Origin of the sequence: Nocardia acidivorans NBRC 108247 (assembly GCF_001625085.1) — a bacterium.
Lineage (GTDB): Bacteria > Actinomycetota > Actinomycetes > Mycobacteriales > Mycobacteriaceae > Nocardia > Nocardia acidivorans.
In genome coordinates, this window is record NZ_BDAW01000026.1 from 55836 (window position 1) to 112481 (window position 56646).

The 56646-nt window shown below is 67.1% G+C and carries 56 protein-coding genes (2 of these 56 running past the window's edge); 30 read left to right on the forward strand and 26 right to left on the reverse strand.

Annotated features, from left to right (window positions below; genetic code table 11):
* On the reverse strand, nt 1–7 hold the start of the coding sequence (locus tag NA10_RS15955; RefSeq protein WP_067568625.1) for a lipase family protein. It extends 1139 nt beyond the left edge of the window; 7 of the gene's 1146 nt are visible here — the first part of the coding sequence; its start codon is at nt 5–7; its stop codon lies off the left edge, out of view.
* A 460-nt stretch (nt 8–467) separates the two neighbouring features.
* On the opposite strand from NA10_RS15955, the gene aceA reads away from it, so the two are divergent.
* The 5 genes from aceA to NA10_RS15975 all read left to right on the forward strand — a co-directional run bounded on the left by aceA (nt 468) and on the right by NA10_RS15975 (nt 6084).
* On the forward strand, nt 468–1757 hold the full coding sequence (gene aceA, locus NA10_RS15960) for an isocitrate lyase (RefSeq protein WP_067568626.1): 1290 nt from the start codon (nt 468–470) through the stop codon (nt 1755–1757).
* A gap of 364 nt (nt 1758–2121) precedes the next feature.
* Nucleotides 2122–3009, forward strand: coding sequence for a 3-hydroxybutyryl-CoA dehydrogenase (locus tag NA10_RS15965; RefSeq protein ID WP_067568627.1), 888 nt, complete (start codon nt 2122–2124; stop codon nt 3007–3009).
* Between the two features lie 255 nt (nt 3010–3264).
* The gene (metE, locus tag NA10_RS15970) at nt 3265–5583 is read left to right on the forward strand and encodes a 5-methyltetrahydropteroyltriglutamate--homocysteine S-methyltransferase (protein ID WP_067568628.1); all 2319 of its coding nucleotides are present in this window, start codon (nt 3265–3267) and stop codon (nt 5581–5583) included.
* A gap of 72 nt (nt 5584–5655) precedes the next feature.
* Nucleotides 5656–5778 (forward strand): hypothetical protein, encoded by a 123-nt coding sequence (locus NA10_RS39155; RefSeq protein ID WP_281180188.1) that lies wholly within the window; start codon nt 5656–5658, stop codon nt 5776–5778.
* A 93-nt stretch (nt 5779–5871) separates the two neighbouring features.
* A complete protein-coding gene (locus tag NA10_RS15975; RefSeq protein WP_084514752.1) occupies nt 5872–6084 on the forward strand; it encodes an antitoxin in 213 nt (70 codons plus the stop codon).
* Between the two features lie 450 nt (nt 6085–6534).
* Here NA10_RS15975 and NA10_RS15980 read toward each other — a convergent pair whose 3' ends face one another.
* Both NA10_RS15980 and NA10_RS15985 read right to left on the reverse strand, forming a co-directional pair.
* Nucleotides 6535–7758 (reverse strand): AI-2E family transporter, encoded by a 1224-nt coding sequence (locus NA10_RS15980; RefSeq protein ID WP_245677345.1) that lies wholly within the window; start codon nt 7756–7758, stop codon nt 6535–6537.
* Between the two features lie 141 nt (nt 7759–7899).
* Nucleotides 7900–8952: an NAD(P)-dependent alcohol dehydrogenase gene (locus NA10_RS15985; protein ID WP_067568630.1), complete on the reverse strand. Its 1053-nt coding sequence runs from the start codon at nt 8950–8952 to the stop codon at nt 7900–7902.
* 65 nt (nt 8953–9017) lie between these two features.
* On the opposite strand from NA10_RS15985, the gene NA10_RS15990 reads away from it, so the two are divergent.
* Together NA10_RS15990 and NA10_RS15995 are read left to right on the forward strand one after the other, a co-directional pair.
* On the forward strand, nt 9018–9749 hold the full coding sequence (locus NA10_RS15990; RefSeq protein ID WP_067568631.1) for a ZIP family metal transporter: 732 nt from the start codon (nt 9018–9020) through the stop codon (nt 9747–9749).
* 178 nt (nt 9750–9927) lie between these two features.
* On the forward strand, nt 9928–11031 hold the full coding sequence (locus NA10_RS15995) for a S1C family serine protease (RefSeq protein WP_067568675.1): 1104 nt from the start codon (nt 9928–9930) through the stop codon (nt 11029–11031).
* 1 nt (nt 11032) lies between these two features.
* Here the strand turns inward: NA10_RS15995 and NA10_RS16000 are convergent, their stop codons facing one another.
* The 7 genes from NA10_RS16000 to NA10_RS16030 all read right to left on the reverse strand — a co-directional run bounded on the left by NA10_RS16000 (nt 11033) and on the right by NA10_RS16030 (nt 18312).
* Nucleotides 11033–11602 carry a vitamin K epoxide reductase family protein gene (locus tag NA10_RS16000; protein WP_245677349.1) on the reverse strand — a complete coding sequence of 190 codons (570 nt, stop codon included), beginning with the start codon at nt 11600–11602 and terminating at the stop codon, nt 11033–11035.
* Nucleotides 11599–12375, reverse strand: coding sequence for a DsbA family protein (locus NA10_RS16005; RefSeq protein WP_067568632.1), 777 nt, complete (start codon nt 12373–12375; stop codon nt 11599–11601). The genes NA10_RS16000 and NA10_RS16005 overlap by 4 nt, the downstream gene beginning before the upstream one ends.
* A gap of 214 nt (nt 12376–12589) precedes the next feature.
* Entirely contained in the window at nt 12590–13441 is an 852-nt protein-coding gene (locus tag NA10_RS16010) for a polyphosphate kinase 2 family protein (RefSeq protein ID WP_067568633.1), read from the reverse strand.
* 103 nt (nt 13442–13544) lie between these two features.
* Nucleotides 13545–14261, reverse strand: coding sequence for an ESX secretion-associated protein EspG (locus tag NA10_RS16015; RefSeq protein WP_245677351.1), 717 nt, complete (start codon nt 14259–14261; stop codon nt 13545–13547).
* A gap of 454 nt (nt 14262–14715) precedes the next feature.
* Nucleotides 14716–15957, reverse strand: a complete 1242-nt coding sequence (locus NA10_RS16020) for a saccharopine dehydrogenase family protein (protein ID WP_067568677.1) — start codon at nt 15955–15957, stop codon at nt 14716–14718.
* A gap of 23 nt (nt 15958–15980) precedes the next feature.
* Complete coding sequence (locus NA10_RS16025) at nt 15981–17414, reverse strand: ABC1 kinase family protein (protein WP_067568635.1); 1434 nt, start codon at nt 17412–17414, stop codon at nt 15981–15983.
* A gap of 187 nt (nt 17415–17601) precedes the next feature.
* The gene (locus NA10_RS16030; protein ID WP_067568678.1) at nt 17602–18312 is read right to left on the reverse strand and encodes a TetR/AcrR family transcriptional regulator; all 711 of its coding nucleotides are present in this window, start codon (nt 18310–18312) and stop codon (nt 17602–17604) included.
* A gap of 127 nt (nt 18313–18439) precedes the next feature.
* On the opposite strand from NA10_RS16030, the gene NA10_RS16035 reads away from it, so the two are divergent.
* The 6 genes from NA10_RS16035 (at nt 18440) to NA10_RS16060 (ending at nt 23885) form a co-directional block, all read left to right on the forward strand.
* Complete coding sequence (locus NA10_RS16035; protein ID WP_084514772.1) at nt 18440–19786, forward strand: DUF445 domain-containing protein; 1347 nt, start codon at nt 18440–18442, stop codon at nt 19784–19786.
* A 102-nt stretch (nt 19787–19888) separates the two neighbouring features.
* The gene (locus tag NA10_RS16040; protein ID WP_067568637.1) at nt 19889–20440 is read left to right on the forward strand and encodes a helix-turn-helix domain-containing protein; all 552 of its coding nucleotides are present in this window, start codon (nt 19889–19891) and stop codon (nt 20438–20440) included.
* The gene (locus tag NA10_RS16045) at nt 20437–21105 is read left to right on the forward strand and encodes a heparin-binding hemagglutinin (RefSeq protein WP_067568638.1); all 669 of its coding nucleotides are present in this window, start codon (nt 20437–20439) and stop codon (nt 21103–21105) included. The genes NA10_RS16040 and NA10_RS16045 overlap by 4 nt, the downstream gene beginning before the upstream one ends.
* A gap of 122 nt (nt 21106–21227) precedes the next feature.
* Nucleotides 21228–21524, forward strand: a complete 297-nt coding sequence (locus tag NA10_RS16050; RefSeq protein ID WP_067568679.1) for a DUF2516 family protein — start codon at nt 21228–21230, stop codon at nt 21522–21524.
* A gap of 146 nt (nt 21525–21670) precedes the next feature.
* Nucleotides 21671–22651: an alpha/beta fold hydrolase gene (locus tag NA10_RS16055; protein ID WP_067568639.1), complete on the forward strand. Its 981-nt coding sequence runs from the start codon at nt 21671–21673 to the stop codon at nt 22649–22651.
* Nucleotides 22652–22886: 235 nt separating this feature from the next.
* The gene (locus NA10_RS16060) at nt 22887–23885 is read left to right on the forward strand and encodes an alpha/beta fold hydrolase (RefSeq protein ID WP_067568640.1); all 999 of its coding nucleotides are present in this window, start codon (nt 22887–22889) and stop codon (nt 23883–23885) included.
* An 82-nt stretch (nt 23886–23967) separates the two neighbouring features.
* Here the strand turns inward: NA10_RS16060 and purU are convergent, their stop codons facing one another.
* Complete coding sequence (gene purU, locus NA10_RS16065; RefSeq protein ID WP_067568641.1) at nt 23968–24858, reverse strand: formyltetrahydrofolate deformylase; 891 nt, start codon at nt 24856–24858, stop codon at nt 23968–23970.
* A gap of 56 nt (nt 24859–24914) precedes the next feature.
* The gene (locus tag NA10_RS16070; protein ID WP_067568680.1) at nt 24915–25469 is read right to left on the reverse strand and encodes a GNAT family N-acetyltransferase; all 555 of its coding nucleotides are present in this window, start codon (nt 25467–25469) and stop codon (nt 24915–24917) included.
* A gap of 70 nt (nt 25470–25539) precedes the next feature.
* Between NA10_RS16070 and deoC the strand changes: the two genes are divergently transcribed.
* The gene (gene deoC / locus NA10_RS16075) at nt 25540–26199 is read left to right on the forward strand and encodes a deoxyribose-phosphate aldolase (protein ID WP_067568642.1); all 660 of its coding nucleotides are present in this window, start codon (nt 25540–25542) and stop codon (nt 26197–26199) included.
* Between the two features lie 231 nt (nt 26200–26430).
* Here deoC and NA10_RS38665 read toward each other — a convergent pair whose 3' ends face one another.
* Nucleotides 26431–27756, reverse strand: a complete 1326-nt coding sequence (locus NA10_RS38665) for an LmeA family phospholipid-binding protein (protein ID WP_245677355.1) — start codon at nt 27754–27756, stop codon at nt 26431–26433.
* A gap of 112 nt (nt 27757–27868) precedes the next feature.
* Here NA10_RS38665 and NA10_RS16085 point away from each other — a divergent pair, with 112 nt between their 5' ends.
* Nucleotides 27869–28471 carry a type IV toxin-antitoxin system AbiEi family antitoxin domain-containing protein gene (locus NA10_RS16085; RefSeq protein WP_067568643.1) on the forward strand — a complete coding sequence of 201 codons (603 nt, stop codon included), beginning with the start codon at nt 27869–27871 and terminating at the stop codon, nt 28469–28471.
* Between the two features lie 179 nt (nt 28472–28650).
* Nucleotides 28651–30156 (forward strand): hypothetical protein, encoded by a 1506-nt coding sequence (locus NA10_RS16090; RefSeq protein WP_157556539.1) that lies wholly within the window; start codon nt 28651–28653, stop codon nt 30154–30156.
* A gap of 2 nt (nt 30157–30158) precedes the next feature.
* Here the strand turns inward: NA10_RS16090 and NA10_RS16095 are convergent, their stop codons facing one another.
* The 3 genes from NA10_RS16095 to NA10_RS16105 are packed head-to-tail and all read right to left on the reverse strand — an operon-like array spanning nt 30159 to nt 31964.
* Entirely contained in the window at nt 30159–30935 is a 777-nt protein-coding gene (locus NA10_RS16095) for an SAM-dependent methyltransferase (protein WP_084514775.1), read from the reverse strand.
* Entirely contained in the window at nt 30932–31447 is a 516-nt protein-coding gene (locus tag NA10_RS16100) for a DUF2505 domain-containing protein (protein WP_067568645.1), read from the reverse strand. The genes NA10_RS16095 and NA10_RS16100 overlap by 4 nt, the downstream gene beginning before the upstream one ends.
* A gap of 31 nt (nt 31448–31478) precedes the next feature.
* Nucleotides 31479–31964 carry a DUF2505 domain-containing protein gene (locus NA10_RS16105; protein WP_067568646.1) on the reverse strand — a complete coding sequence of 162 codons (486 nt, stop codon included), beginning with the start codon at nt 31962–31964 and terminating at the stop codon, nt 31479–31481.
* A gap of 41 nt (nt 31965–32005) precedes the next feature.
* Between NA10_RS16105 and NA10_RS16110 the strand changes: the two genes are divergently transcribed.
* The 3 genes from NA10_RS16110 to NA10_RS16120 all read left to right on the forward strand — a co-directional run bounded on the left by NA10_RS16110 (nt 32006) and on the right by NA10_RS16120 (nt 35880).
* On the forward strand, nt 32006–33100 hold the full coding sequence (locus NA10_RS16110; protein WP_373862382.1) for a UDP-N-acetylmuramate dehydrogenase: 1095 nt from the start codon (nt 32006–32008) through the stop codon (nt 33098–33100).
* A gap of 63 nt (nt 33101–33163) precedes the next feature.
* The gene (locus NA10_RS16115; protein ID WP_067568647.1) at nt 33164–34402 is read left to right on the forward strand and encodes a L,D-transpeptidase; all 1239 of its coding nucleotides are present in this window, start codon (nt 33164–33166) and stop codon (nt 34400–34402) included.
* 122 nt (nt 34403–34524) lie between these two features.
* Entirely contained in the window at nt 34525–35880 is a 1356-nt protein-coding gene (locus NA10_RS16120; RefSeq protein WP_157556540.1) for a phthiocerol/phthiodiolone dimycocerosyl transferase family protein, read from the forward strand.
* Between the two features lie 9 nt (nt 35881–35889).
* On the opposite strand, the gene NA10_RS16125 is transcribed toward NA10_RS16120, so the two are convergent.
* Genes NA10_RS16125 through NA10_RS16140 form a run of 4 tightly spaced genes read right to left on the reverse strand, consistent with a single transcriptional unit; the run spans nt 35890 to nt 40138 of the window.
* Nucleotides 35890–37434, reverse strand: a complete 1545-nt coding sequence (locus tag NA10_RS16125) for a class I adenylate-forming enzyme family protein (RefSeq protein WP_245677357.1) — start codon at nt 37432–37434, stop codon at nt 35890–35892.
* Nucleotides 37431–38183: a glycosyltransferase family 2 protein gene (locus tag NA10_RS16130; RefSeq protein ID WP_067568649.1), complete on the reverse strand. Its 753-nt coding sequence runs from the start codon at nt 38181–38183 to the stop codon at nt 37431–37433. Before NA10_RS16130 ends, NA10_RS16125 begins: the two co-directional genes overlap by 4 nt.
* A 21-nt stretch (nt 38184–38204) precedes the next feature.
* Nucleotides 38205–39083: a beta-ketoacyl-[acyl-carrier-protein] synthase family protein gene (locus tag NA10_RS16135; RefSeq protein ID WP_157556541.1), complete on the reverse strand. Its 879-nt coding sequence runs from the start codon at nt 39081–39083 to the stop codon at nt 38205–38207.
* Nucleotides 39084–39088: 5 nt separating this feature from the next.
* Nucleotides 39089–40138, reverse strand: a complete 1050-nt coding sequence (locus tag NA10_RS16140) for a 3-oxoacyl-ACP synthase III family protein (protein ID WP_067568651.1) — start codon at nt 40136–40138, stop codon at nt 39089–39091.
* 136 nt (nt 40139–40274) lie between these two features.
* Between NA10_RS16140 and NA10_RS16145 the strand changes: the two genes are divergently transcribed.
* The gene (locus NA10_RS16145) at nt 40275–41498 is read left to right on the forward strand and encodes a cytochrome P450 (protein WP_067568652.1); all 1224 of its coding nucleotides are present in this window, start codon (nt 40275–40277) and stop codon (nt 41496–41498) included.
* A gap of 5 nt (nt 41499–41503) precedes the next feature.
* Here the strand turns inward: NA10_RS16145 and NA10_RS16150 are convergent, their stop codons facing one another.
* A complete protein-coding gene (locus NA10_RS16150) occupies nt 41504–42235 on the reverse strand; it encodes an SDR family NAD(P)-dependent oxidoreductase (RefSeq protein WP_067568653.1) in 732 nt (243 codons plus the stop codon).
* Between the two features lie 108 nt (nt 42236–42343).
* Here NA10_RS16150 and NA10_RS16155 point away from each other — a divergent pair, with 108 nt between their 5' ends.
* The 7 genes from NA10_RS16155 to NA10_RS16185 all read left to right on the forward strand — a co-directional run bounded on the left by NA10_RS16155 (nt 42344) and on the right by NA10_RS16185 (nt 51311).
* Nucleotides 42344–43168 (forward strand): alpha/beta fold hydrolase, encoded by an 825-nt coding sequence (locus tag NA10_RS16155; protein WP_067568654.1) that lies wholly within the window; start codon nt 42344–42346, stop codon nt 43166–43168.
* A gap of 66 nt (nt 43169–43234) precedes the next feature.
* Complete coding sequence (gene mshA / locus NA10_RS16160; protein WP_373862381.1) at nt 43235–44662, forward strand: D-inositol-3-phosphate glycosyltransferase; 1428 nt, start codon at nt 43235–43237, stop codon at nt 44660–44662.
* The gene (locus NA10_RS16165) at nt 44659–45180 is read left to right on the forward strand and encodes a type III secretion system chaperone family protein (RefSeq protein WP_067568655.1); all 522 of its coding nucleotides are present in this window, start codon (nt 44659–44661) and stop codon (nt 45178–45180) included. The genes mshA and NA10_RS16165 overlap by 4 nt, the downstream gene beginning before the upstream one ends.
* A gap of 39 nt (nt 45181–45219) precedes the next feature.
* A complete protein-coding gene (locus NA10_RS16170) occupies nt 45220–46113 on the forward strand; it encodes an ROK family protein (RefSeq protein WP_067568656.1) in 894 nt (297 codons plus the stop codon).
* Between the two features lie 5 nt (nt 46114–46118).
* Nucleotides 46119–46856, forward strand: coding sequence for a phosphoglyceromutase (locus NA10_RS16175; protein WP_067568685.1), 738 nt, complete (start codon nt 46119–46121; stop codon nt 46854–46856).
* 240 nt (nt 46857–47096) lie between these two features.
* Entirely contained in the window at nt 47097–49148 is a 2052-nt protein-coding gene (locus tag NA10_RS16180) for a CocE/NonD family hydrolase (protein ID WP_067568657.1), read from the forward strand.
* A gap of 132 nt (nt 49149–49280) precedes the next feature.
* Complete coding sequence (locus NA10_RS16185) at nt 49281–51311, forward strand: CocE/NonD family hydrolase (RefSeq protein WP_067568658.1); 2031 nt, start codon at nt 49281–49283, stop codon at nt 51309–51311.
* A 72-nt stretch (nt 51312–51383) separates the two neighbouring features.
* On the opposite strand, the gene NA10_RS16190 is transcribed toward NA10_RS16185, so the two are convergent.
* Nucleotides 51384–52031, reverse strand: a complete 648-nt coding sequence (locus NA10_RS16190) for an NADPH-dependent F420 reductase (RefSeq protein ID WP_067568659.1) — start codon at nt 52029–52031, stop codon at nt 51384–51386.
* A gap of 88 nt (nt 52032–52119) precedes the next feature.
* Between NA10_RS16190 and NA10_RS16195 the strand changes: the two genes are divergently transcribed.
* The 3 genes from NA10_RS16195 to NA10_RS16205 all read left to right on the forward strand — a co-directional run bounded on the left by NA10_RS16195 (nt 52120) and on the right by NA10_RS16205 (nt 54611).
* On the forward strand, nt 52120–52512 hold the full coding sequence (locus NA10_RS16195; protein WP_067568660.1) for a winged helix-turn-helix transcriptional regulator: 393 nt from the start codon (nt 52120–52122) through the stop codon (nt 52510–52512).
* 165 nt (nt 52513–52677) lie between these two features.
* A complete protein-coding gene (locus NA10_RS16200; protein ID WP_067568661.1) occupies nt 52678–53925 on the forward strand; it encodes a sensor histidine kinase in 1248 nt (415 codons plus the stop codon).
* Entirely contained in the window at nt 53922–54611 is a 690-nt protein-coding gene (locus tag NA10_RS16205) for a response regulator (RefSeq protein WP_067568662.1), read from the forward strand. Before NA10_RS16200 ends, NA10_RS16205 begins: the two co-directional genes overlap by 4 nt.
* A 190-nt stretch (nt 54612–54801) precedes the next feature.
* Here the strand turns inward: NA10_RS16205 and NA10_RS16210 are convergent, their stop codons facing one another.
* From NA10_RS16210 to NA10_RS38015, 4 genes are all read right to left on the reverse strand, one after another.
* Nucleotides 54802–55152 carry a hypothetical protein gene (locus NA10_RS16210; RefSeq protein ID WP_067568686.1) on the reverse strand — a complete coding sequence of 117 codons (351 nt, stop codon included), beginning with the start codon at nt 55150–55152 and terminating at the stop codon, nt 54802–54804.
* Nucleotides 55153–55343: 191 nt separating this feature from the next.
* Nucleotides 55344–55832 (reverse strand): hypothetical protein, encoded by a 489-nt coding sequence (locus NA10_RS16215; protein ID WP_067568663.1) that lies wholly within the window; start codon nt 55830–55832, stop codon nt 55344–55346.
* Nucleotides 55833–55846: 14 nt separating this feature from the next.
* Nucleotides 55847–56302, reverse strand: a complete 456-nt coding sequence (locus tag NA10_RS16220) for a hypothetical protein (protein ID WP_067568687.1) — start codon at nt 56300–56302, stop codon at nt 55847–55849.
* Nucleotides 56303–56326: 24 nt separating this feature from the next.
* Nucleotides 56327–56646: the 3' portion of a hypothetical protein gene (locus NA10_RS38015; RefSeq protein ID WP_176580422.1), read on the reverse strand. It continues 220 nt past the right edge of the window; only the last 320 of its 540 coding nucleotides appear in the window; its start codon lies off the right edge, out of view; its stop codon occupies nt 56327–56329.

Below are 56646 nucleotides of genomic sequence, written 5' to 3' on the forward strand. Positions count from 1 at the left end.
TCCGCATCCATGTCTCCTTATGTCCTCTGACGTCGCACCTGCGCTGGACGCGTGCCCAGACTAGGGCCTTTCCGGTACCCCGGGTGGCCCGCCCCACATCCATCAAGATCACAATCCATTGTGAAGGTGCTCACAGCTCGCCGGACATCGGCGCGTCGCGTGCCGGTGGCCGTCGTCACCCAAACAGTACGGGCGTTATGCAAAACTGCACGTCAGAGCTACTCGCAAGTAGAAACCCCGACTGCTATTAGCAGGCAAATTTCGCAGGTTTAGCAAAAGCCTCGCGAAAGCTAGCCGGGATTCACACTTGCAACAGGTAGACGGACATTTTTTCCTGTGCCATCGTGTGGAAGTACACCTCGCGGGCATAGCAAGCCTGCAAATTGCCGCTCCAGCAGTGTCCGAATCATCGCGAGAGGGTTCGACCGGCGGGGCAACCGAGACCGAACGAAGAAGTGGAGTCAGAGATGTCGACTGTCGGCACCCCGAAGACCGCTGCGGAGATCCAGAACGACTGGGATACCAACCCCCGTTGGAAGGGCATCACCCGGAGCTACACCGCCGAGCAGGTTGTGAAGCTGCAGGGCACCGTTGTCGAGGAGCACACGCTCGCCCGCCGTGGTGCCGAGATCCTGTGGGATCTGGTCAACAACGAGGACTACATCAACTCCCTGGGCGCCCTCACCGGCAACCAGGCCGTGCAGCAGGTGCGCGCGGGCCTCAAGGCCATCTACCTGTCCGGTTGGCAGGTCGCCGGTGACGCGAACCTGTCCGGCCACACCTACCCGGACCAGTCGCTGTACCCGGCGAACTCGGTTCCGTCCGTGGTGCGCCGCATCAACAACGCGCTGCTGCGCGCCGACGAGATCGCCAAGGTCGAGGGTGACACCTCAGTCGCCAACTGGCTGGCCCCGATCGTCGCCGACGCCGAGGCCGGTTTCGGTGGCGCGCTGAACGCCTACGAGCTGCAGAAGGCCATGATCGCCGCCGGCGCCGCCGGTGTGCACTGGGAGGACCAGCTGGCCTCCGAGAAGAAGTGCGGCCACCTCGGTGGCAAGGTGCTGATCCCCACCCAGCAGCACATCCGCACCCTGACCTCGGCTCGCCTCGCGGCCGACGTCGCCGGTGTCCCGTCGGTCATCATCGCGCGCACCGACGCCGAGGCCGCCACCCTGATCACCTCCGATGTGGACGAGCGCGACCGCGAGTTCCTCGATGGCACCCGTACCGCCGAGGGCTTCTTCGGTGTGAAGAACGGCATCGAGCCCTGCATCGCGCGTGCCAAGGCCTATGCCCCGTACTCCGACCTCATCTGGATGGAGACCGGTGTGCCGGATCTCGAGGTCGCCCGCAAGTTCGCCGAGGCCGTCCGCGGCGAGTTCCCGGACCAGCTGCTGGCCTACAACTGCTCGCCTTCGTTCAACTGGAAGGCGCACCTGGACGACGCGACCATCGCGAAGTTCCAGCGTGAGCTCGGCGCCATGGGCTTCAAGTTCCAGTTCATCACCCTGGCCGGCTTCCACTCGCTGAACTACGGCATGTTCGACCTGGCCTACGGCTACGCCCGCGAGGGCATGACCGCCTTCGTCGACCTGCAGGAGCGCGAGTTCAAGGCCGCTTCCGAGCGTGGCTTCACCGCCGTCAAGCACCAGCGCGAGGTCGGCGCCGGCTACTTCGACACCATCGCCACCACCGTGGACCCCAACACCAGCACCGCCGCGCTGAAGGGTTCGACCGAAGAGGGCCAGTTCCACTGAGCTTGAATCGGTTCCGATGATTTCCCCGGGGCGGTAGTCGCATCACACCTTCCACCGCCCCGGGGGAGTTCGAAAACTGATGGCACAGAACGCGACAACTGATTTCGTGCGATCCGGGTAACTCCGGGGGTACGGCCAAAATTGTTGTCGCGCTTATCCGCCACTACGCGTTCATGACAGTAAACGGCTCTGAGCTGGGCGCTGAGGTCGCGGAGAGGCGGCGGAGCCCTTCCCGTCGACAGCCCCGGCGGGGAGGGCGTTGTCATATAGCTTTGAACAGAAGACCTTACGAAGGCGCAGGGTCGTACCGGGTTCGACGCCTTCACCCAGAGCCACGACGGCCAACTAACAGCAGGAGCGGGACGTGAGCAGCGAAAAGATTCAGCGCGTCGGCATTATCGGTGCCGGTCAGATGGGTGCGGGTATCGCGGAGGTCTGTGCCCGGGCACACGTCGATGTGCTCGTATTCGAACAGACTCGCGAACTCGCCGCCGCCGGTCGTGCCCGCATCCTGCGGTCGCTGGACCGCGCGGTGTCCAGCGGCAAGATCTCCGAGCGCGAGCGGGAGCAGACCGCCTGGCGGTTGCGCTTCACCTCCGATCTCGCCGACTTCGCCGACCGCCAGCTGGTCGTCGAGGCCGTGCTGGAGAACGAAGATGTGAAGACCGCCATCTTCTCCGAGCTCGACAAGGTCGTCACCGATCCGAACGCGGTGCTGGCCTCCAACACCTCCTCCATCCCGATCATGAAGATCGCCGTGGCCACCAGCAACCCGGAGCGGGTTGTCGGTATGCACTTCTTCAACCCGGTCCCGGTGCTGCCGCTGGTCGAGCTGGTCACCACGCTCAAGACCAGTGACTCGGTCTCCAAGCGCGCCGAGCAGTTCGCCTCGGACGTGCTGGGCAAGCAGGTCGTGCGCTCGGCCGACCGCTCCGGTTTCGTGGTCAACGCGCTGCTGGTGCCGTACCTGCTCTCGGCCATCCGCATGGTCGAATCCGGTTTCGCCACCAAGGAAGACGTCGACAAGGCCATGGTGCTGGGCTGCGCCCACCCGATGGGCCCGCTGGCGCTGACCGACCTGGTCGGACTCGACACCGTGAAGTCCATCGCCGACTCCATGTACGCCGAGTTCAAGGAGCCGCTGTACTCCGCCCCGCCGCTGCTCATGCGCATGGTCGAGGCCGGACTCCTGGGCAAGAAGGCGGGCACGGGCTTCTACCAGTACAGCTCCCCCGCCGCCTCGCGTAACTAGCGCCCGGCTGAGAGCCGTCACGCGTTCCACACGCGTGGCGGCGGTCTGGTGCCACACCGATTTGGACGTCCCCGGCGAGTTACCCCGACCTTGTGAGATCAGTTGTCGCGTTCTCGAACACAAGGCCACGCTCGAGACGCCCAGCGTTCTTTACCCAGGTGCGCGTCGCCGGGCATGTGGCGGCGTCCACCTTCGACGGGCATAAGCTGCAAATAGGTCGAGTCGGACCGGCAGCTCGGAAGGAGTGTCCCGCACATGGTCAATGTCAGCGATGGCTTCGGATCCAGCATTCTGGGGTATCCGAGAGTCGGCCCGCACCGGGAGCTCAAGCGTGCTCTCGAGTCGTATTGGCACGGAACGCTTTCCCGGGAAGCGCTGCTCGAGGTCGGGCGCGAGATTCAGGAGACCCAGTACCTCGAATTGGCCGCCACCGGCTTGACGCAGGTGCCCGGCAATACCTTCTCCTTCTACGACCACATTCTCGACAACGCACTGCTGTTCGGTGCGGTCCCGAAGCGGTTCGAGGCGCATCGCGAGGGTTTGCACCCCTTGGACTTCTACTTCCTGATGGCGCGCGGGCGGCCCGATCTGCCGCCGCTGGAGCTGGTGCGGTTCTTCAATACGCCGTACCACTACCGCCAGCCGGAGCTGGACGCCGATACCGAATTCTCTTTGCACCCCGAGGCTTTGCTCGACGAGTTCGACCGCGCCAAGGCCGCGGGCATCGAACTGCGCCCGGTGGTGCTCGGCCCGCTGTCGCTGCTGCTGCTCTCCAAGACCGGCCATGTCCCCGGTGAGACCGAATTCGACAAGCTGGTGCTGCTGGACAAGCTGCTCCCGCTGTACGAAGAGCTCTTCGAGATCCTGGCCAAGCGCGGCGCGACCTGCGTGCAATTGGATGAGCCCTGCTTCACCAGCGACCGCTCACCCTCCACCATCGAACTCTTCGAGCAGACCTACCACCGGCTCTCCAAGGCGTCGCTGCGCCCGCGTCTGCTCGTCACCGGCCAGTACGGCGATTTCGGCGAGGCCCTGGAAGCGTTGGCGCGCACCAAGGTCGAGGCCATCGGACTCGATCTGGCCAACCATCGGATCCGCCCGGAAGATCTGGCGAAGATCCCCGGCATCGGCCGTAAGCGGTTGTACGCGGGCGTCATCAGCGGCACCAATGTGTGGCGCGCCGACCGCGTGGTCGCCCTCGAATACCTGAACGAGCTGGCCAAGGTCTGCCCGGACATGGTGGTCTCCACCGGTGCGACCCTGCTGCACGTGCCCTACGACCTGCTCGTGGAATACGATCTGGAGGAGCACGTCGCGGACCGCCTCGCCTTCGCGAAACAAAAGGTCCTCGAGGTGGTTTCGCTGGCCAAGGCGCTCACCGAAGGACCTTCGGAGAAATGGCGCAAGCGCCCGACCTCGGTGCACTTCAAGCAGAAACACGCTGTGCGGCAGCGGGTTTACAACATCACGCCGGAAATGCGGGAGCGCGCGCCCTATGAGGTGCGACGTGTCGCACAGCAGGCCAAGCTGAATCTGCCGCTGGTGCCCGCCACCACGCTCGGCTCCTTCCCGCAGACCAATGCCGGTCGACAGGCCCGCTACGAGCTGGGCCGGGGCCGACTGTCCTACGACGACTACCGCAAGCGCATCGAAGCCGAGATCGAAGGCACCATTCGACTACAGGAGGACATCGGCCTCGATGTCTTCGTGCACGGCGAGCACGAGCGCAATGACATGATCCAGTACTTCGCGGAGCAGCTGGACGGCTTCGCCACCACCCGCTTCGGCTGGGTGCAGGTGTACGGATCCCGTTGTGTGCGACCGCCGGTGCTGTACGGCGATGTGTCCCGCCCCGCCCCCATGTCGGTCGAGTGGACCACCTACGCGCAGTCGCTCACCGATAAACCGGTCAAGGGTATGGTCACCGGTCCGGTCACCATGATCGCGCGCTCCTTCGTGCGCCAGGACCAGCCGCTGTTCGAAACCGCGGACCAAGTGGCACTTGCCATTCGGGACGAAGTGGTGGATCTGGAGAAGGCGGGCATCGCCATCATCCAGGTGGACGAGCCGTCCATTCGCGAACTGCTGCCGCTGCGGGTCAAGGGCCGCGCCGAATACCTGCGCTGGGCGGTCGGTGCGTTCAAGCTGGCCACCTCCGGTGTGCTCCCCGAGACCCAGATCCACACGCACATCGGCTATTCCAGCCGCGTTGACGTGGTGCAGGCCATCGAGGAACTCGATGCCGACGTGACCGCGATCGTGGCCACCCGCTCCATCGAATGGGTGCTCAAGGCCCTGGAAGAGGACAATGCCGAAGGGCGCGGCCTCACCCACGGCGTCGGCCCGGGCGTGTACGAATCCCGGTCGGCGCGCATCCCGGATATCGACGAACTTGACGAGGCACTCACCGCCGCGGCCAAAGCCGTGACGCCGCAACGCCTCTGGGCCAATCCGGACGGCGGGCTCAAGACCCGGCACCACTGGCAGCTGGACCCGTCCCTGCGCAATATGGTCGCGGCCGCCCGCCGCGTCCGCCGCCGGGCACTGGCCGCGGAGGCCGAAGCGGCCGAGTAGCGCACGTTCACGAACCTGTCACGAAAGCGGAATTAGCCTGCGGGCACAGTTCTTTCGAGACAGGAGACGCCGATGGATCCGACGGGCAAGGGTGATCAGCCGGAGCCGGCCGAGGATGTGAAGCAGTTCAGCGAGAGCGCCGAGCACAAGGCTGATCAGGAACATCCTGATCAGCCTTGGAAGAGTCTGCGCTGAGTCCCGGGCGCGCGCTGAGTCGCGCACCCCACACCCGTCGCTCACCGTCCGCCCGGTCCCGGCCGATAACCTGGGGGCCGAGGTTGATTCGAGATGAGGAGTTCGACGGTGGGTCTGTTCGACAATCTGAAGGAAGCGGCGGGCAAGGCCGCTGAACTGGCGAGCGAGCACGCGGACAAACTGGATCCGCTGATCGACAAGGTCGGCGATCTGGTGGACGACCGCACCGAGGGCAAGTACGCCGGACACGTCGACAAGGTGCAGGACGCCGCCAAGAAGGCCCTGCACGAGCAGGGGCAGAAGTAGAAAGAAAGCGCCCGGGGCAGTAGCGCGATGCTCATTCATTGAGATCCGGTAGCCCCGCTGCTCCCGGGTTCGCTACTGCCGCAACGTCATCCCGTCATTCCGGCATGCTTTCGGCCGGAATCTACCGAAATAGACTGTGTCGCTGTGGGTGTGGATCCCGGGCAAAAGCGCGCCGGGATGACGGGGATGGTGCTTCACCGGCCGCGGTGGTACCGGTGTCGGCGGGCATGGCCGCGGCCACGCCCGCGCCGAACGGGAGAATGAACAAGGGTCGCCGCCAGGGCGATGGTGATGCGCTTCGCGGTGGTGGTCATGTGATCGGCTCCCCTTGCCTGGTCCCGGGCGGTGTTTCTCGATGCCTGCAATGGTGCTCATCCGCGCCGGAATTCTCTGTCGCCGCATACACGCTCGGTGTGTAGCCGCGCCGACACCTCCGGCCCGCGCTCGGGTTCAGCCGTTATCGGGGGCCATTCCCTTTTTCCCGGGCATGATCCGGCCGAGTCGCTCGGACAGCGGTTTACGCGGTCGCGGTGCGGGCGGCTCGGGCGGCAGCTGTACCTCGTAGCGGCGGATGTACGCGCCGATGAACGCCTGTGCGGTGGCGGTGACGGGGATGGCCAGCAGCGCTCCCGTGGCCCCGAACAGGGCCGCGCCCGCCAGCACCGCGCCGAAGGCCACCGCCGGATGCATATCCAACGTCGTCGCGGTGATGCGTGGTTGCAGCACGTAGTTCTCGAACTGCTGATACAGCACGATGAATCCGAGAATCCACAGCGCGGTGCGCGGACTCTGCCCGAGCGCCACCACCACCGGCAGCGCACCCGCCAGATAGGTGCCGACAGTCGGAATGAACTGCGAGACAACGCCGACCCACAGCGCCAGCGCGATGGCCGACGGGATTTCGAGAATCCGCATGGCCACGAAATGCGCGATGGTCGAGCAGAGCGCAAGCAGCGCACGGGAATACAGGTAGCCGCCCGTCTTGTCGACCGCGATATCCCAGGCGCGCAGGACATGTCGCTGCCGCTGCGGCGGCAGCACCGAACAGACCGCGGTGCGGAAGCGCGGTCCGTCGGCGGCGAAGTAGTAGGTGAACAGCAGTACGCCCAGCGCCTGGAACAGCACGCCCAGGGCGGTGGTGCCGATACCCCACACATCCCCGGCCAGTCCGACCAGCCAGGACTCCAGCCGCGAACTCAATTGCGAGGCTCGCTCGGTGATATCCGCACCGGAGAGATCGGTGTGGAAGGTGCGATTGATCCAGGCCACCGCGTCCTCGGTGGTGTGCGGCGCGTTCTTGACCAGCGAGGTGATCTGATCGACCACCAGATCGCCCATGGCCCAGACGAATCCGACCACCGCGGCCAGCACCACGAGGAAGACCGCGCCGGTCGCCGGTCCGCGCCGCCAGCCATGCGCGGCCAGCCGGTTCACCGCCGGTTCGATGGCGAAGGCCAGGAACAGCGAGACCACCAGCACGGTCAGCAGACCCTGCAATTTCTGCAGGGACCAGAACGTGACGACGATCCCGGCCACGGTGGCCGCCGCCAGCAGATAGGCGCGCGGCAGCCAGGCCGGAATCGCCACGGTCAGCGAACGCGGCGCGGTGTGCTGTTCGGATACGTCGTTCTTCTCGGCCGCCGGGTCCGGCGCGCCGCCCACCTCTTCGGACACACCGCAAACGTAGCCGTGGCCCGCGGTTCTCGGAGCCAGCCCCCGTCATCCCGGCGCGTTTTCGGCCGGGATCCGCACGGTCGGCGCATTCCCTGCCCGTATGGATCCCGGCCAAAGCATGCCGGGATGACGAGGGGCCGGCTACATGGTGGCGGTGTCGATGACGAAGCGGTAGCGCACATCGCTGGCGACCACCCGGTCATAGGCTTCGTCGATGCGATCCGCGGAGATGACCTCGATCTCCGCGCCGACACCGTGTTCGGCGCAGAAGTTGAGCATCTCCTGGGTCTGCGCGATACCGCCGATCATGGATCCGGCGAGTGAGCGCCGATAGCCCGCGATGGTGAAAGGTTTGACGCTCAAAGGGTTTTCGGGCAATCCGAGAATGACCAGGGTGCCGTCCAGCGCGAGCAGCTTCAGATAGCTGTCGATCGGCAGATCCGCCGAGACGGTGTTCAGGATCAGATCGAATTTCCCGCGCAGGTCCCGGAAGGTCTGCTTATCGCTGGTCGCGTAGTAGTGCTGCGCGCCGAAGCGCTCACCGTCGGCCTGCTTGCTCAGCGAATGGCTCAGCACGGTCACCTCCGCGCCCATGGCGGCGGCGATCTTCACACCCACATGCCCGAGCCCGCCCATGCCGATGATCGCGACCCGCTTACCCGGACCCGCGTTCCAGTGCCGCAGCGGCGAATACAGCGTGACGCCCGCGCACAGCAGCGGCGCGGCCTCGTCCAGGCCGATGCCCTCGGGTATGCCGACCACGAACCCCTCGGTCACCACGACCTGGGTGGAGTACCCGCCCATGGTGTATCCGGCGGGGGAGACCTCCGGGGCCACGGCGGTGTTGTAGGTCATGGTCGCGCCGCGATCGCAGTACTGCTCCTCGCCCGCCACGCACGGCCCGCAGACGCCGCACGAATCGACCATGCAGCCCACGCCGACCCGATCGCCGACCCGGTGCCGGGTGACCTCGGAGCCGACCGCGGCGACCAGACCTGCGATCTCGTGACCGGGCACGCAGGGGTAGCGGGTGCCGCCCCATTCATCGCGCGCGGTGTGGATGTCGGAGTGGCAGATGCCCGCGAATTTCACATCGATCAGCACATCTCGGGGACCGAGCTCACGGCGTTCGATGGCGAGCTTGGAGAACCGGCCATCGGGCGCGGAGACGGCATAGGCGGCAGCGATGCTCATGGGTACATGCCTACCACTCGGCGCGGCGCGCCCGCGACGCACCGCCGCATCGGCATGCTGGGCCGGTGGCGATCCTGCTGGCACTGGTGTCGATGTGCTCGACCTTCCTCGGCGGACTGGTCGCGGACCGCATCGGCGATCGCAAACGCCTGGTCCTGGGCTTGGCCGCGGGCGTCATGCTCGGCGTGGTCGCCTTCGACCTGATGCCCGAGGCCCTCGAACACGACACCCGCGTCGCGCTCGGCGTACCGGTGCCGCTGCTGGCCGCGGTGGTCGGCTTCTTCACCGTGCACATCGTGGAGCAGACGGTGGCGCTGCACACCGGCCACGAGGACGAATTCGGTACGCACCACCACGATTTCGCGTCGGTGGGCCTGGTGGCCGCGGGCGGGCTGGTCTTCCACAGCTTTCTGGACGGACTCAGCATCGGATTGAGTTTCCAGGTCGGGGCGGCCACCGGCGCGGCCGTGGCCATCGCGGTCATCAGTCACGATTTCGCGGACGGTTTCAACACCTTCACCCTCACCACGCTGTACGGCAATGCGCGCACCCGCGGTCTGGCCATGCTGACCGCCGATGCCGTGGCGCCGGTCCTCGGCGCCATCGTCGGAACCTTCCTGAAGGTGCCCGCGCAATTCGTGGGCATGTACCTCGGCTACTTCGCGGGTTTCCTGCTGTATCTGGCCACCGCCGACATCCTGCCCGAGGCGCATGCGGGCACACCGTCCAAGGCGCCGCTGCTGTTCACCCTGCTCGGCCTCGGCGGCATGCTCGCCATCGCCGCGCTGGGTCATTGAACGCGCTGGGGTCATTGGACGCGCTGGGGTCATTGAACGCGCTGGGGTCATTGAACGCACTGGGTCATCGAAACCGTGCGCACGGTCCTCGAAACGCACGAAGAGCGGCGTATCGGCCCCTTGACCTGGTACACCAGGAGACACAGACCGCACAGCCGATGCGGTAGTGGAGGGATCGATGCACGACGACCCGCGTCGCACGAACTCGGCGGGTGCCGGGCGACTGCTCGCCCTGCTCTTCGCCGCGATCCTCGGCATCACCGCATTCCTCGGTTATCGAGGCGAACTGGCGCGCTGGCCCTTCCCGCACGATCCGCCCACCGCCGCCCTGCTCGGTCCGCCGCTACCGCCGCCGGACGCCGAACTCGTCTCGCGACTGGTGGATCCGGTGCTGGCGAATATCACCGCGAGCATCCGCCCGTACGGTCTGGGCGCGGCGGGGTCGGGCATTGTGCTCACCGCCGACGGGCAGGTGCTCACCAGCCATCACGTCATCAAAGGCGCTGACACCGTGACGGTTTCCGATATCGGCACCGGTGCGGTGTACCCGGCCACGGTGCTCGGTTACGACTCCTCGGCCGATATCGCGCTCATCGAACTCACCGGCGCGACCGGATTGCCGGTCGCGCGGATCGGCAGTTCGGCGAGCCTGCGGCTGGGCGATCAGCTGCTGGCCATCGGCAATGCGGGCGGCACCGGATCGCCCACCGCGGTCGGCGGCGCGATCACCGATCTGGACAGCACCATCGTGGCGCGCAATTCGGCGGATCTGACCCGAAAGTCCTTGCACGGCTTGATCGCAGTCGCCGCGGCCGTCACCGCCGGACAGTCCGGCGGGGCCCTGGTGGATCGATACGGCGCGGTCGTGGGCGTGGTCACCGCGGCCTCGGGGGAGTTGCAGAAGACCCTCGGGCAGGGACCCGAGGGCTATGCGGTGCCCATCGACACCGCCATGGCCGTGGTCCGCCAAATCCGTTCCGGCACACCGACGGATACCGTGCACATCGGCCCGACCGCCACCCTCGGGATTCTCACCTCGGACGCCCGGCCCGCCGGGGCGCGCATCGATGTGGCGGTGTACGGGCAACCGGCCTACGCGGCCGGGCTCACCGAGGGGGAGGTGATCACCGCCGTCGACGGGCGCGTCATCGCGAGCACCCAAACCCTCAAGGCCGCACTGAATCTGCACAAACCCGATGATGTGGTGCGCCTGGATCTGACCGAGCCCGGCGGCGGGCAGCGGACCGTGAGCGTGACGCTCACGGTCGGCCCAGCCAACTAGCTCATAGGTGATCGCGCCAGTAATCCTGGAATTGGATGTAGACGATCAGAATCACCACCGCGTAGTAGATGGCGACGACGGTCCAGCGCCACTCCACGACTATTTGCAGGAGCCCGCGGGATTTACCCCACAGCTGCCCGGTCACCACCGCCAGCAGCAGCGGCGTCACCGCCCACACCACCATGCACCACGGGCACAGCGCGTGAATCTGGAACACCGCCTGATAGATCAGCCAGCCGATGAAACCCATGCCCAGCGCCAGACCGGACCACAATCCGCCCCAAATCCAGCGCGGCAGACCGATATTGGCGACCGCCAGCACCCCGAGGGTGACCACCACCGAATAGCCGACCACACCGATGATGGGATTGGGGAAACCGAAGGCCGCCGCCTGATCGGACTCCATGACGGTGGTGCAGGACAGCGTCGAATCGATACTGCAGAGCGGTTTGAAGCCGGGTTCGGTGAAGAGTTTGAACTTGTCGACCAGCAGCGTCACCGACGCGCCCCAGCCGATCAATCCGCCCAGCAGCAGCGGCCAGGCGGATCGAGGCGGAGCCGAGATGATCACTTCGCCGCGGCCTCGATGACCGGCTTCAAGCCGTTCGGGGTCATCAGCGCCTGCGGATCGCTGACCTGCTTACCGGCCACGTACACCGACGGGGTGGACTTCAGGCCGGTGTCGAAGACCGCCTTGGTCTCATCCTTCACGTAGCCGACGTACTTCTGATCCTTGATGCCCTGTGCCACAGCGGGATCGGTGTAACCGACCGAGGCCGCGATCTGGATCAGCTGATCATCGGTCATGCCATTGCTGCCCTCCTGGGGCTGCTGGCTGTACATGGCCGCGAGCCACGCCTGGAACTTGGCCGGATCGGCGGCGGCGACCACATAGGCGGCGCTCGCCGCGCGCGTGGAGAACTGGTTGCCCTGCGAGGCGCGGTCCAGGAACGAGATGATGTTGTACTCCACCACCGCGGTCCCGCTCTTCACCTCGTCCTCGAGCGCGGTCGCGTTGTTCTTCTCGAACATCTGGCAGGCCGGGCACTGCAGATCGGCGACGACCTGCACCTTCACCTTGGCGTCGGGCTTGCCGATGCGGATCGCACCGCCCTCGGTGAGGTTCGGCGGCACCGCACCCGCGCTCGCGTCATGGGTGACGACCGGAGCGAACGAGCTCGACGCGTCCTTGCTGTCGGACTTGCGCATCGCCAACCCGATACCGATCGCCGCGATGAGGCCGACCAGGACCACGCCGACGCCGACCTGAATCATGATCTTGCGATTGCGATCAGCCTGTTGAGCCTTGGCCAGAGGATTCTTGCGATCACCCGGTTTGCTCACCGCGCGCTCACCACGCCTTTCCTAGTCATGACTTGTGCGAGCCTCATCTTCACCCGCAAACCTGAGAGAATGCTGTAACCATTGCCCTCCGCTGCGCCACGGGCGGGTTCGCGGCCCCGAAGTCCCGGTTCTTCCCTCCCTCCGGCTCCTGCGCTGCGCTCTCCCGCCTCCACTCGGTCCAGAACCGGGACGGCCGCAAACCATCGGGTCGGTGTCACGCCCGGGCGAGCTTCTTCTTCTCCGCCTCGACATCGAAAGTGGCTTGCGGCCAATCGAGTTTGAGGCCCTGCAGGGCGTCGATGAGCAGTTCGGTGACCGCCAGCCGGGCGTACCACTTGTGATCGCAGGGCAGTACATGCCAGGGCGCGTACTCGGTATTGGTCCGGTCCAGCACCGCCTGGTACGCCTCCTGGTACGCGGGCCAGTAGGCACGCTCGGCGAGATCGTTGGGGCTGTACTTCCAGTGCTTGTCCGGTCGATCCAGGCGCTGCATGAGGCGCTTCTTCTGTTCGTCGAGCGAGACGAACATGGCCACCTTCACCACGACCGTGCCGTCGTCGACGAGTTTGCGCTCGAACTTGTTGATCTCGTCGTAGCGCTTGCCCCAGACGTCCGGCGGCACCAGCTCGTGCACACGCACCACCAGCACATCCTCGTAGTGCGAGCGGTCGAAGACGCCGATCTGACCGCCGCGCGGGAGCTGTTTGCGAATACGCCAGAGGTAGTGGTGCTTTCGCTCCTCGGGGGTGGGCACCCCGAAGGCCGCGTGATCCACGCCCTGCGGATCCACCGAACCGATCACGTGCCGGACGATGCCGCCCTTGCCCGCGGTGTCCATGCCCTGCAACACCAGCAGCACACTGCGATTGTCACCGTGCCTGCCGTTCGCGTAGAGCCGTTCCTGTAGTTCCGAGAGCAGGTCCGCGCGCTCGGCCAGCAATTGCTCCCCGGCGCGCTTATCGCCCTTGAAACCGGGGGTCGCGGATGTGTTCAGATCGCTGACCCGCACACCATCGGCCCGCAGGGCCTTGGTAACCGGTTTCGACCAGGATGTCGCCTTCGCCATCCGTCATGCGTAACACGCCGGCGCGCTTCGCGTGGGCAAGCACGCCGAAATCGTTCCGGTGAACCCGAGGTGATCGGCTGCTGACGCACGGGTGTCCGGCGAGTTACACCCGCGCCAGGCGGACCAGATGTTCGGCCAGTTCGGCATCACCCATCGGGGTGAGGGTCAGATCGGTGGCGGTGGTCAGCAGATAGCGGCCGTCCCCGGAGAAATCCAGCCAGGTGCGATGCCGGGTCGGCGGGGAGAGCGGATTGGCGGGCTCCACGGTGACGGTGATGAAACCGCGCCCGTCCACCGGTTCGCGGAGTTTGCGGCGGAAGTGATCCGCGGCGAGATCTGCCGAATCCGGTGGGGCCACAATCTGATCCGCGTCCGGGTCGGTATCCGGATCCTGCGGCAGCAGGACCGCGCGCTGCGGTTCGCGCATCGGGGCGTGGCGACCGGGCGGTGCGGAGCCGATGATCTCCACCAGCTCCAGGCCGAGTTGGTCTGCGGGACAGATCATTACCGAGACCGCGTCGGGCAGCGCGACCAGAATGCCCGCGCGCTGCTGTGCCACCGCCGCGAACGCCAGGATGCGCCGGGGTGCGGGATTGCTGCATTCGCCGTAGAGAGTGACGGTGGTGGTGTCGGTGCGCGCGCACAGCATGAGCGCTGCGCTCAGATCCGGATCGGTGCGATAGCGGTGCCGCATTCGGGGTGCGGCGCCGGGGTTCTCGGTGCGTTCGATGGCGCGCGGCAGGGTGTCCAGGGGGTAGGGGCGGCGTTCCAGCTCGGTTTCGCGGGTCCAGACCAGCGCGAATTCCTCCGGAGTCAGCATCCATTTCATGCCGGGTACGGCCTGGTGTCCGATAAGGACGTGTCCGATAAAGACGTGTCCGATAAAGACATAGCGGGCGTCCCCCTTTCTTGCGGTACGACCCTCCATCCCGATCGCGACCCTACCGGAGGGTTTCCACACCCGCGTCCCGTCGCGTAAGGGGGCTTACTGTGACGTACCGCACGGTAGGGATCCGCTGCGGAATGTGCGATCATGCCACCTGGTCGTCCGACCAGAGCTTGTGTCGTCACGCAACAGGCGGAGGGGCGAGGATCCCGCCGACCCCTGGTACCGGACCGCACTGGACCACCGCACCGGAAACCTGGTGTGGCAGCGCCGATCCGGCCCCGGCCCGCTCTACAACAACAACTACGCGGGCCTGGCCCTCGGTCCGACGGCACCGCCTACCTCGGCGTCCTCATCGCCCTCCGCGACGGCGGGTAGCCCGGATCGGTCAGGCCAGGTCGACGTCGATGGTCATGCCCACCTTGCGAAGACGGTCGGTGAGGGCGTCGCCCATGGCCGAGGCGGGGGTGAGAATGCCCGCCAGTTCCGGCAATTGGTCGAAGGCCAGGGTGAGGCCGGACTGGCCGAGCATGACGGCGGTGGCCGCGTAGCCGGGATCGCCCTTACCGGCGAAGGTGCAGACGTACTTCGCGCCGGAGGTGGTGTGGGCGAAGGTGCGCATGGTGAACCAGCCACTGCGGCGGGCCTTCTCGCTAGGACCGGTACCGGGCTTGGGAACCAGGCGGTCCAGCAGTCTGCGGCCCACCGCGACGCGGGACAGCACCGCGCCCGCGGCCATGGTCGCCACGATGCCGCCCGCCATACCCGCCGCCACCAGCGGAGCGGTGGCCGAGCTGCCCGCGCTCATGACCTCGCGGTAGCGGAAGTTCTTACCGTAGGGCCAGCCCAGCAGGCCGTTGCTGCGGCGCACGATCTTGGTGTTGTGCGCGCCCATGATGAAGGTGGCGACCCAGCCGTTCAGGCTCGGATCGATATTCGAGGCCCGCTCCAGCGCCTGATCGGACTGGCGACCCACCTCCGGATCCATGGACCGGTCCGGGCTCAGCGAATACGGGTGCGACATGATCGCGCCCTTCTTCGGGTCCGCGGCAATGGCCTCCATCATGGCGCGGCCGGAGTCCACGGTGCCGCCGCTGACCCCGCCCTTGAGCCACGCCACCAGGGTCACATCGGTGAGTTCGCCGGTATGGTCCTCGACGCTGCGCTTGTACAGCTGGTACACGCTCAGATCCGACGGAATCGAGTCGTAGCCACAGGAATTCACGATTTTCGCGCCGGTCTCGGCCGCCCGATCGCCGAAGCGGTCGATGCATTCGCGGATGAAGAGCGGCTCACCGGTGAGATCGGCGTAGTGCGTACCGTTCTCGGCGCAGGCCCGCACCAGCGGCAGTCCGTAGCGCAGGTACGGTCCGACCGTGGTGACCACGACCTCGGTCCGCGCGGCCAGTGCGTCCAGACTGCCCTGATCGGTCGAATCAGCCTGTACCAGTGGCCATTCCGCCGCACCGGGCCCGAGTTCGGCGCGCACCGCGGCCAGCTTGTCGGCCGAGCGCCCGGCCAGCGCGATACGCGCCCCGGCGGGTGCGGCCTCGATCAGATACTGCGCCGTCAGCTTGCCGACGAAACCCGTCGCGCCGAATAGCACGAGGTCGAATTCCCTGTCTGCCATGGTCAATTCCCGTCCGGTGGGGTTCACGCCTTCGCGGCGCGTTTCCGAGTGGTCTTCTTCTTGGGTGCGGTGGTCGGGGTGGGCGCGGGCCGGGTGGCCAGCCAATCCCTGTGCGCGCGACCGAGTTCGGTGACCGGTTCGTCCCCGTACAGCCATTCCCGGGCGATCCGATGCCAATTGCCGGTCGCCTCCAACTGCCCGAGCATGCCGAAGGTGAGAAAATCCGCGCGTCGCGAGAACAGATGTTCCGGCGGCAGATTCTGCTGTTTCATACCGGAGAACTCACTGGCCCGCGGGTCGACGGCGAGAATGAACGCGCCCGAGGCCAGCTCGGGCGTAATGGTGAGATCCTCGTCCACCAGCGCCCATTCGCACGCCGCGAGAACGTATTCCAGGCATTCCTCCGGGGTGATCTCCTCCGGCGAATCGATGACACCGCGCTGAACCATCAAGTCGCGCAGCTCTTCCGCCCGATCCTCGGCGGCGGCGCGAATACAGGTGGCCTCGAACCGCACATGTGCGGGATCCATCCGGTTGTACAACCCGAAATCCAGGAAGGCCACCCGCCCATCCGAGCCCAGCAGCAGATTACCCGGATGCGGATCACCGCAGAATTCGTTGAAGGTGAACAGCGAACCCACATAGAACCGGTAGATGATCTCGCCGATCCGATCCCGCTCCGCCGCGGGCAGCGCCCGGATCTCCTCGAAGCCGCGGCCCGGAAAATACTCGCTCACCAGCACACGCTGGGTGGACAGCTCCGGAAAGGTGTCCGGCACCACAATGAACGGATGTCCGCGGTACAGCTCGGCGATCTGCTTCTGGGTATTCGCCTCGGCGACGTAGTCGAGTTCGCTCTCCAGGTTCAACCGCAGCTCATCCAGCACGGCCGGGGTGATCCACGGCATGGCCGATTGCAGAATGCGCCGGAACATGGCCAGATTCTTCAGATCCGCGCGCACCGCGGCATCGATGCCCGGGTACTGCACCTTCACCACCACGGTGCGCCCGTCACGCAGTTTCGCCCGGTAGACCTGTCCGATGGAAGCGGCGGCAATGGGTTCGGGTTCGAAATCGACGAACACCTCTTCCAGGGTGCGGCCGAAATCCTCCTCGATCACCGCGCGCATCACATCGAAGGAGACCGAGGGCGCGCTGTCGCGCAGAACGGCGAGCCGGCGCTGAAAACGTTCGCGATGCTCCGGCGGAACCAGGTCCAGGTCCAGCACCGAGAGCATCTGCCCGAGTTTCATGGCGACGCCCTTCATGGTGCCCAGCACCATGACCATCTGCTCGGTGGCCCGGATCATCGACTCCTCGGCCATGCGCTCGCGCACCGCCTCCGAGCGCCCGCGCATCGACCGCCGAGTCTTCTGGGCTCGCAAGGCATTACCGGCGACGGCCATTCCCAGCTTGGTTCCCCGCGCAAGCCTGGATGTGGGCAGCTCTTTCGCCATCAGTGACCCTCCATAGAACCAGCACCCCCATTGGCGCCGACGCTGTGCCGCCTCCCCGAGACTCTAGCGCGCAGCTAAGAGCCGTTACCGGTCGTGGACGCGTGCCTGCGGTTCGGTGCCGAACCGATTTTGGACGTTCCCCGGGAGTTACCCGGAGCGTACGAGATCAGTGGCCGACTTTCCATCCTCAGTTCTTGTTCTCCGGATCCGGCAATACATGCGGCTTGGAGTTGAACCACGTCCGGTCGCCGCCCGCGCGCACCATGCCCTCGATGGCGCTCCAGGCCATCATGGTCAGGTAGTCGAGCATCTCGTCACTGGACATGGTGCGGTTGGTGATCCACCAGTCGGTGGCCAGCTGGACGCCGCCGACCAGGACGTAGGCCCAGAGCATCGCGCCCTCGGTCTGCACGCCCCGGGAGAACGCCTTGTCGGTGATGACCGCCGAGACCACCTGCGCGAAGAGCTTCTCGAAATCGGCGAGCGTAGAGGTGTCGGTGGACGCGCCGTTGCCCATGATGAACCGGTAGACATCGGTATCGCCGTCGACGGTGTGCACGTAGGCGGCGAGCGTATTGCGCACCAGCTGATACTCGTCGAGATCATCGCTGATGGCCTCGTAGATGCGCGGCATGAGCGTGGTCTCGATGAACCGCTCCATGGTGGCCCGGGTGAGATCCTGCTTATCCGAGAAGTACCGGTAGAGCACGGTTTTGGAGACGCCGATCTCGGCGGCGATCTCATCCATCCCGGCATCCCCGCCGCGGGCACGAATGGCCGCGAGGGTGCCGTCGACGAGTTCTTCCCGGCGGTCGATCTTGTGTTGCTGCCAGCGCCGCTTCCGGCCGTCCTCGCGACCCGGTCGAGTGGTGGCGTCGACGGCTCTTTGGGTGGACAGCGTGACTCCCTGGTTCGTTCTGTGGGCTGGGCCTAACCAGCTTAAGCCTCGGATGCGCCGGATCGCCGACGTTCGGTACCGGCCCGGTGCCGACGACCCACTTCCCGCAAGCAGCAGAATGGAACATATGGAGCAACCTGCCGGCAGTGCCGGGGTCCTGGAAACCAGTGGGCGTGCGTCGCAGCCCGCCCCCGCACCGGGTGGCGCCTTCGCCGATCTGCTCGGTGATGAAGGCAAGGCCAAAGACCTCTGGCGGATGAAGGCCATCGCCACCGCGTTCCTGGCGGTGGCCACGCTGATCTACCTGTTCTGTCGCTGGATCGAATCACGTGGTGCGGGCGGTGATTGGGTCGGCTATGTGCGGGCCGCGTCCGAGGCGGGCATGGTCGGCGCGCTCGCCGACTGGTTCGCGGTGACGGCGCTGTTCCGGCATCCGCTCGGCCTGCCGATTCCGCACACCGCCATCATCCGCAAGAAGAAGGATCAACTCGGCGCGGGGCTCGGCGATTTCGTGCGCACCAACTTCCTCTCGCCCGATGCCGTGGTGGCGAAATTGAATTCCGCGCAGATCTCCTTCCGGCTCGGCCGCTGGATGGCCGATCCGGCGCACGCCGAACGCGTGGCCGCCGAGAGCGCCACCATTCTCAACGCGGTCATCGGCGTCCTGCGCGATGAGGATGTCGAGCAGATCATCGACCAGACGATCGTGAAGCGGGTCGCCGAACCGCTCTGGGGTCCGCCGCTGGGCAGGGTGCTCGAGGAGCTGATCGCGGACAACCGGCAGGCCCCGCTGCTGGATCTGCTGGCCGAGCGCGCACACCAGTGGGCGCTGGATTCGCAGGAGACCATCGATCGGATCGTGAACCGGGACGCACCCTCGTGGGCGCCCAAGTTCGTGAATTCGCTGCTCGCCGAACGCATTTACCGCGAATTGGTGGAGTTCACCTGGAAGGTGCGCACCCAGCCCGACCATGAGGTCCGGCTCGCCGCGAACAAATTCCTGGAGGACTTCGCGCACGATCTGCAGTTCGACGACGCCATGATCAAGAAGGCGGAGCGGGTCAAATCCGAACTCATGGGCCGCGACGAGATCACCGGTCTGGCGCACGCGACCTGGCGCGCGGCCAAGCGGATGATCCTGGAGTCGGCCGAGGATCCCAACTCCACCCTGCGCCGCAAGGTGGCGGAGAACGTGCGGAACCTGGGGGAGCGGCTGTCGGCCGATGAGGGCATGCGTGCCAAGGTTGACGGGTGGCTGGAGCGTGGCGTGCGCTATCTGGTCCTGAACTACGGCGACGAATTCGCCACTCTGGTCAGCGATACCGTTGCCCGGTGGGATGCCGACGAGGCCAGCCGCAAGATCGAATTGGCGGCCGGGCGGGATCTGCAATTCATCCGCATCAATGGCACGGTGGTCGGTTCGCTGGCCGGGCTGGCGATCTACGCCGTTTCAAATTTGCTGTTCCATGGCTGATTCCGGTACCGCCGGGCGTTTGCCGCTCGGGTGCTAGCAGAGCGCTTGCAAGAGTTAGCACCCCCCTTTAGAATTGACCGCACAACCGCCGGAAGGTCAGCGATGACACACGATCCCGAGGTTCCCGAATCGATCGACGGCACACAGGCGGAGACGTCCGCCGCCGACGAACGAGCGGGCCGCGTAGCCAACGCGGCGCACGACATCGGGGGCTTCATCCGAGCACAACGCGAAGCCGCCCAGGTCTCGCTGCGTCAGCTGGCCCAACTGGCGGGGGTGAGCAATCCGTATCTCAGTCAGATCGAGCGCGGACTGCGCAACCCGTCCGCCGAGGTGCTCGCGCAGATCGCGAAGGGTCTGCGGGTCTCCTCGGAGGTCTTGTACATGCGGGCCGGGTACCTCGAGCAGAGGCCGCACGGTCCGGTCCGGGATGCGCTGCTGGCCGATACGGAGATCTCCGAGCGGCAGAAGCAGGTCCTCCTGGACATCTATGAATCGTTCCGCCGGGAAAACGCGGCGAACGAGGACAGAGGGGACGCGACGAACCACATGGGGGGCGTTCCCGGGGGAAACAAGGGCGATGCCCTGAGGGACAACGAGGTTCCGAACCGTACTACCGAAGTTCCGCCACGCCAGGAGAACGAGACATCATGACTGAACCCACCATCACCGCCACCGTGACCAAGCCGCTCTACGCGACCGTCGGCGCGGGCGATGCCCTCTACGCGTCGGTTCTGGACACCATCGAGAAGGTCCGCACCCGCGCCGCCTCCGCCGATGTGACCGGCCGTGTCGAAGAGGCCCGCGAGCGCTTCGCGAACCTGCCCGCCGATGCCAAGGAGCGGGCCGAGGTCGTTCGCCAGCGCCTGGCCGCCCTGCCGTCCGAACTGCCGGAGGATCTGGCCGGTCTGCGCGAGAAGACCACCCCCGAGGAGCTGCGCAAGCTCGTCGACCAGTACTACCACCAGCTGCTGGACCTCTACACCGATCTCGCCGCGCGCGGCGAGGAGACCGTCGAGAAGCTCAAGACCGGCAACCCGGTCTTCGAAGAGCGTTTCGAGCAGGTCGAGACCCTTTACACCGATCTGGTCAGCCAGGCGCAGGATGTGATCGGCAAGGTCTCCGAGCAGGTCGCCCCGCTGCTGGGTGGCGCCAAGGAAGCGGCCGCCGAGGTCGAGGAGACCGTCGAGGCCGAGGTCGTGGGCGTGACCACCGAGTCCGCGCCCGCCCCGGTCGCCGAGGCCGCTCCGGCCCCGGCCAAGAAGGCGCCCGCCAAGAAGGCCCCTGCCAAGAAGGCCGCGCCCGCCACCAAGAAGTAAATTCCGCGGCACGCGAAACAACCTGTGGCCCTCGCACATTCGATGTGCGGGGGCCGCGTTCGCGTGCGCGGGCGCTGCGCGGCCCCGCGAGTGGCGCGAAGGGGCCGGGTTGTCCTCGTATGATGGGTCTGGTGATGGGAATTCCCGGATTCATTCTGTCTGTGCTGTTGCTGCTCGAGTTAGGCATGGTGGTGTTCGCGCTCGTTCATGCCCTGCGGCAGCGTCCGGACGCGTTCCCGGCGGTGGACAAACTGACCAAGCCGGTGTGGCTGGCCATTCTGGTGGCCTCGCTCGGTGCGTTGCTGCTGATCCGGAACCCGGTCAATTTTCTCTGCCTCGCCGCGGTGATCGCCACCGGCGTGTACCTCGCGGACGTGCGTCCCAAGGTGGATGAGGTACAGCGCGGCCCGCGCTGGTAGTGCCGCGAATACGACTGTTCGGCCGTCGTCCCTGCTCAGGGACGGCGGCCGATTTCTTTCGCCAGATTCGCGCGAGTGCTTGCAATGGCTAGCACGCTCCGGCAGAGTTACTGTATCTAGCAGTAACACAAAGGAGTGTGTCACCCATGCGAGCAATGCTGCGAGCGCACCGGGCGAGCCTGCGGACCAAGACCTACGCCAACGCGGATCTGAATCCCCCCGCCGGTCCCTACGAGGCCATCGAGGTCACCGGCACCGACGGCGCTCGCCTGCGGGTACACGCCTACGGTCCCGCCGACGGCAATGCGCTGGTGCTGGTGCACGGCTGGACCTGCTGCCTCGAATACTGGAATCCCCAGATCAATGCCTTCGCGGGCGAATACCGCGTGATCGCGTACGACGTGCGCGGCCACGGTGAGAGCGAAGAGGGCAGCGCCCCGCTCAGCACCGATCTGCTCGCCGACGATCTACAGGCCGTGCTGGAAGCCGCGCTGAAGCCCGGCCAGCGCGCCGTCATCGTCGGCCACAGCCTCGGCGGGATGACTGTGCAGGCGTGGGCCGGACGCCATCCCGATCAGGTGCGCGAGCGTGCCGCGGCGGTACTGCTCACCAATACCGCTGCGGGACAGCTCATTGCCGAGACCACCGTGGTGCCGTTCTTCAATCGCGGACTGCTGCGCCTGCCGTTCGCGGTGGGCCTGCTCGGTTTGAGCATGCCGATTCTGTTCCCGCTGGTGCCGCCGGTGCAGTGGCTGTTCCGCCGGCAGATCATGAGTCTGGCGTCGGTCGGTGAGATCGCGACCTTCGGGCAGAACATCGTCCGCTCCTGCCCGGCGCGGGTGCGCGGGCGATTCGGCACCCTGCTCTCGCATCTGGACGTCGGCCGCGGCGCGGCGAATCTGACCGTGCCGACCTCGCTGGTGGCGGGTTCGGCCGACGATATGACCCCGATCGTGCATACCGAGCGCATTGCCGAAATGCTCCGGGAGACGGGCAGTCTCGACGGCTATCTGATTCTGCCGACCGGTCATCTCGGGAATGTCGAGGCGTACCGGGACTTCAATGCCGAACTCGCGCGAGTTGCTCGCTCCGCCTTCGGAATTCCCGCGGCGGTCGTCGGCGCGTAGGTGTGGCTTTCACACCCCTGGGGTTCCTGTTCTCGGGCAGTAAACCGGCACAGGATGTGTTGTACCTAACAGCGGATACTCCGTTCCGCCCACCCGAATGGCGAATGTGGGCAGGCGGAGCGGGTATCCCGGGAAAGCGGGGCCGCATTGCGACAGGATCGAAAAAGCCTGCCGCTTGCTCTAGCAAGCACCATAGCTAGCGCGGTAGTGTGCCCTGGAACACAAAGGAGTGCTCATGTTGGTAAAGCTGCCTGAGGCAGGTGCGGACAGATTGACCGCGCCTTTTCGCGCCGCACTGCGGTCCCGCACCTACGCGACCGAGACGCTGAATACCCCCCGGCCCGCACAGGTCATCCCCGTCACCACCCGCGATGGCGCCATCCTGCGCGTACACGCCTACGGCCCCGCCGACGGCGAGGTCATCGTGCTGGCGCACGGCTGGTCCTGCGCTCTCGAATACTGGAATCCGCAGATCAACGCCTTCGCCGGCGAATATCGCGTGATCGCCTTCGATCAGCGCGGCCACGGCGAGAGCACGAGCGGCACACGGACTTTCGGCGCCGAACAGCTCGCCGACGATTTCGTCCAGGTGCTGGACGCGGTGCTGCGCCCCGGGCAGCGCGCGACCCTGGTCGGGCACAGCATGGGCGGTATGACCATCCAGGCGTGGGCCCGGTACTACCCGGAGCAGGTCGCCGTGCGCGCGAATGCGGTGCTGCTGGCCACCACCGCCGCGCGGCAGATTCCCAACCGCGCCACCGTGATTCCGTTCCTCAACGATCTGGTGCCCGCGCCGAGCTGGCTGGCCCGGGTGCTGTTCGGCACCCCGGTGCCGCTGCCCGGCGGGTCCGCCGTCGGCGCGATCGCCAAATATCGCCTGATGACCGGGGCCGCCACCGCGGATGAGATCGCCTTCGGCCTGTCCATCGTGCGGTCCTGCCGCCCGTCGGTCCGCGCCTCGGTGGCGCGTGGGCTGCTGAGTCTCGATTTGCACGGTGCGGCAGCGAATCTCACGGTGCCGACCACCGTCATCGCCGGTTCCGCCGATCGCCTGCTGCCCGAGATCCACTCGCGCGAGATCGCCGACACCCTCGCCGATGCGGGTCATCTCGACCGGTACGTCATTCTCCCCACCGGCCACCTGGTGAATATCGAAGCGCCCCAAGCGTTCAACGCCGAACTGCACCGGGTGATTCGAATGGGCCACCGCGGCATGATCGCCGCCGCGGGCTGATACTCACCCTCCGAAAGTCGCGGTGCCCCTTCCACAATGGCGTGGGAGGGGCACTTCGGCGTGCACCGGGTGCAGACGGTCCTCAGGAGAAGACGACGGTGCGGCGACCGTGCACCAGCACCCGGCCTTCCAGATGCCAGCGCAGCCCCCGGGCCAGCACCACGCGTTCGATATCGCGACCCTGGCGGACCATATCGTGCACGGTGTCGGCGTGATCGATCCGGCTGACGTCCTGTTCCAGGATCGGGCCCGCGTCCAGTTCGGCGGTGACGTAGTGGCAGGTCGCGCCGATCAGCTTCACGCCGCGGGCGAACGCCTGGTGGTAGGGGCGCGCGCCGACGAACGACGGCAGGAAGCTGTGATGGATGTTCAGCGCCCTGCCCGCCCAGTGCTCACACAGCTCCCGCGGCAGCACCTGCATGAAGCGTGCCAGCACGACCGCGTGCGGATCGTGCGCGTCGACCAGTTCGCGGACCTCTTCGAAGGCCGGACCGCGTTCGGCCGGATCCTTCGGGAAGGGCACGTGGTGGAAGGTGATGCCGTGCGCCTCGGTCATCTCGGCCAGATCCGGGTGATTGCCGATTACGGCCTCGATGGTGGCGGGCAGTTCACCACTGGCCGCGCGGCCCAGCAGATCGTGCAGGCAGTGCCCGTCCTTGCTGACCAGCAGCACCGCGCGACGGCGTTCGCCGGTGTCGAGCAGATCCCATTCGGTCTCCGGGCCGAGTTCGGCGGCGACGGCGGTGAAGCGGTCGCGCAGTTCGGCCAATTCGAACGGGACGGTGGCGGCCTTGATGGCCTGCCGGGTGAAGAACCAGCCGGTATCCAGGTCGGAGTGGTATCCGGCCTCCACGATCGAGCCGCCGAAGTCGGCGATGAACGAGGTGATGCGGGCGATGATGCCCGGCCGGTCCGGGCAGCCCAGGGTCAGCACATAGCGACGGTCATCAGGGTTGCCGGGGGTCGAACTCATGGGGCAATCCTCGCAGCAACCATGCGACCGCTCGGTGCCGGGTGGTATCGCCCCCGCTACAGCTCGTAGAAGGGGTCGGCGTAGCGGAATTCGCCCTTGATCTCGGCGTCGTAGGCGGCCAGCGGGCGAACCTGGAAGTGCGAGGTCCACTCGGGCTGATCGGGGACGATGCCGAGGCGGGCGCCGGGGACGAAGCCGAAACGCGGGTAGTAGTCGAGATGGCCGAGCAGGCCCACCAGGGGTTCGTCGAGGGCGTCGGCCGCGCCCAGCGCGGCGTGCATGAGGGCGGCACCGACGCCGTGCCCCTGTGCGCCCGCGCGCACCCCGATGGGGCCGAGGGCCAGTACCGGGAACGGTCCGATACCGGCGCGGGTGAGGCAGACGTGGCCCATGATGTCGTCGTGTGATTCGGCCACCATGGACAGGGTCGGCATCCAGCCGGAGCTGTCGCGGAGCAGCCGGACCAACCCGACCTCGGGCGGATCGGCGGTGGGTGCGGTGGAGCCCGGCGGGCGGTCGCCATTGGCGTTCGCGTACTCGCGTGCGAAGGCGCTGCGGTGCACCGCGTCGATCGCGGCGGCGTCGCCGGTTCGTTCACGACGGATCAGCACAAGTACGAGTGTGCGCGACAGCGGTGGTGACTCGCAACGAAATTCCGCATTGATGGCAAACTCACTGCTCATGGCTGAGATTTCCCGTCGAGACGTGGCCGCGATGATCGACCACACCCTGCTCGCCCCCGAAGCAACCGCTTCGGATGTCGACGCGCTGATCGATGAGGCACGTGAACTTGGCGTGTTGGCAGTGTGCGTCTCACCGTCCATGTTGCCGGTGCGTGCGCCCGGGCTCGTGGTGGCGGCCGTCGCGGGATTTCCTTCCGGCAAACATCATTCGCTGGTGAAGGGCGCGGAGGCGCGGCTGGCGGTGGATCAGGGCGCGAGCGAAGTCGATATGGTCATCGATGTCGGCGCGGCCCGCGCGGGCGATTACAACGCGGTGCTCGGCGACATCATCACGGTGCGAGAAGCCATGGGGGACCGCGCACTTCTGAAGGTGATCATCGAATCGGCCGCGCTGACCGATGAGCAGATCGTCGAGGTGTGCCGGGTCGCCGAACAGGCCGGAGCCGATTTCGTGAAGACCTCCACCGGTTTTCACCCCGCCGGCGGCGCGAGCGCGCACGCGGTGAAGCTTATGGCCGAGACCGTCGGGGACCGCCTCGGTGTCAAAGCCAGCGGCGGCATCCGCACCGCCGAGGCCGCGGCGGAGATGATCTCCGCCGGGGCGACCCGACTCGGCCTCTCCCGCTCCCGCGAAGTGCTGCAAGGCTTTCCGGCCTGAATCCGGACCGTCCTCGCGGTCCGGAGCCCGTCGTCCCGTCCTCGCGGTCCGGACCCCATCGTCCCGTCCTCGCGGTCCGGACCCGTCATCCCGGCGACGCGGTCTGGACCCCGCCATCTCGGCGACGCGGTCCGGATCCCGTCATCTCGGCGACGCGGTCCGGATCCCGTCATCTCGGCGACGCGGTCCGGACCCCGTCATCCCGGTGTGCTTGTGTCCGGGATCCACACCTCAGCAGGTGATATTCGCGGTCTTGCCGGTGGAATCGGTTGTCTGCAAGGTGGTTTTGCCGCCCTTCAGGCTGATGTGCAGTCCGTCCGAGGTGACCTCGACCTTGGTGGGCTGCAAGCCCATCGGGTAGTTCTGCAGGCTCTCGCTCATGAGATCCACGATGCCCGAGACCAGATCGGTGGGCAGGCCGAAGCCGAGCAGTGCGGCGGACTTGGTCTCCACCTCCACCTTGTCGCCGACGATCTTCGGTTTGACCTGCAATTGCGCCAGGCCGCCAAGCACATTGAAGTTCAGCGTGCCGGAGGACGGATCCGAGGTCGCGCCGGACACCAAGCCGCCCAGCGTCTTCACGATGCCGTCATTGCTCCAGGTGACCTCGGCCTCGGAGCTGCCGACGGTGCCGCCCGCGCGCCCCTGATCCTGTAATTCGATGTCGTGGAAGGTGGCGTGTACGACCATGCCGACCGCCGGGCCGAATTTGCTGTCGTCACTGTCGACGGTGACCGAGCCGACCTTGTTGTCGAACATGGTGAGCAGCATGGGTTTCGCGCCGAACGATACGTCGATCTTGGAGCCCATCTGCGCTTCGAACTGCGAGCTGATGCAGTTCTCGACGGTGCGCCGGGCATACGCCTCACCACCGGCCAGCCCGCCGACCACGATCAGCGCGAGCACCAGTCCGACGATCAGGAGTGTGCGCTTCTTGCGACCTTCGCCCATCGAACCACCCTGCCCGCCACCGGCGTTCGCCGTCGGCGGGGGAGTGAACGGTGGCTCCTGCGCACCGCCGGGCACCGAGGCGGCCCCGGCCGCGTAGGCCGCCGCCTCGCCGGGATCGAGTATTTCGGTGTGGTGTGAACCGGTGTTGCCGAGCACCTCGGTGGGGTGCGGGCCGGATTGTGCCGCGCCGCCCTGGAATCCACCCTGGGCCGCGCCGCCGGCGGCCCCCTGTCCGGAGAGGGCCCGGGTGCGCTGGTCGATGACTTCGGTGGCGGGTTCGGTTGCCTGTCCGGCATGCCACCACTCGGTGGCCTGCGGGTCCACCTCCGCCGAACCGGGTACGCCGCCCGGTCCGCCGATGACCTCGGTGGCGTCGTTCGCGCCGCCCGCGCCCGCGGGATAGGGCGCGCCGCCTAGAACCCGGGTCGCCGATTCGTCCGCGCCGGGCTTGTCGAGTCCGATCGGCCGCTCGCCGGATTCGGCTGCGCCGGAGGGGATCTCGTAGTTCGCCGCGCCCGGGTGGTCGGGTGTGGTGCCATTCGCGCGCGGAGCGTCGGCATCGGGGGCCGGGCGCTTCGCGTCGTCCGAGGTGGGATTCGAACTCATGCGGCCGATTCTTCCCGAGCTTTCTGTGTGAGTTCTGTGCTTCCGGTGAGGTGTCGGTGCACTCGCGGCGGATTGTGACATAACACACAGAAGGTCGGCGTAGCCTGAACGCATGGCTGGGAACCCCGCAGCGGAGCCGGACCCCGAACACGGCTGGCAGGCGCTGCAAGAGCTGGCCGGTCGGCACGCCGGATACTTCACCACCCGTCAGGTGCTGCAAACCGGCTGTGAGGCGCGCATTCGCGACGGCCTGCGTGACGGTGCGGTGATTCGCGCCGGGGTCGGCCTGCTGCGCCTGGGCCGCTGGCCGGACGGACCGCTGGACGAGTACGCCATGTGGTCGGCCTGGTTCGACGGCGCGGCCGCGGTCTCCCATCACAGCGCCGCCGAATTGCACGGCCTGGGCCGGTTGCGGCCCCGCTTCGTGCACATGTCCGCGCGCATCGGCCGCTTCCCGCTCTCCCCGCGCCTGGTGGTGCTGCGTCGCTCCTTCGCCCGCAAGGATGTGGAGTCCGCGGGGACCTTCCTGGTCACCACCCCGCTGCGCACGGTGCTGGATCTGGCCGAGGCGGGTATCGGTCAGGCCGCGCTCGACGAGGTGGTCGCCGACGCGGTGGCCATCCATCGCTGTGCCCGCGCCGAAATTCGTACCGCCAGTGACGCTCTTCCACCCGCGACCGCGGCCCGCCTGCACCGCGCGCTGATCCGCGTATGAACACCCCTCGTCCCGGGCTCGCGGCCGGGATCCGCGCCACCGCGGCACACCGTGTTTCGACGTTCGGCGGCCGAATGCGCCCGAGGCTCGTGAGATCGGCCGACGAGTCCCGGGCAGGCGTCCGGTCGGCGCGCTGTTCGAGTTTTGCGCGGGCCGGAATCGTGGCAGGGTGACCTGTCATGGGTACGGTCCGTAATGGTATGTGGGATCTGGCTTTTCCACCCGGACCGCCCGATCGGATCGGGGATATGTTCACCGCGGCCGTGGTCGCCGACGCGGTGCGCCGGTACGACGCGGATCTGGCGCAGTCGGTGGAGACCGGTCAGGATTGGCGACACGGGCATCGGCGGGTCTTTCGGGGGATGACCGCGCTGTCGGTGAGTTCGCCGACGATCTCGCGGGGGATCGCCGAGGAAGGACTGCGTTCGGTGCGCACCATGCTGCGATTCGCGGTGGGGCGCACCGTCACCGCGCTGGAGGCGGTCGATGTGACGGCGGCGGGCCGGGGGTCCGTACTGGAGACCGAGGTGGTCACCGGCACCGCGGATCCGACCCCGCGACTCGAGGTGCCGTGGCAGGGCAGGCTGCTGTGCGAGGACGAACTGCGGGCGCAGCTGAAGGTGTGGGAGCAGCGCGGCATTGTCGAACCCGGATTCGCGACGGCGGTCCGCCGGGTGGTCGACCATCCGGAGTGGTTGCGGCTGCCCGGCTTCCGGCTCGCGATCATCGGCGCGGCGGCGGAGTTGAGCCCGCTGCGACCGCTGCTGGCCTGGGGCGCGGAGGTGCTCGCGGTGGATCGGCCGGGCCGGGCGCGCTGGGATCGCCTGCGGGAGTTGGCGGCGACCGGTGCGGGCGTCATGCGCTATCCGATCGCCGCAGACGGTCCGGGCGTGGATATCACCCGATTCCTTCCCGTTCTGGTGAAATGGCTTGCCGCGCAGAACGATGCCCGGCCCGCGCTGGGCCTGTACGCGGGCCTGCCCGGTGCGGCCGGACTGCGTATCGCCGCCGCCTCGGATGTGCTCGCCGAGGCGTTGCTCGCCATGCGCCCGGATACCGCACTGGCACTGCACGGTTCCCCGACCGATTGCTACGCCGTGCCGGAGTCGGTGGTGCTGGCCGCGCGGGAGCAGCTGGCGCGGCGCGGGATTCGCGGCGCGGCGCAGGACATCCTGCATCGGCTTTCGCCGAATGCGCTGTACCGCTTGAACTATCTGCGTCCGATACTCGACGCGGAGGGTGAGCGGTGGGGTCTGTTCGACAATCTGCCGTATCTCGGCGGACCGGAGTACGCCCTGGCGCAGCGGATTCCGCGTTGGCGAGCGGTGCTCGCAGGTTCCGCCGGGCACCCGGTGTCGTACTCGGTCGCGCCGCCCGCCTGGACCAGTTCGGTGTACAAGAGCCCCTGGCGTACCGCCGCCTTCCGGGCGTCGGCGCATTTCGGGGTCGAGGTCTTCGAACCCGCCTCCGCTCGAATACTGCTGGCCGCCAAGCTGGTCGGTGATCTGATGGCTCCGGCCGCGCCGTCGCGCAATCCGGAAGCCCTCTTCAGTACCGGTGCGGCGCACGGCGGACTGTGGCGGCAGCCCTTCGCCCCGCGGTCGCTTGTCGCGCCCGCCGCCTTCTCGGCCTCGGTGCGGATGCTGGGTGACCGCGCGCGCTCGGTCTTCGGTGACCGCGACTGAGTTCAGCCGGGCAGCGGTGCGACGGCCTGCCAGGGGATGGTGAGCTGGTTGTCGCGGAGGCGGCGGCGCTGCGGGCGCAGCGGAAAACCCTGATCGCGCAGCATGTCCGCGGCATGTCGCCAGCGCACCCGGGGGCCGTACGGAGCCAGGGGCGCGGCATGCGACCAGGCGCGGTCGGCGGCGGTGAGCAGGGTGTGGATGGGCTCGCCGGGAATATTGCGGTGGATCAGGGCCTTCGGGAGGCGTTCGGCGATATCGGAGGGCTGGTCGACGGTGAACGGATCCCAGGCCAGGGTCAGCGACAGCGGCCCGGTCCGATCCAGGAGCACCCAGGCGCAGCGGCGGCCGAGCTCATCGCAGGTGCCGTCCAGCAGCAGGCCGTTCGGGGCGAGCCCGGCCAGAATGGTCGACCAGGCCTGCGGGACAGCGGATTCCGGATACTGCCGCAGGACGTTGAAGGCGCGCACCAGATTCGGGCGCAGGCCCGCGAGTTCGAAACCGCCCCGGGCGAAGGTGACACCCTGCTGCCCGGGCACCACCCGCTCGGGATCGATCTCCAAACCCACCACGCGCAGGTCGGGTCGAATGGTGCGCAGTCGCCCCGCCATTTCCAGGGTGGTGACCGGGCTGGCCCCGTAGCCGAGGTCGACCACGAGCGGCTCCGGGGCCTCCAGCAAACGCCGAGTCACCAAGGGGTCGTGCAGGAGCCAGCGATCCCCGCGGCGCAACCGGTTGCCGCCGGTGGTGCCGCGGGTGATGGTGCCGATCGGTTTGATCAGGCGGCGTGGTGCTGCTGATCCAGCCAGAGCTGTGTCACCTCGGCCTCGGCTCGGAACAGGTCGATCAGATTCACCAGCATGAGCTGTTCGAGCTTGCGTCCGAGGAACGGTAATTGCACGGTGGCGAAGGAGGAGGTGCGCAGGGTGCACCCGGTCTCGGTCGGAAAGAGCCGCATGGTCCCTTCCAGGGAGCCGGGGCCGCCGGGCATATAGGTGGTGTATTCGCCGGTCACCTCGGGTCCGAAGGCGTTCCACCGCTCGGTCCGGGTGATGGTCATATCCTTGCGCATGACGGCCTGCGCGAGATCGGGCAGGCTCTCGCGGGGTAGCACGTGCCGGGTCTCCACCTCGATGCCGTTGTCCCCGGCCTCGAGCCGGACGAGATCGTTGGGAGAGTGCTTGCGCATCTCCGCTATCCGCGCTTCCCAGTGGTCGCGGTTCTGGAGCGCCGCGTACACCTCCTTGGTGGTGTGCAGCGGATAGCGCGCGGAGTAGTCGAGTCGACGGGGCACGATCGGTCAGGTTACTGCCGCGAGGGCCGCGTCAGTGCGAACTCAGCCAATTGTCGGTGAACTCGGCTTCCCGCTCCAGCAGTTCGGTCAGGTGCCCCTGGATGGCCGCCTCGATCTTCTTGCCGAACAGCGGGATCTTCACCTCGATGGTGGCGTCCACCGCGAAGTCCGAGCCGGTGCCGGTCTCGGTGACCGTCAGGGTGCCGTGGACGGTGGCCGGTACGCCGTCCACATGCGCCTCGACGGTGCCGCCGCTGCCGTTCCAGGTCTCGGTGCGCGGGATAACCAGATCGCCGGGGCGGACCGCGGTCACCTGTGCGGGGAGTTCGGAGGCCGGGATGGCCTGGACCATCTCCACGCGGACATTGTCACCGGAGATCTGAATCGATTCGATGCGCGCGTTGGGGCCGCCGACCGCCTCGATGCGGTCCTTCCAGTACTGCTCATCGGCGAAGGCGGCGCGCACGGCGGCGGTGGAATGGGTCGAGTGCGCGCTGAAGGCCAGAGGTGTCGCCATGGTCGGACAGGCTACCGTCTGTGCCTGTGCGTACTTCTGGGGTGGTGTCCTTCGACGACGTGCGGGACCGACTGGCCGGGACCGGCGCGAGCCTGTCGGCCGCGGTACCGCTGGCCGAGCTGACGACGCTGCGGGTCGGCGGTCCGGCCGTGGTGGCCACGTGCGCGTCCACGGACGCGCTGGTGGCGACGGTGCGGGCGCTGGACGCGGCCGGGATTCCGGTGCTGTTGCTCGCCGGCGGTTCGAATCTGCTCATCGCCGACGCGGGCTTCCCGGGTGTGGTGGTGCGCATCGCCACCACCGGCGTCGAACTCGGCGCGGACTTCCTGATCGCCGAGGCGGGCGCGAATTGGGATGCGGTGGTGGCGACTTCGGTGGCGGCCGGTCGCGGCGGTCTCGAATGCCTCTCCGGCATACCGGGTTCCGCCGGTGCGACGCCGGTGCAGAATGTCGGCGCGTACGGCGTCGAGGTGGCGGCACTGCTGCGCCGGGTGCGCCTGCTGGATCGCGCGAGCGGTGCGATCCGCTGGGCCGAGCCCGCCGAACTCGGATTCGGTTATCGCACTTCGGTGTTGAAGCACAGCGAGGCCGCGGTCGTGCTGGCGGTCGAATTCGCGCTGCGCCCGGACGGTTCCAGCGCGCCGCTCGGCTATCGCGAACTGGCGACCGCGCTGGGTGCGCAGGAGGGCGAATCGCGGCCCGCGGCGGCGGTGCGGGCGGAGGTGCTGCGGCTGCGCGCGAGCAAGGGCATGGTGCTGGACGCGGCCGATCACGACACCTGGAGCGCGGGCTCGTTCTTCACCAATCCGATCGTCCCGCAGGGGCGGGTGGAACAGGTCCGCGCGGCGATCTGCGCACATGTCGGAGCCGATGTGGCGGTGCCCACGTGGCCGGTGCCGGGCGGGGTGAAGTTCTCCGCCGGGTGGCTCATCGAGCGTGCCGGTTTCGCCAAGGGGTATCCGGGCGCGGAGGCCCCCGCGCGGCTGTCCACCAAGCACACCTTGGCGCTGACGAATCGGGGATCGGCGACCGCGGCGGACATCGCGCAACTCGCCCGCGATGTTCGCCAGGGGGTTGCCGACCGCTTTCTGATTCGGCTCGAGCCCGAACCTGTCACAGTGGGAGTCACCCTGTAGGCGTGGCTGATCCCACGATTTCAGCGGCTGGAAGACTCGGTTTGCGGGGGTAACGTCGAGGAAGTGAGTAGACGAGGATTCCCGGTTCGGCGGGCGGCGGCGGTGCTGGCCGCGCTGCTGGCCGTGGTGGCGCTGGTGGCCGGATGTACATCCGACAGGGGCAGTAGTCCCGACAAACCCGCCACTCCGGCCGCGAAGGTGACCACCGAGCCCGGCAACGGCGCACAGAATGTGAACCCCACCGCACCCGCTCAGGTCTCGGTGACCGGCGGCCGGATCGACCAGGTGGCGCTGACCAACCCGAACGGTAAGCAGGTAACCGGCGAGCTCAGCCCGGACCACAGCAAGTTCGTGGTCACCGAACCGCTCGGCTACGGCATCACCTACACCTGGTCCGGCACCGCCACCGGGACCGACGGCAAGCCGGTGCCGATCGACGCCAAATTCAGCACGGTCGATCCCAAGACGCAGGTCTCGGCGACCATCAATATCGCCGACGGCCAGCAGGTCGGCATTGCCGCGCCGATCATCCTGCAGTTCAACAAGCACATCGAGAACAAGGCCGCCGTCGAGAAGGCGCTGACCGTCACCACCACCCCCGCCGCCGAGGGCGGCTGGGCCTGGCTGCCGGACGACAACGGCGGTTCGCGCGCGCACTGGCGGCCACGCGAGTACTGGCAGCCCGGCACTCAGGTGCATGTGGCGGCCAAGCTGTACGGGCTCGATATGGGCTCCGGCTCCTACGGCGGGGCGGATCTGACCTCGGACTTCAAGATCGGCCGTTCGCAGATCGTGAAGGCCGTCGCCACCAGCCACCGCATGCAGGTGATTCGGGACGGCCAGGTGGTCTTCGACTTCCCGGTCAGCTACGGCGAGGGCAATGAGGATCGCAATGTGACCCGCTCGGGCGTGCACGTGGTGACCGAGAAGTACGAGGACTTCGTCATGTCGAATCCGCCGTACTACACCAATGCTCGCGAACGCTGGGCCGTACGCATCTCGAACAATGGCGAATTCATCCACGCCAACCCGGAATCGGCCTCCGCGCAGGGCAATACGAATGTCACCAACGGCTGCATCAATCTGAGCACCGGTGACGCCCAGGCGTACTTCCCGACCGCGCTCTACGGTGATCCGGTGGAAGTCTCCGGCACCCGCATCAACCTGTCCGCGGCCGACGGCGACCTCTACGACTGGACCATCGACTGGGCCACCTGGAAATCCATGTCGGCCCTGCAGGGCGACCCGGCCCCCGTGGTCACCGCCTCCCCGGTCGCACCGCAGGCTCCCGGCGGCCGCTGACCTCCACGCTCACTGATCGGCGCGGGCACCCCTCCGGGTGCCCGCGCCGAGTCATCTGTGCGGGATGCGAACCGCGCCGCGGCGGACTAGTCTCGCCGACAGGCGCGGCGAGAGGTTGGACGGTGGTTGCGAGCAGGTCGGCAACGGCGGCAACGGATTTCGGCCGCGAGTTGAGCCCCTCGGAGCGCTGGTTCTGGATCATCGACCGCATCTCACCGGCGAACTGCGTCGGCCGCGTGCGCGTGCACGGGCAACTCACCCTCGAACAGTTGGAAGCCGCGACGGCGGCCGTGCTCACCGAATATCCGCTGCTGCGCATGGGCGTGGCGGACGGCGGCGACGGGCACCCTCGCGTGGAACCCTTGAAGAACCCGCGAATCCCGGTGCGGCAGAGCATCTCCGACGATCCCGAGGCGTGGCGTGGACAGCTCGATATCGAAATGACCACCCCGATAGCGGTATCCGAGGGTTTCGCCCGCGTGACCGACCTCGTGCACGCTCCCGGCGCTCCCGGCGAACACCATGATCTGCTGCTCACCCTCTCGCACATCATCGTCGACGGCCGCTCCCTGATGACCGTGCTGCGCAAGATCGTCGAGCACGCCGCAGCGGACGGGGCGGGTGATGCGCGCGCATACGGCGCAATCCGCCCGCCCTCGCCACCGTCGGATGCGTTGATTCCGGCTGCGGCGCGCGGTTTTCGGCGCTACGCGTACGCCACCTTGTTCGACCAGGCGGCGGCGCTGGCGCTGCGCCCGAAGCGGCTGCGCGGTGCGGCCTCCGTCGCGCTTCCCGAGCGCCGGACCCGCGTGGTGTATCGGACGGTATCGGCCGAACCACTGGCCGCCCTGGTCCGGGACTGCAAACGGGCCGGGGTGACCGTGCACGGCGCACTGGCGGCGGCGGTCGCCGGTGCGATCGGGACTACGCCCGGATCCGGCTCCACCGGAAAGGGATTCGCCGGAATCGGTTCGCCGGTCGATTTCCGATCGCTGCTGGAACCTCGGCCGGACACCGATGAGCTGGGCAATTACGCGCCGGTGTTGGCGGCATTCGTGCGCTTCGGCCCGCGGGTCACGCTGTGGGACGCGGCTCGCTCCGCTAATCGTCAACTGCGGCAAGGCATTCGGCAGCGGCGGCATCTGGCGACGGTGGCCGGTATGCGTTTCGGCACGCCGCGCACCATCGAATCGGGCGCGCGCATTGTCGAGATGGTGGATCGCCGCGCACCGTGGAATGTGTCGGTGACCAACCTGGGCCGCGTCGATATCCCGGAACAGGTTGGGGCGTGGCGGCTTTCGGGTCTCACCGTCGCCGCGACGAACTCCTGTGTCAGCGCGCTCACGGTGGCCATCGTGACCGCGCACGACGCTATGCGGATCGCGTTCTGCTATGTCGAGGGCGTGCTGAGCGCCGGTGAGGCGGAGGATTTCGCCGATCGAGCGCTCGACGCCCTACTGGACCGCCCCGCCCCCTGAACTCCGCTGTCAGTGGAGCTGTTTCGCGAGTACAGTGCGCAGCGCTGCCCGGTCGGGCTTGCTGGTCCGGCCGCTGACGGGAATCTCCTCGACCACCACGATGTCATCGGGAAGCGCGGAGATATCGATCAAGGCGGGCAATTCGCGGCGCAGCCGGGAAACGATATCGCCCGCGTCCGGATCGGCCACCACCGCGAGAACGATGCGCTCATCACCTATTTCGTCGGGAAGGCCGACCATGATGGCCTGGCGCACCCCGGTCACCGCATTGATGGCCGGTTCGTAGAGGCCGGGATAGATATTGGTCTTCCCGCGCAGCATCATGTCCTTCTTGCGGCCCATGAGTACCAGGGTGTCACCGTCGAAACGCGCCAGATCGCCGGTGCGTATCTCCGTCAGCGGCGGCTCACCGAGGTATCCGTGGCACAGATTGGGACCGGACAGAATCAGTTCACCGTCCTCGGCGATATCGGCGGTGACGCCGTGCACGGGTACCCCCAGCGGGTCGCCCGCCCCGTCGAATTCCAGTTTCGCCGTCCCGGATGTTATTGCCACGGGGAGGATTTCGGTCATTCCGTAGATGGCGAGGAAGTCGCAGTCCGGTAGGGCTCGGCGGGCCCGGCGCAACAGTGCGGTGGTCACCGGCGCACCGCCGAGCGAGATCTCGCGCAGGTCGGTCGGCGCGGTGAGCCTTCCGGTCTCGACGGCGGTCAGCACCACGGCCAGATCGGCCGGGGTGAAGAAGGCGTGCGTGGCCGTCGTCAGTCCGCGCGCGAATTCCAGTGGCTCGATGTGGGTTCCGAAGCGCGGATAGCTCGGCATGGACCACTGCGCGCCCGCGATCAGTGCGGGCAGTCCCATCATGAGCTGTTCGGTGTGCAGGTGTGTCCCGGGTCCGAGACTGCTGCGCCCGGACATGGCGGCCAGGCCCGCACCGAGCGAACCGCGGGTGTGCACCACGGCTTTGGGTGCGGCGGTGGTGCCGGAGGTGAAGACGATCAGCGCTTCGGTATCCGAGGGTGCGAGCGAGCGCGCCGTATCGGCGGAGACCGGGGCGTCCGCCAGCAGTTCCCGCAGGGGGATCGAGGCCGCCGGGGTGCCGGGTAACCGCGGTCCACCGTGTATGTGCCGCACCGGAAGTCGCCCGAACGCGGGCAGCGACAATCCGAGCATCCGGCCGATCCGATGCAATGGACCGCTGAGCAGATACAGCAGCGATTCCGTTGCCGCCCAAGCGGGTTCGGCCAATTCGATGCGCCGCGCGAACAATTCCGGCCCCACGCCCGGGTCCACGAACACGATGGTTCCGCCCGCCGCCATGGCGCCGAAGATCAGCACCACCGCGTCCACGCACGGCCGAATGGAGAACAGCATGCGGTCCCCCGGACGGAATCCATTGTGGTGCAGGCGTTCCGCGACCGCGGTAATCCGATCGTCGAGCTCGGCGTAGGTGAGCGGTCGCCCGCCCACCATGCCCAGCGCCGGATCGTCGGGCTTACGCCGGACGTGTTCGCGCAGCAGTGCCAGGAAGTCCGACGGCTCGGAGGCGTTCAACGAATATCCACCAGTTCCGGTTTGTATCGATGATCGGCGTACCAGGCGAGGGTTTTTCGCACGCCCCACGCCCGCACCCGCCGATTGGAGGCGTGCACCCGGACATCGCGGCGCAAGGCGTAATCGGTGGTGAGCATGCGGACCGCGTTGACCAGCGCCCGATCCTCGTGCAGATCCTCGATGGCGGTGCGCGGGAATCCGCCCGCCGCCGCATACAATTCGGCGGTGATCGCCATATTGCAGCCGGGCGTCATCACATACGGCCCGAGATAGCGCGGATCCTGATTGCCGGGCCGCATTTTCCCGAAGGCGGACGCCACCTCGAGCACGATCCGGATGACGGTCCGGTCGATCCATCGCACACCCTCGTCGGTGCGCGGAATGAGCTGGCCGCTCACCAGTCGCAGCCCGGAGTCGAAGGCGGCATTGATCCGTTCGATCCAGTCCGGATAGGGCAGGCAGTCGGCATCGGTGCGCGCCAGCCGGAGGGCCCCGGCGGCGATGGCGTGCCGCATACCGGTATCGGAGGCGGCCCCGGTGCCCTTGTGGGTCTCGGTGACGAGTTCAATGCGCATCTCGGGGTGCGCGGCGGCGAAGGCGCTCACCACGGTGGCGGTGCCGTCGGTGGAGTTGTTGTCCACCACGACCAGGGTGAAGTTCGGATCCCGCTGCGCCGCAAGCGCTTCCAGCGTCGCGGTAATGCCCTGCTCTTCATTGTAGGCGGGCACGATGACCCAGAGTTCGTTCATTAGCCGTCCTCCCGGCGTCGATTATGCCGGAGGCAGCCGATAGGCGATGGCCGCGGCGGTGGGGCCCGCCCCGGCCGCCACGAAGAGCGCGATATCGGCGTCCGCGAGTTTTCCGCTGTCCCGCGCCGCGAGATAGGCGGCGGGCAGTGCGGAGGTGTGCGCATCGCCCTCGACGGCACCGGCCTGGACCGCCTCGGCGGGCAGGCCGAGGCGTTCGGCCAGCAGGGCCGGGAAGTCCGGCGTGGGCCGCGAACAGATGAGCACGGTGCGTTCGCCGGCGGCCACCTCCAGCGCCTCACTCGCCGCCGAAACCGCGTGGTGCAGTAGGTCTTCCACGGTGGAGGCGGTGCGGTCCACGACAATGGTGGAGCGTCCGGTGCTGCCCATCTCGGGCAGTCGCACATATCCGACCGGCGCGGGCGGCTCGGCGGTGGAGCTGATGTGCAGTTCGCCGAATCCGCTCGGTCCGGCGCTCTTCTCCAGCAGCAGCGCCGCCCCGACCGGGGTGATGGGGAAGCCCTCGCGCGGTTCGGCGGATTTCGAGGGGTGCGCGTCCCCGCTCACCACCAGCACCCGGTGCACGGTCGGCCCCTGCAACAGCGCCTGACTCACCTGGATGGCATTGAGCACACCGCAGGCCCCGTTCATGAGGTCGAAGGACAGACAGGGCACATCGCCGCTGCGGTACTCCAGGCCGATGCCGACCCGCTGTTGAATCAGTGCGGACATGGCCGGTTCCACCATATTCGAATCGCGGTAGACCCCGGTATTGATCAGGGCGTCGATGTGTTCGGGGGTGCTGCCCGCCTCGGCGATGGCGCGTTCGGCGGCGGCCGCGGCCTGTTCGATGGAACTGCCGCTACCGGTTTCGACGGTCACCGCGGAAATAACGATGTTCATGCTCATCACACCCGTAGTTCTCCGAGAGTCACCGACAGGAATCCCGCTACCACACCGGAGGCCGCGGGCACCATCAGCACCTTCGTCCCGGACGCTAGCCGCTGCTGCTTCAGCGCGTCGTGCAATACCACGAAATGCGAGGTGGAGGCGGTGTTTCCGTATCGATCCAGCACCGCGATACCGGGCGGAACGGGAGCGTCGAATTCGCGTTCGGCGATCTTGTTGATCAATTCCACTGCGGGACCGCTGAATTGGTGATGAATGATGTGGTCGTAACCCTCGGCGGCGAAATCGCTGCCGCGCGCGCCGAGGAAATCCCGATGCCGCGTGGTCCACAGCAGATACCGGGATTCGTTGTGCATGGCGCGATTATCGGTATACAGCGCGATACCGGGACTGCGGTCGCTGGGCATGCCCAGGCACAGCTGCGCGAAGGCGGCGCTGGTATTGAGTTCGATGTAGTCGATGCCCTCGTCGGCGGTGCCCTCGCCGTCCAGCACCACCGCGGCCGCGCCGTCGCCGACGGTGAGTGAGGCGAACTGCGGGTCGTATTTCTCGGACATCTCGCGCACGGCGGTATCGGAGATGGGGGTGATGTACTCGCCCGACACCACCAATCCGCGTCGCACCATGCCCGCGCGAATCATGCGCTCCAGCACCAGGACTCCGGTCATCATGCCCGCGCAGGCATTGGAGAGGTCGAAGTGGACGGCCCCGGTCGCGCCGAGTTCATTGCGCAGCAGCAGTGCGAAGGAAGGCTCCACCCAGAAGTCGTCTTCGCGAATGCGGGTGATGGAGCAGGAGATGACGATATCGAGGTCCGCGGGCTCGTATCGCGAGTTGGCCAGGGCGCTCTCGGCGGCGGCCAGAGCGACGGTGAAGGAGTCCTCGCGCCGCCCGTGCGCATCGACGGTGCAGCGGCGGCGGTGTCGTACGCCGCTGACTCGTTCCAGGTCGATGGGGGATTCGATGTCGAGTTGCGTCAGCAGCTCGGCCGTAGATACTTCGAGGGTGGGCAGATAGGAGCCCACCGCCTCTATTCGTGCTCGCACCATGTGATCACTCCAAACTGCCCACGGTTGGCCGCGACGCTAGCAGTCTGCACATTGCCGTTATGAAAATTTCGTGATTCACAAATGTGAGGTGAACTACATTGCGGCGCAATACCGTTCGCAGAGAGTTCGGAGCATCATGATCAATGCCGCCACCCGCCACGAGCTGACCCTGCTGGCCGCCGGACAGCCCTGGCTGCCCGCCGTCCTGCTCGCGGGCCGCGCCGCCAAACCCCTGCGCAAGATCCCCAAACTCGGCTGGTTCGTCGCGGATCCGCTGGTCGCGCGCCAGATCTACAACGACAGCACGCACTTCAGCATCGTGTCCGAGGGCGCGGCCGGACACTGGTGGGCGCAGGTCATCGGGGATTGGGTGCAGGACCTCTTCGAAGGCCCCGGACATACCGAACTGCGTACCAAGGTCCGCGACCTGTTCACCGCCAGTCATACCGACGCCCTGGTCGACGGCGTGCTCGGGCCCGCGTTGAAACAGCTCAGCGCGGATCTGGCCGCCGGAAAGACCGTCGACATCGCCGAGCGCGCGCGAGTACTGGTCGGCCGCAGCGTCTCCGACCTGGTCGGCATGCGGCCCGCCGATATCGCCGCCATCTTCGCCGCGAACGGCGCGGTGCGCACCGACGAGGATCCGGATCAGCCCTTCCGCATTCTCTTCGGCCACGTCGAGGAGCTGGTCAACCTCGCCATGGGCACCATGGCCTCCACCACCCTCGACCCGGTGGCGGTGGCGCGTGCCCGCACCCTCGCGACCACACTCGCCGCTTCGGTGCCCGACGCCTACGAGCGCGCCGATCCGAGCACCACGCTGGGCCGCTGCCGGGAACTCGGCCTCGAGCTCGAACATGCCTCCGGCCTGGCCATTCTCATGGCCGTGGCGGGCACCGACACCCTCGCCAGCGCCATGACCCGGATGGTCGCGCTACTGCACGACAGCGGTGACCATCGGGAGCTGCTCGCGCATCCCGAGCGCATGCCCGATGCGGTGCGCGAGGCGCTGCGGGTCACCAGCCCCGCCTATCTGGTGGGGCGATCGGTCACCGCGGACGTGGAGATCGCGGGCCGCCGGCTGCTCGCGGGCGAGCACGTCAAAATCCTGACCTGGTCGATCAACAACGCCGCCGGTTCCTTCAACATCCACCGTGACTACAACCCCGAGACCCGCCAGCTCTGGTTCGGCGGCGGCCGTCACCTCTGCGTCGGCGTGCAGCTGGTGCACTCGGAGATGACGGCCCTGCTCGAGGCTCTGACCGCCGCCGGTCGCCCGTGGGAGATCGTCGAACGTCGTTACCGCCGAAAGGTTTTCATCCCGACCTATGAAACCCTGCGAATCCGTCTAGTCCCCTAACGGATTCAGCGGCGCGCGAAGCGGCCCGGCTCGGCCTGATCGCGCGGCTTCACGATGATGGTGTCCAGATTGACGTGCGCCGGACGCGAGGCCGCGAAGCCGACGATCTCGGCGATGTCCTGCGCCAGCAGTGGATCGATGCCCCGGTACACCTTGGCGGCGCGCTCGGCGTCACCGTCGAAACGCACCAGCGAGAATTCGGTCTCCACCGCGCCGGGGGCGATCTCGGTCAAGCGCACCGGCCGGCCGAGCAACTCCCCGCGCAGCGTGCGGTGCAGCACGGCCTGCGCGTGCTTGGCCGAGGTGTAGCCCGAGCCGTTGTCGTAGTGGTGGAAGGCCGCCACCGAGGTGATGGTGACGATGAGCCCGTCGCCCGACGCGATCAGCTTGGGCAGCAGCGCCTTGGTGAGCCGCAATGTGCCCAGCACATTGGTCTCCCACATCCAGCGCCAGTCATCCAGATCGGCCTCGGCGACGGTGGCCAAACCCTTTGCGCCACCGGCATTGTTGACCAGGACGTGCAGCTCGCCGACAGCATCGGTGAACGCGCGCACCGACTCCTCGTCGGTGACGTCCAGGGGCAGTGCGGTGCCGCCGATCTCCGCGGCCAGCTTCTCCAGCCGATCGACCCGGCGTGCCCCGACGAACACGTGATACCCCTGTTTCGCGAGCTCCCGGGCGGTGGCCTCTCCGATTCCCGAACTTGCTCCGGTCACGACAGCGGTACGAATGCTCATGTCCTGAGCTTAGGCAAGCACAACACCTCCGCACCCTCCACCCTGCGCCCGCCACGGGCACCTCGGCGGGCGCGAGATTCGGCAGAGCTGCCCGTTAGCCTGGCGGGTATGGCGATCAGGGAAGTAGTCAGCGCGGATGGCACGAATATCGTTTACCGGGTCACCGGCTCCGAGAGCGCACGTCCGTTGGTGCTGCTGCACGGCTGGTCCGGAAATCTGCGCTGCTGGGGTCGCGCCGCCGATGAACTGGCACAGCGCTTCCGGGTGATCGCCGTCGATCTGCGCGGCCACGGCTACTCCGACGCCCCCGAATCCGGATACGACGATCCGAAGAACTGGGCCGCCGATGTGGCCGCGGTGCTGGCCGCCGAACAGATCACCGGGGGAGCGGTGCTGCTGGGCTGGTCCTACGGCGGCATCGTGCTCTCGGACTACCTCGCCGCCTACGGCACCGCCGCCGTTGCGGGCGTCGTCTACACCGGTTCCCAAGCCGGTATCGGCAAGAACGTCCCCGGCGCGCAGACCGGTCCGGCCATGCAGAAGGCCATTCCGGACGTCTTCGAGGAGAGCGCCGGTCGCGCCGGCCGCGGTTTCGCCGCCTTCGGCAATGCCAATATCGGTCGCGGCGCCGATAAGGGCGAAGATGCCCAACGGCTCTTCGGCGGCAGCATCGCCACCCCGCCCCGGGTGCGCAAGGCGCTGTTCTATCGCACCGTCGACAACACCGAAACCCTTGCTCAGCTGCCGGTTCCGGTCCTGGTCATGCACGGCCTCGCCGATCCGGTGGTCCCGGTGGAGAACGGGCGGTACATCGCCGAGACCGTCCCGAACGCCACCACCTCCTACTGGCCGGACGCTCAGCACGGCCTCTTCATCGAGGATCCGGACCGCTTTGTGGAAGAGCTCACGACCTTCGCCGCAACCCTGCCCTGACCGGGGCGTCGGCTGTGAGTCGAGTCACTAGGTCGGGTAACCCACGTATATTCACTTACCGTCGGCGTGCACACTGGTGTAGTGAGTCAACGTTCCGACCTACGGCCCAATCGGATAGCCGTGCTATCGGTGCACACCTCACCTCTGGCCCAACCGGGCACCGGCGATGCCGGCGGCATGAATGTGTACGTCCTGCAGACGGCCATCGAATTGGCCCGCCGCGGTACCCAGGTGGAGATCTTCACCCGCACCACCTCCTCCAATGACGAACCCCTCGTGGAGGCCGCACCGGGCGTACTGGTCCGCAATGTGGTGGCCGGACCGTTCGAGGGTCTCGACAAACACGATCTGCCCACCCAGCTCTGTCCGTTCGCGGCCGAGGTGCTGCGGCAGGAGGCCCGGCACCTGCCCGGGCACTACGACCTGATCCACTCGCACTACTGGCTCTCGGGCCAGGTCGGCTGGCTGGCCCGGGATCGCTGGCAGGTGCCGATGGTGCACACCGCGCACACCCTGGCCGCGGTGAAGAACGCCTATCTGGCCGAGGGCGATGTGCCCGAACCCGCCGCCCGCGTTATCGGCGAGAAACAGATTGTCGCCGAGGCGGATCGGCTCATCGCCAATACCGGTGAGGAGGCGCGGCAGCTGGTCGAGCTGTACGGCGCGAATCCGGACCATATCGATGTGGTGCTGCCCGGTGCGGATCTGAGCCGGTATCAGCCCGGTTCACGCGCCGCCGCGCGCGCCGAACTCGGCCTGCCCGACAATGAGCGAATTGTCGCTTTCATTGGGCGGATTCAACCGCTCAAGGCCCCCGATGTGCTGGTTCGCGCGGCCGCGCAGGTGCTGGCCGAGGAGGCCGCGCTACCGCGGCGTCCCGAACGCCCGCTGCGCGTCCTGATTGTCGGCGGACCGTCGGGCAGCGGGCTCGAACGCCCCGACGCGCTGATCGAATTGGCTGCCGCGCTCGGCATTTCCGATCGCGTCACCTTCCTGCCGCCGCAGCCGCCGCATCGCCTGGTGCAGGTGTACCGGGCCGCGGATCTGGTCGCGGTGCCCAGCTACAACGAATCCTTCGGCCTGGTCGCCATCGAGGCGCAGGCCAGCGGCACCCCGGTACTGGCCGCCGATGTGGGCGGGCTCGGCACCGCCGTGCGCGACGGGGTCACCGGTCTGCTGGTGCCCGGGCATCGCACCCCGGACTGGGCCGCCGCCCTGCGCTCGCTGCTCGACAATCCCGGCCGCCTGGATGTGATGGGTGTGGCCGCGGTCGAGCACGCCGCCAATTTCTCCTGGGCGCATACCGCCGACGGCATGCTGGATAGTTACGCCGCCGCCCTCGGCCAATCGCGGGATCGCCGCAATCGCACCGGTAGCGTGCATGCGGACAGTAATCACGCCAGATCTTTGGGGTGGCCGGTTGGTAGCCCGAGGTCGAAACATCTGGAGGTCGCGCCGGCATGGCGACGCAGGATGGGAGTCGTACGCCGATGAGCGACGCCGTGCAGGACGAATCCGCCCGTACGACAGCGCAATTGATCGACGAGACACTGCGCGAGCGCGAGATCGAATACTCGCGCGAGGGCGACGGCACCTTCGTGGTGGTGCTGCCCGGCGAGCGCAAACTCAAGACCGTCATCGGCGTCACCGTCGGCAAGCACGGCATTCGGATGGAGTCGTTCGTCTGCCGCAAACCGGACGAGAACTTCGAGGGCGTCTACAAATTCCTGCTGCGCCGCAATCGCCGCCTCTACGGCGTGGCGTACACCATCGACAAACTCGGCGATATCTACCTGGTCGGCCGCCTCTCCAACCACGCCGTCACCGCCGATGAACTCGACCGCTGGTTCGGCCAGATCCTCGAGGCCGTCGACGCGGACTTCAACACCCTGCTCGAACTCGGATTCGCGGAATCCATTCGCAAGGAATGGAAGTGGCGGGTCTCGCGCGGCGAATCACTGAAGAATCTGCGCGCCTTCGAACATCTCGTGGACGCCGAGGACAAGGCGTAGCCTGCTCCGGAACCCCGAGGCGAAGGAGACGGCAAATCCATGGTGGCGCTGGCCCTTGATATCGGTGCGACGAAATTCGCCGCGGGCATTGTCGATTCGGACGGCGGCGTCAGCGCGGTGCGCCGGATCCAGGTCCCCGAGACCAAGGTGTGGACCGCCTGCCTGGAACTCCTGCTGACCGTCGCCGGTACCGAGGAGGTGTCCGCGGTCGGCATCGGCGCGGCCGGACCCGTGGATGTGCGCACCGGATCGACCGGGCCGCTCAATATCCCGGAGTGGGTGCACGGCTTCGGCCTGATCGACGCCGTTCGAGAGTTGTTCCCCGAGGCGGAGATTCACTTCGCCATCGACGGCGTCTGCCTGGCGCTGGCCGAACAGCGTTTCGGCGCCGCCCGCGGCGAATCGAACGTGCTCTGTATGACGGTGTCCTCGGGCATCGGCGGCGGGGTGATCTCCGATGGCCGAGTCGTCATGGGCCGCACCGGAAATGGCGGCCATATCGGCCATATCATCGTTCCGGATAACGAAGAACCCTGCGCCTGTGGCGGTTTCGGCTGTGTCGAGGCCGTGGCGAGTGGCAAATCCTCGGTGCGCTGGGCGCGTCGACAGGGCTGGACCGGTGCGACCGGCATAGAACTCTCCGCCGCCGCGCACGCCGGGGACGAGATCGCCCTGGCCGCCATGCACCGTTCCGGTACCGCCCTGGGCACCGCCATCGCCTCGGCCGCGGCCCTGCTGGACACCGATCTGGTGGTCGTCGGCGGCGGCTTCGCGCAATCCGGTGAGCCGCTCTGGGCCCCGCTGCGGGCCGCCGCGGCCGCACACGCCCGGCTGTCCTTCCTGCGTGAATTGCGGGTGGTCCCCTCCGAACTCACCGACCAGGCCACCCTCGCCGGGGCCGCGCTACTGGCGAAACAGGGCGTGGAAAGATGACCCACATGACGTACACCCTCGTGCTGCTGCGCCACGGCGAGAGCGAATGGAATGCCCTCAACCTGTTCACCGGCTGGGTGGACGTCCGTCTTACGGACAAGGGCGTCGCCGAAGGCAAGCGTGCCGGTGAATTGCTGGCCGAGCACGGGATTCTCCCCGATATCGTCTACACCTCGCTGTTGCGCCGTGCCATCAGCACCGCCAACAACGCATTGGACGCCTGCGATCGCCATTGGATTCCGGTCGTGCGCGATTGGCGTCTGAACGAGCGTCACTACGGTGCGCTGCAGGGTAAGAACAAGGCGGAGATCAAGGATCAGTACGGCGATGAGCAGTTCATGCTGTGGCGTCGCAGCTACGACACCCCGCCGCCGCCGATCGAGGCCGGCAGCGAATACAGCCAGGACGCGGATCCGCGCTACGCCGATATCGACGTGCCGCTGACCGAATGCCTGAAGGATGTCGTGGCGCGCATGGTGCCGTACTGGGAGGACACCATCTCCCGGGATGTCACCGCCGGTAAGACGGTTCTGATTGCCGCGCATGGCAATTCGCTGCGCGCGCTGGTCAAGCACCTCGAGGGCATCTCCGATGACGATATCGCCGGGCTGAACATCCCCACCGGCATTCCGCTCAAGTACGAGCTGGACGAGAACCTGCGCCCGCTGGGCCCGGGTGAGTACCTGGACCCCGAGGCGGCCGCCGCGGGCGCCGCCGCCGTCGCGAATCAGGGCGGCAAATAACTCGTAGTAACGCGAACGCGCTGTCATCGAATAATTCGGTGGCGGCGCGTTTTTCATTTATCGAGCGCGTGTTGTGATCTGGATCTCAGTACGGCACCGTAGGGTATTCACCTGTGCCGCAATGCAATTTGCCGAAATTTTGCCCATTAAAACGGGTAACTGTAACCGGGCTTTGCAACTTACTTCCGAGTAGATATGCTTCCGGACGTTCGACCATTTGCGAGAGGTAGATCACGTTCGATGAAGCACGCGCTACGGGTCACGGTGCTCGCCACCGCGACCGCTCTGCTCATTCCTCTGTCCGCCGGCAATGCTGATGCGGCCCCCACCCCGATCGGCCCCGACGGTGGCGCCGCGGGCGCGGCCTGGACCGCCACCGAGGACGGTCAGCAGCAGTACCCGAACGTCTTCATCGAATGGGACGTCCCCATCACGATGAGCGACGGCACCGTGCTCAAGGGCAACGTCTACCACCCGGCGGACGCCTCCGGTCGTCCGATCGACACCCCGACGCCGACCGTGCTGAATATGACGCCGTACACCAAACTGGTGTCGAACGTCGCAGACAGCGCCTTCGCCATTCCCGGCCTCGGCGACGCGCTGGTCAACGTCTTCCGGAACATCAACCTCACCGGCACACCCATCTCCGGCTTCGGCGAATTGCTGAACGCGGCGGGCAACGGCGAACTCCGCAACTTCTCCGTCGACCGCCAGCTCATCAAGTCCGGTTACACGCAGGTCGTCGTCGACGTGCGCGGTACCGGATTCTCGCAGGGCGAATGGGACATGCTGCGCCGGCGCGAGCAGCAGGACACCGTCGAGACCATCGACTGGGCCTCCAAGCAGAGCTGGTCCAACGGCCGCATCGGAATGAACGGGCTGTCCTACAGCGCCATCAACCAGGTGCAGGCGGCGGAGAAGAATCCGCCGGCACTCAAAACCATCTTTCCGATCGTGCCCGGCAGCGACCTCGTCGACGATGTGCTCGCGCCCGGCGGCGGCTTCGGCTTCAACTTCATTCCGCTGTGGCTCAGCGCCATCAACGGTCTCAAGTGGGTGCCGGACCTGGCCTCGATCGCGCAGGGCAAGTTCGACTTCAAATGGTTGCGGGACCGCGCCGACGATCCGTTCACCTATCTGGACGTGCTCATGTCGGCGTACACCAGCACCGATATGAACACCCTCGATCCGCGGGTGAAGAACATGCTCAACGATCTGTCCTCGGAACGCCAAGCGTGGCTTGGTGATCCGAGCCGGATCAGCATCCCGACCTTCGTCACCGGTGGCTGGCACGACCTGTTCACCTACTCGGAATCCAAGATCTACAACGAGATTCCGCTACCCGCCGGGCAGAAGCAGCTGCTGATGGGCAACACCTATCACGTCACCTCCGGCTCCGAGGCCGGTCGCCCCGGTCTGCCCCCGCGCCTGGACGTACTGCAGCGCGCCTGGTTCGACAAGTGGCTCAAGGGCATCGACAACGGCATCGACAAGTACGGCCCGGTCACCCTGCGCCAGCAGGGCGGCGGCTGGATCACCCAGGGCGGCTTCGGTGAATCCGCGCCCTCGGAGGAGGCCGCGCGCTACCGCCGCATGTACCTGTCCGCGCAGCGCAGCGGCACCGCGAACAGCCTCTACGACGGTTCGCTGACCGCCGAGGCCAATGGCGATACCGACCGGCTCAGCGTCGCCATGGGGCTGACCACGCTGTGCTCCAATGACGCCGCACAGGGCAGCGCCGGGGTGCTCTCCATCATCGACGGCTGCGCACTGGACTCGCGCATCGCCGAGACCAACGGGCTCACCTTCACCAGCGCCCCGGTCGCCGAGCCGACCACCGTCTCGGGTCCGATCGCGGTGCATCTCAACACCATTCAGGACGCGGCCGACGGCTACTGGACGGTCACCGTCAATGATGTCGCGCCCGACGGCAAGTCGACCGTGCTGACCTCCGGCCAGATGATGGCGTCCATGCGCCAGATCGACGAGGCCAACAGTTCGCGGTCGGACAGCGGCGATTACACCGATCCGCGCGCCTTCACCTCGCTCGACAAGAGCGAGCCGACGGTGCCGGGTGAGGCCACCACCCTCGATATCGCGCTCAGCGGTACCCAGGCCCTGCTCCAGCCGGGGCACCGGCTGCGGGTGGACGTCTTCGCGGGCAACTTCCCCAAGGGCCTGCCGATCCTGCCGATGCTCCTCGATACCGGTCTGAAGCCGCAGCATGTGCAGCTCGACCCGAATCGTCCGAGCTTCGTCAATATCCCGGTTCGCGGTAACACCGGTTGGTGATTCCGTCCCACCGGGCATGAGATCCGGGTGTGCACAATGGCGTGCACACCCGGATTTCTGCCTTTTGTGCAGTTTCACTAACTTTCGGGGAAGCTGTCCCAGACTGTCCCGGCTCACCTAGTTTGACGAGCTATGCCCCTCCTGCTGCGAGTCGCGGTGGCCATGACGGCCGCCGTGGTACTGACACAGTTCGTCCCGCCCGCCGCCACCGCCGATCCCGTAGGCCCGGACGGCGGCGGCACCGGTGCGGAATGGGCTGCCACCGAAGACAATCCACAGGTTTATCCCAATGTGTACATCGACTGGGATGTGCCCATCACCATGACTGACGGCACGGTGCTGAAGGCGAACGTCTACCACCCGGCCGATGCGTCCGGACAGCCCATCGCCGATCCCACGCCGACCATCGTGAACCTCACGCCCTATACGAAACTCGGCTCCATGATCGCGGATTCGGCCATGTCGGTGCCGGGACTCTCGGATCTGGTGGTGCAGGCGTTCCGGAACTTCGATCTGACCGGGACACCGATCTCGGGGCTCACCGATCTCACCAAGGCGCTGGGCGGCGGACTGCTGCGCACCTTCACCGTGGATCGGCAGTTGATCAAGTCCGGATACACCCAGGTGGTCGTCGATGTGCGCGGAACCGGTTTCTCCCAAGGAGATTGGAATCTGCTGGGGGAGCGGGAGCAGCAGGACACCGCCGAGGTGATCGACTGGGCATCGAAGCAGGGCTGGTCCACCGGGGATATCGGAATGTCGGGCGTCTCCTACTCCGGGCTGAACCAATTGCAGGTGGCCGCGAAACAGCCGCCCGCGCTCAAGGCCATCTTCCCGGTCGTACCCAGCCGCAATCCGTTTCGCGATCTCGTCGCACCCGGCGGGGCCATCGGCGCGGCGTTCATGCCGATGTGGCTGGCGGCGGTGAACGGCGGCAAACTCGTCCCCGATCTGACCGCGCTGGCGCAGGGGCGCTTCGATATGCGCTGGCTCGCGGACAGATTGGCCGATCCGTTCACCTTCGTGGACGCGCTGCTGGAAGTGTTCCTGCAACCGAATATCGACCAGCTGAGCCCCAAGATCCGCGCACTGCTGGACTCGGGCAGTCCGATGCGGCAGGCGTGGGAGACCGATCCGTCACGAATCACCGTGCCCGCCTTCATCACCGGCGGCTGGCACGATGTCTTCGTGGCCTCGCAGGCCGACGTATATCGCCGAATCCCCTTGCCGCCCGGGCAGAAACAGCTGCTGGTGGGCGACGGATACCACATCTCGAACGGTAACGAATCCGGTCGCCCGGGGCTGCCGCCGCGCATGGATGTGCTGCAACGCGCGTGGTTCGACAGGTGGCTCAAGGGGATCGACAACGGTATCGACCAGTTCGGCCCGGTCACCGTGAAGGAGCAGGGCGGCGGCTGGATCACCGCCCCGTCCTTCCCGCAGCCGGGTATCGAGTATCGGCGCATGTACCTGGACGGCGCGCCCAGCGGCACCGGCGGGCACAGCGTGCACGACGGCTCACTGTCGACCGCGCCCGGCGGCGGCGACCTGCTCACCGTCGCACCCGGGCTGACCGGGCTCTGCTCCCGGGACGCGGCGCAGGAGACCATCGGCATCATCTCGCTCATCGATGCCTGCGGAAAGGACTCCCGCATACAGGAATCCAACGGCCTGACCTTCACCAGCGCCCCGGTCGCCGAGCCCACCACCGTCTCCGGTCCCATTGCCGTACACCTGAACACGGTGCACGACGCCGCCGACGGCTACTGGGTCGCCACCGTCAATGACGTTGCCCCGGACGGTCGTTCGACCGCCCTGTCCACCGGCCAATTGGTCGCCTCACTGCGTGCCCTCGACGAATCCCGCAGCACCCGCGGATCCAACGGTGACTACACCGATCCGGTCCCCGATCTGTCCCTGGACACCCGTCAGCGGACGGTGCCGGGACAGCCTGTGGCACTGGATATCTCGATCGCGGGCATAGACGCCGTCCTGCAACCCGGCCACCGCCTGCGTGTGGACGTCTACGCGGGCAACTTCCCGAAGGGACTGCCGCCCACCGCCATAACGGTCGACACCGGCCTGCTCCCGCAGCATCTGCTGCTCGATCCGGCCGAGCCCAGCTATGTGAACCTGCCGGTCCGGGGCAACCCCGGCTGGTGAGCCATTCCCGTCATCCCGGCCGAAAGCATGCCGGGATGACGAGAGGTGCATGGCCTCGATGTGGAAAGCCAGTCAGTCCGCGTCGGCGAAGGTTGCCTCGAGTGGCGGGAACATGGCGCGAGAATCGTTGCCGCCGAACCACTGTCCGACCACGAAGGCCGAGGTCGCTTCGAGGTATCTGGCCTGGGCGAGACCGCCCGCGTGGAATGGCTTCAGCTTCATGTCCTCAACCAGGGCGGCGACGCGGGCGACGGCGGCCGCGTTATCCCCGCACAATGGGACCAGCAGGGTGTGGCCCTCGAATTCGCGCGCCGGTCCCGCGTACACCTCGGCGGCGCAGACGTTGAACCCCTTCACCACGTGGGCCGCCGGGACGGTTGCCGCAATACGTTCGGCGACAGCGTCTTCGGAGAGCACGAACGTGCCGCTGTCCGGCAGGAACGCATTCGTGCAGTCGATGACAATGCGCCCGGCCAGCGCCTCCCCGATGGTCTCCAGTACTTCGGTCAGCGCCGAGACCGGCAGGGCCAGCAGCACCGCCTCGCCGAACTCGGCCGCCTCGGCGACGGTCACCGCGTGCGTCCCGTGCCCGATAACCGTCGAGGCCGCCCGCGCCCTGGCCGTATCCCGGGCTCCGATCGCGATGTCATGTCCGGCCGCGGCCCACTGTCCGCCGAGCGCCCGCGCCATGGCTCCGGCGCCGATGATTCCGATTCGCATGTGAACTCCTAGGTCGTGATTGCGTATTCGACGTTAGGAATTCCGATACGCACCCCCGGGTGCGCTTCGGCACTGGCAGGCTGGAGTCATGACGATCGAGGCGGTCACCCCCGAGGCCGTGGAGTTCCCGGCGTACGGCGATTACGAATCCGACTGCCCCGCACGCCTGGCGGTGGACATCTTCGGCAACTCCTGGCTGACGGTGATCGTCTACACCCTGCGCGAGGGCCCCATGCGCCCGGTCGAGTTGTGCCGCGCCATCGGCGGTATCAGCCAGAAGATGCTCACCCAAACCCTGCGCCGGATGGAGCGGATGGGATTGCTGGAACGTCGCCGCTACGCCGAAGCGCCACCGCGCGTGGAGTACGAGTTGACCCGCGCGGGCCGCGATCTGCTCCAGCCGATCCTGGCGCTGGGCGTCTGGGCGGATCGGCACGGCGACGCGGTCCGCGAGGCCCTCTACGGCGACCCCGGGGACTGACGAGCGCACTACACGGTGGTTGCCACAAAAATGCCGAACACCGCCCCCGGCCAGTCGAAACATTGCGTGAACGCCGGGCCAACTCCCGTCGAAGCCCCTGTGACCTGCGTGAAACTTCCTGCACCCGGGGTCGGACCCGGCTGAGACGACCGTACGATTCAAAGTGTGAGCGTTCCACAGGCCGTGCTGTTGGCAGTCCTGGCGGCCGTCGTTGGACTGGCAGTCGGTGGATTGCTCATCCCCTATGTCAATGCCCGGCAGGAGCGGCTGCGCGCCGCCACCGACTCGGGCCTGACCATGTCGCAGGTCCTGGACCTGATCGTGCTCGCCTCCGAGAGCGGTATCGCGGTGGTCGACCAGTACCGCGATGTGGTGCTGGTGAATCCGCGCGCCGAGGAGCTGGGCATAGTGCACGATCGGCTGCTCGACGAACGCGCCTGGTCCGCCGTACAGCAGGTGCTGGCGGGCGGTACCGATATCGAATTCGAGCTGACGGCGAAGATCCCCATGCCGGGCCGGGCGCGGCTGGCGGTCCGGGGTGTTGCCAGGCCGCTGTCACAGGAGAACCCGAACTTCGTGGTGCTCTTCGCCGACGACGATTCCGAACAGGCCCGCATGGAGGCCACCCGCCGCGATTTCGTCGCCAATGTGAGCCATGAGCTCAAGACCCCGGTGAGCGCCATGAGCCTGTTGGCTGAGGCATTGCTGGAATCGGCGGACGATCCGGAATCGGTGCGGCACTTCGGCGAACGCCTGCACGGTGAGGCCCGCCGCATGGGCAAAATGGTGACCGAGCTGATCGCACTGTCCCGGCTGCAGGGCGCGGAGAAGCTGCCCGAACTCGAGGCCGTCGATGTGGACAGCGTGGTCAATCAGGCCATTGAACGCTCCCGCACCGCCGCCGAGGCCGCCGGCATCACCGTGAGCACCGACTCCACCAGCGGTCTCGAGGTGATCGGCGATCAGACGCTGCTGGTGACGGCGCTGTCGAATCTGGTGGAGAACGCCATCGCGTACTCGCCGCGCGGTTCGCAGGTTTCGGTGTCCCGCGCGCTGCGCGGCGGTCATGTGAATATCGCCGTGACCGATCGCGGTATCGGGATCGCCAAGGAAGACCAGGAACGCGTCTTCGAAAGATTCTTCCGGGCCGACAAGGCGCGCTCGCGCGCCACCGGCGGCACCGGGCTCGGGCTGGCTATCGTCAAGCATGTAGCGGCCAACCACAGCGGTGAGGTCACCCTGTGGAGCAAGTTGGGTACCGGATCCACGTTCACGCTGCGGATCCCGTCCCACCCCGTCGACGGCAACGGCGTCGACAAGAGACTTTCCGCCGGGCTTCCGGCGGCGAAGAAGGAAACCGGCCCGCGCCCCCTCGGGCGGGCCAGAACCAACGGTGTGGAGGCAACCCGATGACGAGTGTGCTGATCGTCGAGGACGAGGAGTCGCTGGCCGATCCGCTCGCATTCCTCCTGCGCAAGGAGGGGTTCGAGGTCACCGTGGTCGGTGACGGCCCGTCCGCGCTGGCCGAGTTCGACCGGTCCGGGGCGGATATCGTCCTGCTCGATCTCATGCTGCCCGGAATGAGCGGCACCGATGTGTGCAAGCAGCTGCGCGCTCGCGGCAGCGTCCCGGTCATCATGGTGACCGCGCGCGACAGCGAGATCGACAAGGTGGTCGGCCTGGAGCTGGGCGCCGACGACTATGTCACCAAGCCGTATTCCTCGCGTGAGCTCATTGCCCGCATCCGCGCCGTCCTGCGCCGTGGCGCGGGCGAGGAGGCCGACAACGGCGGCGAGACCAGCGTGCTGGAGGCCGGACCGGTCCGCATGGATGTGGACCGCCACACCGTCCAGGTGAACGGTAAGGCGGTGACGCTACCGCTCAAGGAGTTCGACCTGCTGGAGTATCTGCTGCGCAACTCCGGTCGGGTGCTGACCCGCGGTCAGCTCATCGACCGCGTCTGGGGCGCCGACTACGTCGGTGACACCAAAACCCTCGACGTGCACGTCAAGCGCCTGCGCTCCAAGATCGAATCCGATCCGGCCAAGCCCGAGCACCTGGTGACCGTCCGCGGCCTGGGCTACAAACTCGAAGCTTGACCGCCTCCCCGACCCCGCAGCGCCCGGCTCAGAGCCGCCGGCGGTTGGGCACGCGTGGCGGCGGTCGGGCGCCGAGCCGATTTCGGGGGTGCCCCGGGAGTTATCCGAGACTCACGAAATCAGTTGTCCCCGAACGTAAAAACCCGCGCTAGCTTCGGATTCCGAAGCGGGCGCGGGTTTTCGGATGTGACTATGCGTTCGGGTCGGACTGCATGGTGTAGACCCAGCCCGGGCCGAGGCCGGGGATGTCCTGCTGGGCCAGGTTGATCCAGCCCAGGTCGTCCTGCTGCTTGCAGTCGTACCAGGCGATGTCCTGGCCGTTGCCGCGGCAGGCGATGGTCCGGCTGGTGCCGTACGGGCTGACGATGATCAGCTTGCCGCTGTCCTTCGCGCTGAGCACGTTCAGATCGTTGTACGGCACGAAGTTGGCGGTCACATCGGAGAACTTGGCCGGATCGGTGTTATCGGCACCGGCGTGCGGCGCAAGGGTGAGAACAACACCGGCGGCCAGCGCGGCGACGGTGAGCGATTTCTTGATCATGGGCACGATGTCTAACACGTTCCGGTGAACCATCAGTAGCCAACCGGTGTCACGCATACTTCCCGCAACTCACAATCCGAGGTCGCCGACCTGGTAGGACTCCGAAACAGACTTGGGCGCAGCCTGATTCGAATGTCGCCGCCGAGTGATCCGGTTCACCTGCTGTACACCTGTCGCCGTCGCCACACCCGCTAGCTGCCCGCGCTGCCGCTGAGTCCGCCGAGCAGCCCGCCCAGCGCCTTGCCCGCGCTGCCGGAACTGCCCGAACCGCCGCTGCCACCGCCGGGCGTGCCCGGGGTGCCGCCGCCGGGCGTACCCGGAATGGCGGGATCCACCACGGTGATGGCGATGGTCTTGGTGCTGCCGCCCTGCGAGCAGGTGAGCAGATGCCGTCCGGCGGTGGTGGGCTTCCAGGTGATGCTGGAGTACCCGACCGGCCACGGCACCTTCGGTCCGCTCAGGTCATTGCCGTTGTCGGTCCAGTACACAAGTAGTCCGATACCAGCACCGCTGAGATTCGCGGTGAGCGTGTACTCGGTGTTGATCGTGTGCGGATCGCCGCCGGTGATGGTGATCGAATCGACCGTGGCGCTGGCCTGCGGCGCGGCGAGGACGACCACCGCGGCCGCGGTGGCGATACCGGCGACGCCCGCGCCGAGGCGCCGGGAAATGCTGCTCATGCTGTTTCTTCCATTCACTTGCCGGTGGTGCCGCTGCTGCCGCTGCCGAGCGGCCCGGCGGGCCCGAAGCCGCTGCCGGAGCTGGAACTGCCCGAGCCGATCGGCTTGTCCGCCACGTTCACGACGGTGGACCGGGTGCTGCCGCCCTGTTCGACGGTGATGATGTGCTGCCCCTTGGTGGACGGCGTCCAGCTGATGGAGGCGTGCCCGACCGGCCACGGCACCTTGGGGCTGCCGATGAATTCACCGTTGTCACTGAAGTACACGAGCAGCCCGGCCGATGCGCCGCTGAGCGTGGCCGAGAGGGTGTACGTCGAATCGACCTGGAAGTTCGATCCCTCCACCGTGACCGTGTCCACCGCCGCGCAGGCGGTGGGCGCGGCCAGGATCGCGGCGGCGGCCACGGCCGCGAAGCCGGTGATGCCCACACCGGCTCGGCGGGCGGCGGACCGCGGTGATGCGATGCGCATGCTCTGGTTCTCCTGATCCATGACCTACGAGCTGCCGAACAAGCCGCCGGACAGACCGCCGAGGATCTTGCCCGCGCTGCCGGTGCCGCCGCTGCCGGTGCCCGCGCCCGGGTTGGTGGTGGTCGGGGGTGTGGTGGGCGGTGTCGTGGGCGGTGTGGTCGGCGGTGTCGTGGGGGGAGTGGTCGGCGGGGTCGTGGTGGAACCGCTCGCCACATTGATCACGATCGACCGGGTGTGGCCGCCCTGCGAGGCGGTCAGAATGTGCTGTCCGGCCGTGCTCGGGGTCCAGTCGATCGAGGCGTGCCCGACCGGCCACGGCACCTTGGGTCCGCTGAAGTCGTTGC

Excerpts from the sequence above, each read along its gene's own strand:
- NA10_RS16170 (WP_067568656.1), top strand. The coding sequence starts at position 45,220 with ATGGTGGCGCTGGCCCTTGATATCGGTGCGACGAAATTCGCCGCGGGC.
- NA10_RS16190 (WP_067568659.1), bottom strand. The coding sequence starts at position 52,031 with ATGCGAATCGGAATCATCGGCGCCGGAGCCATGGCGCGGGCGCTCGGC.
- NA10_RS16185 (WP_067568658.1), top strand. The coding sequence starts at position 49,281 with ATGCCCCTCCTGCTGCGAGTCGCGGTGGCCATGACGGCCGCCGTGGTA.
- NA10_RS16130 (WP_067568649.1), bottom strand. The coding sequence starts at position 38,183 with ATGAACGAACTCTGGGTCATCGTGCCCGCCTACAATGAAGAGCAGGGC.
- NA10_RS16140 (WP_067568651.1), bottom strand. The coding sequence starts at position 40,138 with ATGGTGCGAGCACGAATAGAGGCGGTGGGCTCCTATCTGCCCACCCTC.
- NA10_RS15975 (WP_084514752.1), top strand. The coding sequence starts at position 5,872 with ATGAGGAGTTCGACGGTGGGTCTGTTCGACAATCTGAAGGAAGCGGCG.
- NA10_RS16055 (WP_067568639.1), top strand. The coding sequence starts at position 21,671 with ATGCGAGCAATGCTGCGAGCGCACCGGGCGAGCCTGCGGACCAAGACC.
- NA10_RS39155 (WP_281180188.1), top strand. The coding sequence starts at position 5,656 with ATGGATCCGACGGGCAAGGGTGATCAGCCGGAGCCGGCCGAGGATGTG.
- NA10_RS16025 (WP_067568635.1), bottom strand. The coding sequence starts at position 17,414 with ATGGCGAAAGAGCTGCCCACATCCAGGCTTGCGCGGGGAACCAAGCTG.
- NA10_RS16155 (WP_067568654.1), top strand. The coding sequence starts at position 42,344 with ATGGCGATCAGGGAAGTAGTCAGCGCGGATGGCACGAATATCGTTTAC.
- NA10_RS16135 (WP_157556541.1), bottom strand. The coding sequence starts at position 39,083 with ATGAACATCGTTATTTCCGCGGTGACCGTCGAAACCGGTAGCGGCAGT.
- NA10_RS16150 (WP_067568653.1), bottom strand. The coding sequence starts at position 42,235 with ATGAGCATTCGTACCGCTGTCGTGACCGGAGCAAGTTCGGGAATCGGA.
- NA10_RS16045 (WP_067568638.1), top strand. The coding sequence starts at position 20,437 with ATGACTGAACCCACCATCACCGCCACCGTGACCAAGCCGCTCTACGCG.
- NA10_RS15985 (WP_067568630.1), bottom strand. The coding sequence starts at position 8,952 with ATGAGCATCGCTGCCGCCTATGCCGTCTCCGCGCCCGATGGCCGGTTC.
- NA10_RS16090 (WP_157556539.1), top strand. The coding sequence starts at position 28,651 with ATGGGTACGGTCCGTAATGGTATGTGGGATCTGGCTTTTCCACCCGGA.
- NA10_RS16015 (WP_245677351.1), bottom strand. The coding sequence starts at position 14,261 with ATGCTGACTCCGGAGGAATTCGCGCTGGTCTGGACCCGCGAAACCGAG.
- NA10_RS16085 (WP_067568643.1), top strand. The coding sequence starts at position 27,869 with ATGGCTGGGAACCCCGCAGCGGAGCCGGACCCCGAACACGGCTGGCAG.
- NA10_RS16180 (WP_067568657.1), top strand. The coding sequence starts at position 47,097 with ATGAAGCACGCGCTACGGGTCACGGTGCTCGCCACCGCGACCGCTCTG.
- NA10_RS16165 (WP_067568655.1), top strand. The coding sequence starts at position 44,659 with ATGAGCGACGCCGTGCAGGACGAATCCGCCCGTACGACAGCGCAATTG.
- NA10_RS16040 (WP_067568637.1), top strand. The coding sequence starts at position 19,889 with ATGACACACGATCCCGAGGTTCCCGAATCGATCGACGGCACACAGGCG.
- NA10_RS15995 (WP_067568675.1), top strand. The coding sequence starts at position 9,928 with ATGCACGACGACCCGCGTCGCACGAACTCGGCGGGTGCCGGGCGACTG.
- deoC (WP_067568642.1), top strand. The coding sequence starts at position 25,540 with ATGGCTGAGATTTCCCGTCGAGACGTGGCCGCGATGATCGACCACACC.
- NA10_RS16035 (WP_084514772.1), top strand. The coding sequence starts at position 18,440 with ATGGAGCAACCTGCCGGCAGTGCCGGGGTCCTGGAAACCAGTGGGCGT.
- purU (WP_067568641.1), bottom strand. The coding sequence starts at position 24,858 with ATGAGTTCGACCCCCGGCAACCCTGATGACCGTCGCTATGTGCTGACC.
- NA10_RS16210 (WP_067568686.1), bottom strand. The coding sequence starts at position 55,152 with ATGATCAAGAAATCGCTCACCGTCGCCGCGCTGGCCGCCGGTGTTGTT.
- NA10_RS16020 (WP_067568677.1), bottom strand. The coding sequence starts at position 15,957 with ATGGCAGACAGGGAATTCGACCTCGTGCTATTCGGCGCGACGGGTTTC.
- NA10_RS16105 (WP_067568646.1), bottom strand. The coding sequence starts at position 31,964 with ATGGCGACACCTCTGGCCTTCAGCGCGCACTCGACCCATTCCACCGCC.
- NA10_RS16010 (WP_067568633.1), bottom strand. The coding sequence starts at position 13,441 with ATGGCGAAGGCGACATCCTGGTCGAAACCGGTTACCAAGGCCCTGCGG.
- NA10_RS16205 (WP_067568662.1), top strand. The coding sequence starts at position 53,922 with ATGACGAGTGTGCTGATCGTCGAGGACGAGGAGTCGCTGGCCGATCCG.
- metE (WP_067568628.1), top strand. The coding sequence starts at position 3,265 with ATGGTCAATGTCAGCGATGGCTTCGGATCCAGCATTCTGGGGTATCCG.
- NA10_RS38665 (WP_245677355.1), bottom strand. The coding sequence starts at position 27,756 with ATGAGTTCGAATCCCACCTCGGACGACGCGAAGCGCCCGGCCCCCGAT.
- NA10_RS16050 (WP_067568679.1), top strand. The coding sequence starts at position 21,228 with ATGGGTCTGGTGATGGGAATTCCCGGATTCATTCTGTCTGTGCTGTTG.
- aceA (WP_067568626.1), top strand. The coding sequence starts at position 468 with ATGTCGACTGTCGGCACCCCGAAGACCGCTGCGGAGATCCAGAACGAC.
- NA10_RS16215 (WP_067568663.1), bottom strand. The coding sequence starts at position 55,832 with ATGAGCAGCATTTCCCGGCGCCTCGGCGCGGGCGTCGCCGGTATCGCC.
- NA10_RS16220 (WP_067568687.1), bottom strand. The coding sequence starts at position 56,302 with ATGCGCATCGCATCACCGCGGTCCGCCGCCCGCCGAGCCGGTGTGGGC.
- NA10_RS16060 (WP_067568640.1), top strand. The coding sequence starts at position 22,887 with ATGTTGGTAAAGCTGCCTGAGGCAGGTGCGGACAGATTGACCGCGCCT.
- NA10_RS16195 (WP_067568660.1), top strand. The coding sequence starts at position 52,120 with ATGACGATCGAGGCGGTCACCCCCGAGGCCGTGGAGTTCCCGGCGTAC.
- NA10_RS16175 (WP_067568685.1), top strand. The coding sequence starts at position 46,119 with ATGACGTACACCCTCGTGCTGCTGCGCCACGGCGAGAGCGAATGGAAT.
- NA10_RS16145 (WP_067568652.1), top strand. The coding sequence starts at position 40,275 with ATGATCAATGCCGCCACCCGCCACGAGCTGACCCTGCTGGCCGCCGGA.